The sequence below is a fragment of the Pseudoalteromonas sp. SANK 73390 genome (assembly GCF_054966645.1).
In genome coordinates, this window is the sequence record NZ_ARPN01000013.1 from 57672 (window position 1) to 109082 (window position 51411).

The 51411-nt window shown below is 40.0% G+C and carries 48 protein-coding genes and 1 pseudogene (1 of these 49 cut by a window edge); 23 read left to right on the forward strand and 26 right to left on the reverse strand.

Going from position 1 to position 51411, the window contains the following annotated elements:
- The 3 genes from SANK73390_RS01360 to SANK73390_RS01370 form a co-directional block, all read left to right on the forward strand.
- A protein-coding gene (locus SANK73390_RS01360) for a response regulator (protein ID WP_261595345.1) crosses the window boundary here: on the forward strand, positions 1-578 show its 3' portion. Its footprint begins 112 nt before the window's first position; 578 of the gene's 690 nt are visible here — the last part of the coding sequence; its start codon lies beyond the left edge, outside the window; its stop codon occupies positions 576-578.
- 7 nt (positions 579-585) lie between these two features.
- The gene (locus tag SANK73390_RS01365; RefSeq protein WP_462762585.1) at positions 586-1449 is read left to right on the forward strand and encodes a histidine kinase dimerization/phospho-acceptor domain-containing protein; all 864 of its coding nucleotides are present in this window, start codon (positions 586-588) and stop codon (positions 1447-1449) included.
- Positions 1450-1517: 68 nt separating this feature from the next.
- Positions 1518-1814, forward strand: a complete 297-nt coding sequence (locus tag SANK73390_RS01370; RefSeq protein WP_462762587.1) for an ATP-binding protein — start codon at positions 1518-1520, stop codon at positions 1812-1814.
- Between the two features lie 693 nt (positions 1815-2507).
- Here SANK73390_RS01370 and SANK73390_RS01375 read toward each other — a convergent pair.
- The 4 genes from SANK73390_RS01375 to SANK73390_RS01390 form a co-directional block, all read right to left on the reverse strand.
- The gene (locus SANK73390_RS01375) at positions 2508-2750 is read right to left on the reverse strand and encodes a tyrosine-type recombinase/integrase (RefSeq protein WP_462762590.1); all 243 of its coding nucleotides are present in this window, start codon (positions 2748-2750) and stop codon (positions 2508-2510) included.
- A gap of 456 nt (positions 2751-3206) precedes the next feature.
- Positions 3207-5684 (reverse strand): alkaline phosphatase family protein, encoded by a 2478-nt coding sequence (locus SANK73390_RS01380; protein WP_462762593.1) that lies wholly within the window; start codon positions 5682-5684, stop codon positions 3207-3209.
- Positions 5681-7015 carry a hypothetical protein gene (locus tag SANK73390_RS01385; protein WP_462762596.1) on the reverse strand — a complete coding sequence of 445 codons (1335 nt, stop codon included), beginning with the start codon at positions 7013-7015 and terminating at the stop codon, positions 5681-5683. The genes SANK73390_RS01380 and SANK73390_RS01385 overlap by 4 nt, the downstream gene beginning before the upstream one ends.
- Before the next feature lie 38 nt (positions 7016-7053).
- Positions 7054-7920, reverse strand: a complete 867-nt coding sequence (locus tag SANK73390_RS01390; protein ID WP_462762598.1) for a hypothetical protein — start codon at positions 7918-7920, stop codon at positions 7054-7056.
- 523 nt (positions 7921-8443) lie between these two features.
- Here SANK73390_RS01390 and SANK73390_RS01395 point away from each other — a divergent pair.
- Positions 8444-8632, forward strand: coding sequence for a hypothetical protein (locus SANK73390_RS01395; RefSeq protein ID WP_462762700.1), 189 nt, complete (start codon positions 8444-8446; stop codon positions 8630-8632).
- A gap of 254 nt (positions 8633-8886) precedes the next feature.
- Here SANK73390_RS01395 and SANK73390_RS01400 read toward each other — a convergent pair.
- From SANK73390_RS01400 to SANK73390_RS01420, 5 genes and pseudogenes are all read right to left on the reverse strand, one after another.
- A pseudogene (locus tag SANK73390_RS01400) lies at positions 8887-9220 on the reverse strand (transposase); the annotation flags it as partial.
- Positions 9221-9363: 143 nt separating this feature from the next.
- Positions 9364-9777, reverse strand: a complete 414-nt coding sequence (gene arfB / locus SANK73390_RS01405) for an alternative ribosome rescue aminoacyl-tRNA hydrolase ArfB (RefSeq protein WP_462762601.1) — start codon at positions 9775-9777, stop codon at positions 9364-9366.
- A 66-nt stretch (positions 9778-9843) separates the two neighbouring features.
- Positions 9844-10533, reverse strand: a complete 690-nt coding sequence (locus tag SANK73390_RS01410) for an ABC transporter ATP-binding protein (protein ID WP_462762604.1) — start codon at positions 10531-10533, stop codon at positions 9844-9846.
- 13 nt (positions 10534-10546) lie between these two features.
- Positions 10547-11827, reverse strand: a complete 1281-nt coding sequence (locus SANK73390_RS01415) for an efflux RND transporter periplasmic adaptor subunit (protein ID WP_462762606.1) — start codon at positions 11825-11827, stop codon at positions 10547-10549.
- A gap of 179 nt (positions 11828-12006) precedes the next feature.
- Complete coding sequence (locus SANK73390_RS01420) at positions 12007-12825, reverse strand: chromosome partitioning protein ParA (protein ID WP_462762607.1); 819 nt, start codon at positions 12823-12825, stop codon at positions 12007-12009.
- 102 nt (positions 12826-12927) lie between these two features.
- On the opposite strand from SANK73390_RS01420, the gene SANK73390_RS01425 reads away from it, so the two are divergent.
- Positions 12928-13821 (forward strand): response regulator, encoded by an 894-nt coding sequence (locus SANK73390_RS01425; protein WP_462762610.1) that lies wholly within the window; start codon positions 12928-12930, stop codon positions 13819-13821.
- 4 nt (positions 13822-13825) lie between these two features.
- Here SANK73390_RS01425 and SANK73390_RS01430 read toward each other — a convergent pair whose 3' ends face one another.
- Together SANK73390_RS01430 and SANK73390_RS01435 are read right to left on the reverse strand one after the other, a co-directional pair.
- A complete protein-coding gene (locus SANK73390_RS01430; protein WP_462762613.1) occupies positions 13826-14260 on the reverse strand; it encodes a hypothetical protein in 435 nt (144 codons plus the stop codon).
- Between the two features lie 366 nt (positions 14261-14626).
- The gene (locus SANK73390_RS01435; RefSeq protein ID WP_462762615.1) at positions 14627-14932 is read right to left on the reverse strand and encodes a hypothetical protein; all 306 of its coding nucleotides are present in this window, start codon (positions 14930-14932) and stop codon (positions 14627-14629) included.
- A gap of 124 nt (positions 14933-15056) precedes the next feature.
- Here SANK73390_RS01435 and nhaR point away from each other — a divergent pair, with 124 nt between their 5' ends.
- Positions 15057-15950 carry a transcriptional activator NhaR gene (nhaR, locus tag SANK73390_RS01440; RefSeq protein ID WP_462762618.1) on the forward strand — a complete coding sequence of 298 codons (894 nt, stop codon included), beginning with the start codon at positions 15057-15059 and terminating at the stop codon, positions 15948-15950.
- A gap of 4 nt (positions 15951-15954) precedes the next feature.
- On the opposite strand, the gene SANK73390_RS01445 is transcribed toward nhaR, so the two are convergent.
- The gene (locus SANK73390_RS01445) at positions 15955-17139 is read right to left on the reverse strand and encodes a histidine kinase (protein WP_462762621.1); all 1185 of its coding nucleotides are present in this window, start codon (positions 17137-17139) and stop codon (positions 15955-15957) included.
- Complete coding sequence (locus SANK73390_RS01450; protein WP_462762624.1) at positions 17132-17803, reverse strand: response regulator transcription factor; 672 nt, start codon at positions 17801-17803, stop codon at positions 17132-17134. Before SANK73390_RS01450 ends, SANK73390_RS01445 begins: the two co-directional genes overlap by 8 nt.
- A 71-nt stretch (positions 17804-17874) precedes the next feature.
- Between SANK73390_RS01450 and SANK73390_RS01455 the strand changes: the two genes are divergently transcribed.
- Positions 17875-19593, forward strand: coding sequence for an amidohydrolase (locus SANK73390_RS01455; protein ID WP_462762626.1), 1719 nt, complete (start codon positions 17875-17877; stop codon positions 19591-19593).
- A gap of 37 nt (positions 19594-19630) precedes the next feature.
- Positions 19631-20653, forward strand: coding sequence for a class I SAM-dependent methyltransferase (locus SANK73390_RS01460; RefSeq protein WP_462762629.1), 1023 nt, complete (start codon positions 19631-19633; stop codon positions 20651-20653).
- A 6-nt stretch (positions 20654-20659) separates the two neighbouring features.
- Here SANK73390_RS01460 and SANK73390_RS01465 read toward each other — a convergent pair whose 3' ends face one another.
- Positions 20660-20989 carry a hypothetical protein gene (locus SANK73390_RS01465; protein ID WP_462762631.1) on the reverse strand — a complete coding sequence of 110 codons (330 nt, stop codon included), beginning with the start codon at positions 20987-20989 and terminating at the stop codon, positions 20660-20662.
- Between the two features lie 681 nt (positions 20990-21670).
- On the opposite strand from SANK73390_RS01465, the gene SANK73390_RS01470 reads away from it, so the two are divergent.
- The 5 genes from SANK73390_RS01470 to SANK73390_RS01490 all read left to right on the forward strand — a co-directional run bounded on the left by SANK73390_RS01470 (position 21671) and on the right by SANK73390_RS01490 (position 28040).
- Positions 21671-22510: a pirin family protein gene (locus SANK73390_RS01470; RefSeq protein WP_462762634.1), complete on the forward strand. Its 840-nt coding sequence runs from the start codon at positions 21671-21673 to the stop codon at positions 22508-22510.
- Positions 22511-22523: 13 nt separating this feature from the next.
- On the forward strand, positions 22524-23504 hold the full coding sequence (locus tag SANK73390_RS01475) for a glutathione S-transferase family protein (RefSeq protein ID WP_462762637.1): 981 nt from the start codon (positions 22524-22526) through the stop codon (positions 23502-23504).
- A gap of 197 nt (positions 23505-23701) precedes the next feature.
- A complete protein-coding gene (locus SANK73390_RS01480) occupies positions 23702-24598 on the forward strand; it encodes a GGDEF domain-containing response regulator (RefSeq protein WP_462762640.1) in 897 nt (298 codons plus the stop codon).
- Positions 24599-26884 (forward strand): sensor histidine kinase, encoded by a 2286-nt coding sequence (locus SANK73390_RS01485; RefSeq protein ID WP_462762643.1) that lies wholly within the window; start codon positions 24599-24601, stop codon positions 26882-26884.
- Positions 26856-28040 (forward strand): response regulator, encoded by a 1185-nt coding sequence (locus tag SANK73390_RS01490; RefSeq protein ID WP_462762645.1) that lies wholly within the window; start codon positions 26856-26858, stop codon positions 28038-28040. Before SANK73390_RS01485 ends, SANK73390_RS01490 begins: the two co-directional genes overlap by 29 nt.
- Positions 28041-28100: 60 nt before the next feature.
- Here the strand turns inward: SANK73390_RS01490 and SANK73390_RS01495 are convergent, their stop codons facing one another.
- The gene (locus tag SANK73390_RS01495; RefSeq protein WP_462762648.1) at positions 28101-28667 is read right to left on the reverse strand and encodes a DJ-1/PfpI family protein; all 567 of its coding nucleotides are present in this window, start codon (positions 28665-28667) and stop codon (positions 28101-28103) included.
- 188 nt (positions 28668-28855) lie between these two features.
- Between SANK73390_RS01495 and SANK73390_RS01500 the strand changes: the two genes are divergently transcribed.
- From SANK73390_RS01500 to SANK73390_RS01510, 3 genes are all read left to right on the forward strand, one after another.
- Positions 28856-31009 (forward strand): M3 family metallopeptidase, encoded by a 2154-nt coding sequence (locus tag SANK73390_RS01500; RefSeq protein WP_462762703.1) that lies wholly within the window; start codon positions 28856-28858, stop codon positions 31007-31009.
- Between the two features lie 458 nt (positions 31010-31467).
- Entirely contained in the window at positions 31468-31653 is a 186-nt protein-coding gene (locus SANK73390_RS01505; RefSeq protein WP_462762651.1) for a hypothetical protein, read from the forward strand.
- 304 nt (positions 31654-31957) lie between these two features.
- Complete coding sequence (locus SANK73390_RS01510) at positions 31958-32416, forward strand: GNAT family N-acetyltransferase (RefSeq protein ID WP_462762654.1); 459 nt, start codon at positions 31958-31960, stop codon at positions 32414-32416.
- A 140-nt stretch (positions 32417-32556) separates the two neighbouring features.
- On the opposite strand, the gene SANK73390_RS01515 is transcribed toward SANK73390_RS01510, so the two are convergent.
- The 3 genes from SANK73390_RS01515 to SANK73390_RS01525 form a co-directional block, all read right to left on the reverse strand.
- Complete coding sequence (locus SANK73390_RS01515) at positions 32557-33114, reverse strand: DUF3833 family protein (RefSeq protein ID WP_462762657.1); 558 nt, start codon at positions 33112-33114, stop codon at positions 32557-32559.
- Positions 33115-33123: 9 nt separating this feature from the next.
- The gene (locus SANK73390_RS01520) at positions 33124-33636 is read right to left on the reverse strand and encodes a chalcone isomerase family protein (protein WP_462762660.1); all 513 of its coding nucleotides are present in this window, start codon (positions 33634-33636) and stop codon (positions 33124-33126) included.
- An 87-nt stretch (positions 33637-33723) separates the two neighbouring features.
- Entirely contained in the window at positions 33724-34665 is a 942-nt protein-coding gene (locus SANK73390_RS01525; RefSeq protein WP_462762662.1) for a LysR family transcriptional regulator, read from the reverse strand.
- A 58-nt stretch (positions 34666-34723) separates the two neighbouring features.
- Here SANK73390_RS01525 and SANK73390_RS01530 point away from each other — a divergent pair, with 58 nt between their 5' ends.
- Positions 34724-35209, forward strand: coding sequence for an N-acetyltransferase family protein (locus SANK73390_RS01530; protein ID WP_462762664.1), 486 nt, complete (start codon positions 34724-34726; stop codon positions 35207-35209).
- Positions 35210-35247: 38 nt separating this feature from the next.
- On the opposite strand, the gene SANK73390_RS01535 is transcribed toward SANK73390_RS01530, so the two are convergent.
- The 4 genes from SANK73390_RS01535 to SANK73390_RS01550 form a co-directional block, all read right to left on the reverse strand.
- The gene (locus SANK73390_RS01535) at positions 35248-35823 is read right to left on the reverse strand and encodes a uracil-DNA glycosylase family protein (RefSeq protein ID WP_462762706.1); all 576 of its coding nucleotides are present in this window, start codon (positions 35821-35823) and stop codon (positions 35248-35250) included.
- A 984-nt stretch (positions 35824-36807) separates the two neighbouring features.
- Positions 36808-38451: a hypothetical protein gene (locus tag SANK73390_RS01540; RefSeq protein WP_462762667.1), complete on the reverse strand. Its 1644-nt coding sequence runs from the start codon at positions 38449-38451 to the stop codon at positions 36808-36810.
- A gap of 70 nt (positions 38452-38521) precedes the next feature.
- On the reverse strand, positions 38522-40408 hold the full coding sequence (locus SANK73390_RS01545) for an alkaline phosphatase PhoX (protein ID WP_462762670.1): 1887 nt from the start codon (positions 40406-40408) through the stop codon (positions 38522-38524).
- A gap of 180 nt (positions 40409-40588) precedes the next feature.
- Positions 40589-41116 (reverse strand): lipocalin family protein, encoded by a 528-nt coding sequence (locus tag SANK73390_RS01550; RefSeq protein ID WP_462762673.1) that lies wholly within the window; start codon positions 41114-41116, stop codon positions 40589-40591.
- 100 nt (positions 41117-41216) lie between these two features.
- Here SANK73390_RS01550 and SANK73390_RS01555 point away from each other — a divergent pair, with 100 nt between their 5' ends.
- Genes SANK73390_RS01555 through SANK73390_RS01565 form a run of 3 tightly spaced genes read left to right on the forward strand, consistent with a single transcriptional unit; the run spans position 41217 to position 42622 of the window.
- Positions 41217-41669 carry a YaiI/YqxD family protein gene (locus SANK73390_RS01555; protein WP_261594477.1) on the forward strand — a complete coding sequence of 151 codons (453 nt, stop codon included), beginning with the start codon at positions 41217-41219 and terminating at the stop codon, positions 41667-41669.
- Complete coding sequence (locus SANK73390_RS01560; RefSeq protein ID WP_462762676.1) at positions 41666-42193, forward strand: DUF6942 family protein; 528 nt, start codon at positions 41666-41668, stop codon at positions 42191-42193. Before SANK73390_RS01555 ends, SANK73390_RS01560 begins: the two co-directional genes overlap by 4 nt.
- Positions 42194-42238: 45 nt before the next feature.
- Positions 42239-42622: a response regulator gene (locus SANK73390_RS01565; protein WP_462762678.1), complete on the forward strand. Its 384-nt coding sequence runs from the start codon at positions 42239-42241 to the stop codon at positions 42620-42622.
- On the opposite strand, the gene SANK73390_RS01570 is transcribed toward SANK73390_RS01565, so the two are convergent.
- From SANK73390_RS01570 to SANK73390_RS01585, 4 genes are read right to left on the reverse strand one after another with little or no spacing between them, the layout of a single operon-like run.
- Positions 42594-43259, reverse strand: coding sequence for a class I SAM-dependent methyltransferase (locus tag SANK73390_RS01570; RefSeq protein WP_462762681.1), 666 nt, complete (start codon positions 43257-43259; stop codon positions 42594-42596). The two genes, SANK73390_RS01565 and SANK73390_RS01570, sit on opposite strands and share 29 nt — an antisense overlap.
- The gene (locus SANK73390_RS01575; protein WP_462762683.1) at positions 43259-46921 is read right to left on the reverse strand and encodes an SbcC/MukB-like Walker B domain-containing protein; all 3663 of its coding nucleotides are present in this window, start codon (positions 46919-46921) and stop codon (positions 43259-43261) included. Before SANK73390_RS01575 ends, SANK73390_RS01570 begins: the two co-directional genes overlap by 1 nt.
- Complete coding sequence (locus tag SANK73390_RS01580) at positions 46918-48129, reverse strand: exonuclease SbcCD subunit D C-terminal domain-containing protein (protein ID WP_462762685.1); 1212 nt, start codon at positions 48127-48129, stop codon at positions 46918-46920. The genes SANK73390_RS01575 and SANK73390_RS01580 overlap by 4 nt, the downstream gene beginning before the upstream one ends.
- A gap of 53 nt (positions 48130-48182) precedes the next feature.
- A complete protein-coding gene (locus SANK73390_RS01585) occupies positions 48183-48422 on the reverse strand; it encodes a hypothetical protein (protein ID WP_261594471.1) in 240 nt (79 codons plus the stop codon).
- 464 nt (positions 48423-48886) lie between these two features.
- Here SANK73390_RS01585 and SANK73390_RS01590 point away from each other — a divergent pair, with 464 nt between their 5' ends.
- From SANK73390_RS01590 to SANK73390_RS01600, 3 genes are all read left to right on the forward strand, one after another.
- Positions 48887-49522 carry an HAD family hydrolase gene (locus tag SANK73390_RS01590; RefSeq protein ID WP_462762689.1) on the forward strand — a complete coding sequence of 212 codons (636 nt, stop codon included), beginning with the start codon at positions 48887-48889 and terminating at the stop codon, positions 49520-49522.
- A gap of 89 nt (positions 49523-49611) precedes the next feature.
- Positions 49612-50337, forward strand: coding sequence for a YebC/PmpR family DNA-binding transcriptional regulator (locus SANK73390_RS01595; RefSeq protein ID WP_462762692.1), 726 nt, complete (start codon positions 49612-49614; stop codon positions 50335-50337).
- Between the two features lie 68 nt (positions 50338-50405).
- Positions 50406-50765 (forward strand): cupin domain-containing protein, encoded by a 360-nt coding sequence (locus SANK73390_RS01600; RefSeq protein ID WP_462762694.1) that lies wholly within the window; start codon positions 50406-50408, stop codon positions 50763-50765.
- The last annotated feature ends 646 nt before the right edge of the window (positions 50766-51411 follow it).

A 51411-nucleotide genomic window follows, 5' to 3' on the forward strand; every position in this document is an offset into this window, starting at 1 on the left:
GCAAGCAGATTGTGAATGCTCAGCCTGATGTGGTGATATTGGATATTATGCTTCCTAATCAAGATGGTTTTAGTGTCTGTCGTCATGTGCGGCCTGACTATCAAGGGCCTATTTTATTTTTAACTGCTAAAGATAGCGACTTTGATCAAGTGCGCGGGCTTGAAATTGGCGCTGATGATTATGTGATAAAGCCAGTTGAACCGCATGTTTTACTGGCTCGTTTAAATGCGCTATTGAGACGCAATAGCGCAGTGTCACGTAATAGTGAGCGATTGACTTTAGGTCAATTGAGTATTGATAAAGCAAATCGCAAAGTAATGTTGCAGCAACAAGAAATAGAGTTAACCAGCTATGAGTTTGATTTGCTATGGGCATTGGCTAGCCATGCTGGCGAAACTCAAAGTAGAGAACACATTTACAAACATGTGGTTGGCCGTGAATATGATGGTTTAGACCGTAGCGTAGATGTACGGGTTTCCCGGTTACGTAAAAAACTTAATGATAATTTAGAGCAGCCAGAGCGATTGATCACCGTCTGGGGAAAAGGCTACTTATGTTCAAAGTCAGCTTGGGGATAAGTGCTCAATGATCCGTTTGTTGGTCAGTTTATATTTTGTGGTCTTTGTAAGTATTATTGCTATTAATCAAGGCAGTGAATTCATTTGGCAACACTGGGTTTATCAGGCACCAGATGACCTACGCCATGCCAAGCAGGTTGCCAAGAGTTTGCAAGCCAGTGTGTCTGAACCTGCGCATCTTGCGTCATCGATACAACGTTACAGTATCGATGAAATTGCCTGGTTAGTAGAACAGCGTGAGCAGCTATTACAAGGTGATGTGATCACCACTTATACTGAGCGCAACGATGCGTTACTGTCTTTTTTACTAAAAGATAACGCTACTTTGGTTCAGCTGGGGCCATTTCAGCCCGCTGAACAAGTATTGCTGCCAAAGTACTTGTTGAAGTTATGCTCATTTTTACTTTTGGCTGTATTGCTTATGTTTTGGTTGCGCCCACTTTGGCGAGACTTGATGCAGCTTAAGTATGTGACTGAACAATTATCCAAGGGGCAACTTAATATTTCAGTTGCCCCTTCACGGTTTTCTGCAATTGCCACCTTAACGAGTCAATTTCATACTATGGCGACAAAGGTCGCAAATTTAATGAATAATCAAAAACATTTAGTCAATGCAGTATCTCATGAACTTCGCACGCCCCTAGCCCGCTTAAAATTTGCTTTGGCAATGCTCGAAAAACAAGCGCCTGAGCCGGTGTATCAAATGTCGCAAGATGTACTTGAGATGGAAGTGTTGATTGATGAAATGCTTAGCTATGCGCGCTTAGAAATGGCACAAAGTACGCTACAGTTTGAGCCATTTGATATAGTTGCCTTATTGAATGAGCAAATGAAAAAATTGCAGCGGATCACAAAAAACAAATTGAATTAGACTGCCCCTTTTCACAGCTATCTTTAGTTGCTGAACGTCACTATATTGCAAGAGCCTTACAAAATTTGATGATTAATGCCCATAAATATGGGCAAGAAAACATTTATATAGGTGTAAAAGCAACCCAAAGCCATATTATGCTTTTGGTTGGTGATGACGGCAAAGGTATTGATGAAAAAGAACACGCTAAAGTCTTTGAACCTTTTTCTCGACTTGAAAAAAGTCGTAATAAAAGTTCTGGCGGGTTTGGCTTAGGGTTAGCAATTGTCGCTAAGATTGTTGCTTGGCATGGCGGTCAATGCGAGATTCAAACTTCTCAATGGGGCGGCGCGCTGTTTGTTATTTACTTACCTCGTTCTCATTAGGTTTGATCTACCTTTTAACCGCTCAAGTGCACCTATTAATACAAAATATTGTTGCTCAAAAATTAGTCGAATATAATGTCAAGCCTCGGTGGTATTCATTAGGTTTATCTGTAACCGTTTAAAGTTTTAAATTTGGGTATCTGTCTTTTTAGTTTTTTTCAGAGTTGTTTTAGTTGCCAAGGCCTGTTCACGCTATGGCAAACTCAATCAATTTATTATTACAGGTGAAGAGTACGTTATTTTACGAACGATTGATTTTAGGTCTACCAGATTAAAAATATGCCCTTAAACGTCTTAGGTTTGGTACATAATCACAATTATGGGGTCTTGTGCATAAACGCGATATTTTTCGGTTAACCCTCTGTAGGCCTTTAATTTCAAGCCTTTTAGAAGAGGTGTAATTTCTCTAAGGCCTAAATGCTGACTTTCGGGAACTCCAGATCTCTTCAAAGCGTGATCCTGCTACTCGCGTATAATGAACGGGATATTTTAGAGCTCAATGGTCAAGGTAATCTTGGATAAGCCGAAGGTCATATCCTTGGTTCGCCAGGTAATATCCGCATGAGTGTCTTAATGACATTATCTAAGCCACAGCGCTTTGCCGCTTGCTTGATAATGTAGTTTACAGATTGTCTGGTCGATGGTTGATTTCGTTCACTAATAAACAACCAGGGTAAGTTATCAGTTTGAGAATTAAGGTACTTTTTTTGACCATAACTCATCCCCGGCAATTGGCTGTTCAACTGACAGACCATTTTTCAATCGTTCTATCCAGATCCGGGATTGTGCAAGGTTCAAATCAAATATTCTTAAAGATATTGCTTCACTTACTCTCAGACCATGTCGGTAGATCATTAACAACAGTAAGTGATCTCGAATATTGTGACGGCCTTTTTTGGCAGCATCTAGTAGTTTCGATATTTCTTCATCGTTCAAGAAATCCTTACTACGCTCTTGGCTCTCCGTTACCCCATTTTCATCACTTTTTACATTTCGCCGGTTGGTCAGGATTGTTCCACGGACTTGTAGACCCTATCATCATTGTAGATGATAAGGCCTACTCTTTACAAAAAGAGCCCAATGTAAAAGAATATCTTTTCCAATTACGCTATTTCATCATATTGTTGATTTGAATTAGCTCGTTCTAATTCTTCTTTTGGCGCATCACTAACAGCTTTAAGTAAAACACCAAACTTACGCCCTTGATGTCAATCCAGCGCCATGACAAATTCCTGTAAAGTATCCTCTCTCTTCGTTTTAAATATATATCCAAATATTAAAGTGGTGGTATTTTTTCTATTCTTTCAGTCATATTTACTTCCCCTTTGTGTAATATACGGTCACAGTACAAAAGCTGAAAGAATATATCTATGGCTTTTGTGCAAAACCTCATCAAGCGTCATTTGCCAATTCATATCTGTCCAGCAGTAGGAATTTGACGCCTTGTGCTATGGTTTGCGGCCGGCCTCTCGCGCCAATGGCGGTCCTCATCAGTATACAATCGTTGAGCGGGTTGAGAAGGTTCTGTTTAATAAAATACACATGGCTGTCATCGACAAAAATCTGACTTTCCGCATTGCCCATCGCTGTCGCCGATTCGTTGCCATCAGCAGTGATGCTTTTTCTTTTTACCAGCTCTCCGCCACCGACAAAGTGGGCGAAGCCATTTTTGATGGTGGGCATCGAATGGCACTGTGGGTCCAAAACGGTCAATTCGTTGGCTTGGCTGTCGACATAGAGTTTGACCAAACGGTTTTGTTTATCCTGAAAATAGACATGGTGCTGATATACCCAGGGGGCGCTGGTACAATCGGGACTCAGCAACCGGGATAGACGTTTTTCCGCGGTGTCCAGGCGGCATCGGTATAATCCACGGGACGAGTTCGTGCGACCTTGACCCAAAAAGTAGACATGGTTGCCGGCAACAAATGGTGTGTCCAGGCACTTGATATCCTTATCGACAACGGACAGGAACAATTTGTTGCGGCTAAAAGTCAGTTCACATAATTGGTTAGAACCATTGCGAATGTATACCTTCCAACGATGCACAAACGGATGGCCGTTCATTCTGTAATCGGTCTGTATGGTTACCCATTTTTCGCCGTCGTAATGATCGACATAGGACAGTTTGTTTTGCTTGTTCTTGTAGAACACTTTACCGGCAAAGAAAAATGGCCTGGAATAACAGTTGGCGGTTATCAATTCCTGGTTTTGTGAAACCTCAGGAACGATGAGTTGGCGTATTAGCTGGTTGTCGGCGTCTACGTAATAGATGTAATTGCCTCTGATCTGCCGGACAATAGAATATAGTTTTTGATCCAATGCCGCGATGTCCTGTTGGCTTTTTTCATGATCTATCAAGCTTGATTCCGGCAGCTGCAACGCACAGTTTTCTTGTTTTAACCTTTGTTCGATAGCGTGCAGTTTGCTCGATAGCTGAATGTCGTTGTACCCAATGTTTTCCGGGGTCGCAATTAAACGGGATGGTGGCGAGTTGTACGATGGTTTGCGCTGCGCTTGATTTCGTCCGGTTACGACAAAGTCAAAAGTCGGCGCCGCTGCGGTCCTGTTGCCAAGCTGCCATTTGTCTTTGCTGATGTTGAAGTGTTTCAAAATCGTCGCGATAACCGAAGTGTGATCGAACGGGACGTTCGATGGAGACCTGAACAAGGTGCGTGGTTTTATCATCGGAGAAACCAGGATCAAGGGCACGCGAACACCGTACCGGTTGAATTTGAATTCGTATTCCTTGTTGTCCGGTGACGGTGTGTTGCTACCGCTTCCCCATGGGATGGCTGCACCCCATGGCGGCGGCACGTGATCGTAAGTGCCACCGTGTTCGTCAAAATTGATGATCAACAGGGTTTGGGCAAATGCTTCACTGTTGGATTTCAGAGAGGAATAAACCTGTTGCAGGAATTGCTCACCCGGCGCGAGGTTGGTCGGCGGATGATAGTCACTTCCTTGTATGCCCGGTTGGACGCCCAACGCCCAATGTTCCAGCCCCCACTTGGGCTCAAGGTAACTCAATCTGGGTAAATTGCCCTTGGCCGCCTGCGCCAAAAACGCATCCATGTCGGCAAAGTGCGGTTTGAACTGTTTCCCTTGCAACTGCTCCATCAGACACCTGATGTAGGAATAACCTTCTATACCCAGTTCGTTTTCCGTCCAATTGCCCTTGGAGTAATAACACATCCAATCGTTGGTGGTGTTGAAGCCATTCTCATGCAACACGTTAAACATGCTGCGTTGATTAAACTGCTTGCCTTCGGGTTTACCTCGGGTCCAAAAAGTAGTATCTCTGTTATTGACCCATGCGGTCAACTGTTCGTTGTCGTCCAGGCCCAAAGAGTTGCCGCAGACGGAAAAGGCGCGGTTGCAGTTGGTTTGCGTCGGTACCGAACTGAAATACCTGTCGCATACGGCGTAGTCTTTTGCCAGCCCGTTGATGACAGGCAGATCTTCAGGGGTGTAACACTGCATAATCTGCTGTTCATTGTCGTACCAAGCGCCATAATCCTTGACAAAACCGCCCATGGTGCACCTGGTGTTGTCACTCGGGGTTTTGGTATCGCCGAACAGTTGATTGTTCACATACTGGTATTCTTCGTTGGGGTCGTGTGTCGGTACCTGTAGATCCCCTTGTGATTTGCTTACTGCAATCTTTTTGCCGTTTTTGTCGAAGTTGGCATATTGACCAAATGCCAGACCGTCAAAGTGACTTGGGTTGTTTACGTGAAGTTTCTGGGCGGGTTGCTCCTGGTCGCTGTAGAGCCAACCCAACACATTGTCGAAGGAACGGTTTTCCAACATCAAGTAAACGATATGACGGATGTTGTCGAATGCATTGGTTGAGTATTTATGAGTCATGATCGTCCCTGCATTATTGCTGTTTGTTGATTGAGGTATGTGCTTTGGCCGTTTTGATAAAAATCACCGACTCTGACCGCTTGAAAGCTTGTTGTTGACGAATATGTTGGCGCCTTTACGGGGTTTTCCATCCCTGCCTCGCGTTCCTTCAAGGCCGTCGGCGCCATCTTGAGCTTTCTGAACCGAGTGGAATTTGGCGGACAAAGGTGTGGCTCGCGGCTTATCGGACCATTCGCGTAACCGTCCGTTTCGCCCCGCCGCACCGCCTTTGCCGGTCGGGCCTTGTTGTCCTCCCGTCCTCCCGTCCCGCCGTTACCGCCGTTTCCACCTGCGCCGCCGCTTCCTTCGGAAATTCGAACATTCGTTCGCAACAACTGTTCGTTCGCCTGGATAGTCAAGACCGAATCTGCCTGCAAACCGTCAGCGCCATTGCCACCATTGCCGCCGGGTTGGCCCGGCTTTCCTTTGCGACCAGGTTCACCATGACCTGCCCGGGTGATGATGCGCAAAGGTTGCGATTCAAAGTTCACCAGTTCACCCAGCATGATTTCTGTCGCTCTGACCATTTGCCCATTGCGGCCATGGTTTCCCTTGGCGCCATCAAGGCCCGCAATTCCCGGCTTGCCGTCCATATCGAATGGATTGACGCCGTACTCGACAACCTCGCCTATCGCCGTAGTGGCGAATTGAATGCCTGCGGCATGCTCCCCATCGTTGGATGGAAGTTCGAGCTGAACTGTGGAGGTTTGTGACTTTGACGGATACGACTTGCTGAAAATCCCTATATCAAAAGGATTTGTATCGCATTGCGATTCGGTTGTAACGTCAGGCTCCGCCCTGATCAGTCTGTGACAGCATATCGAACAAACGTCGCCATGCGCGGCTATCCTGGCCCCGGGTGACAAGGTCAAAGATTCGATGTTCACTACCAGATAGTATTGCTTGAGGGACTTGTAGCCGGTGTCATCTACCACCGACAAGTCCCAGACTTCATTTTCTTGCAGAACTTTGTTTTTTACCGACAGGCATTTGATCACCGGCATACCGAACGATGTTCGTAGCCGATCCGACACCTGTTCAGGACAACCGTCGGCAAAAATGTAGGCTTCAAATTTGTCGTGAAAGCCTTGATACAACCTGCTACGGCCAAGTAATCCGGTATAGAAGAGGGGCTTTCTGCCTCGCCTGATTGCGCTGTCGGCGTTGCTAATGAGCCTGTAGTCCTCCAATCGGTTCAACCTCAGCCTCGATTTAATCAAGCCGCTTGCGGCCAAATCGCCCATATCGTGTCCGAGTTCATTAGCCCGCTGTTCAAACGATTTATTAAACATGGCAATTGCCCCTCATTGGTCTGCTTTGATGGTGAGATTTAAAACCTGGGTTGAACCTGAACTTTGGCTCCGTTGACTCGGCTGTTGTCTGTGCCTCTGTTACCGCTATTGCCGTCGTTCCCGTTTCTGCCATCATCGCCGTCACCACCGTCTTCATGGTGACGGGCGGCTTTACCTGCAGCGCCGCCGCTGCCACGACTGCCGCCATTACCGCCATTACCGCCGTTGCCACCGGAGCCTCCCGGGCCACCATCGCCGTTCTTTATGCTGATCCCCAGTGATTTGGCCTTGAGTTCGTTGTGAATGGCAATATATGCAGAGCCGATATTTTCGCCACTTTGTCCTGATGAGCCATCTTTGCCATTGCTGCCGCTGCCTCCGCTATCGCGATGGTTGGCGCCGTTCTTGCCAGATGAGCCATTCTTTCCTTTCAATACTAATATCGGTGTCGTTTTATCGATGATATTCAGGCTGTCTGTGACAAGGGTGAAAGTGGTGGATTCGACTTCAATACTACCACCTGGTTCTATCGTTAAATCGTCAAACAGCAGAATTTTTGGCTCTTTAAATGACAGTTTTTTGTTCAGCACCACTAGTTTTTGTGCGCGGACCTTTACCGGTAGAGGCAAAGCCTTGTGCAACTTCGGAAAGTTGTCGGTGTGGCGGGAAGAAGGGTTAAACACGAATTGCAAAAACTGTGAATGCAACTGGTTCAATACGGTACCATCGGTACTTGGCGGTGTCATGTTAACAGTGACATTGTTGGGGTTAAGCACCTTCCTCAGTTCTTCCAAAGAGCTGAATTCTACGGTCTTTACTATCTCCTGGCCACTGTCGTAAGCGTTCAGATCTATACCCAGGTTCTCAAGCGTTATTCTAGTGTCGCTGCCCAAATCGGCGTTCATATCAAATATCCTTGTTTGTAGTTCACTGTGATTTGACGCACTGTCTGGTGATGACTGGCAACTTCACTCAGATGTTGAATTCTGTCATTATTGTCTTTGCCCTGATACTAGCCATCATTCTCTGATAACAGGGCATTTTTTAAAGTCATCTTTATTATAAAAAATAAAACAGTTGAGAGTCGTTACTCTTAACACAGAGACTTAACTAAATGCGCGTTCTGTAAAAAGTTGCTGGGCAATCAATCAAAAAGGAATGGGGCAACTTTGAATGCCGTTCCTATTTTTAATTTTTGTTGCTCAATGCAACCTCTTGGATACAAATGTAGCAAGGGTGTTATCTTAAAAACATTACACACTATTACACTGGCTTTGAAATTGAGCGGATTACTGATTTGACCACACCATAAAATGTTAATATATTGTTTTGAAAGGTGGGGTTGCAAGCCCGAACTTATCCTTACAAAACAATCTATATGCGAAAGAAAACACTTCAATTAGTGAACTTCATACCGAATACTAAGATCTGTATGCTCATCCAAAGTTTAATGACAACGACCGTGACTACTTTTTTAATCTTAACGATTCAGAGTCATCGGTACTTAAGCAATTCAGAGTAGTACAAAGCAAAGCGTATTTTGTATTGTTACTCGAGTATTTTAAGGCTAAACCGATCACTTTGACCTTTACCAGGGGAATGGTAAAACTGATCTAGAGCATATTTATGCGCTATTTTCCAACTATTGGTTTACCTCGAAAAAATATAGATAAGAAAAATAACCAAGACAGTCACTATTGAATTATGAACATGCAAATCCAATACCTTTGATATTTTCATGCTAAAAGCACTTCTTTACCACTATTTTTAGTTTTATCCTAGGGTTTAAGTGGTAATTGCAAAAAGTTAGGCGCGGCTTTGCCTATTTTATCAGCATGATTGGTGTTAAGTGTTTTGGGTTATAGAGTAATTTAAGCGAATAGCTTTTCACATTGGCTAATGTGTGTAGCAGCCATCAAGCTTATTGGGCCGTCTTACCGCCCCTTTGAACACATTGGTAAATTGTGTGGTGAGTTTTAACCAGTTTTCAGGTGCTATATTTAATCTCTCTAGAATTGGCGGTGTGTATTGTTCAATATGCCTGTGTTTATCTTCTCGTATACAACGGTCTGTTAGCTCAACTAACTCTAAATACGACTTTAACTCAAAGGGTAGCCCTTTGGGCATGTGTTTTCTGGGGCTGCCTGCAAAGCGGGCTAGTTGTTTTGGTTGTTTTGCCTCTTTTGCCGCTTTAATTCGGGATTCGTTTTGAGCATGTTGCTTTATAAGCAGTTGCCACTGCTCAGCGGTTTTATGTTTAGACATTGTATGCTCTAAATTGAGATCAGAGCTTTACTTTATGAGCCTGTAGCCTCAGCGGTTAGGTGTGGTTTAGGCGACGCTTACCTTTAAAACTGTACTTTCCCTCTGAGATTTTTGGTTTGTCCGCGTTTTACTTTACTTTCTACTCGTTTACGTTTTGCGCTTCTCGTTGGTTTGGTTTCACGGCGTGCTTTTTGCATTTTTGTGGCTTCTAAGATGAGGTTTTTGAGCCTTTGTAGTGCCTCTTCTTTATTCATTTCTTGGGTGCGGTGAGACTGCGATTTTATGACTACAACCCCCTCTTTTGTAATACGATTATCGTTGAGTCCTAATAGGCGTTGTTTATAAAACTCAGGCAGTGAAGAGTTTCCGATGTCAAACTTGAGGTGGATGGCACTGGATACTTTATTAACATTTTGACCACCCGCCCCTTGAGCACGAATGGCATTGAGTTCTATTTCCCATGAAGCAATTTCAACATGGTTGGAGATGCGTAACATAATGAGTACTGAGTGGGTTATTTATGCGGTGATCTTATCATATCTAACATAGTGATAAAAATTTGCCTATGCGATAGCTTTTGCATTAGGCTCGCATTCATCAAGGTAACCATCTTTTATTTGTATTATACGATTAGCAAGTGCAGCTTGTTCATTGTCGTGTGTCACCATGATAATACTGGTGCCTTGCGCATTTATATCTTTAAGTAAAGACATAATGCCATCGGCCATTTTTGAATCTAAATTCCCTGTTGGCTCATCAGCTAAAATCATAGAAGGGGAACCTGCAACCGCTCGTGCAATGGCAACACGCTGTTGTTGACCACCTGACAGCTGCGATGGATAGTGATTTTTCCTCCCAGCAAGCCCTACTTGTTGCAAAGCTTGCATTATACGTTGGTCACGCTCACTAGATGTAAATTTTCTATAGCGCAGCGGCATATCGATATTATCGTATAAATTAAGTTCAGGAATAAGGTTAAAGCTTTGAAAAATAAAGCCGATTTTTTCATTACGATAAGACGATTTCTGTTTATCTTTCATGTTAGAAACGTCGTTCCCATCAAGCTCATAAAGGCCAGCACTGTGATCTTCTAGTAAACCTGCAATATTTAAGAAGGTGGTTTTACCTGAGCCTGAGGGCCCTATTACACTGACAAACTCTCCTTGTTCAATGACTAAGTTAAAGGGTTGTAAAGCCTGAGTTTTTACGCTGTCTGTAAAGAATGTTTTGGTAATATTTTGCATCTTCAACATACGTCGGTCCTTGTTATTGTAATATGCGCACACTTTGTGCGTCTTTAAAAATCTCTGTATCAGAAACTATCACGCGATCACCTTGCTTCAGACCTGAAATAATTTCTACTTGTGCCAAACTGCGTGACCCTAATTTGACAGGTGTTTTAATCGCTTCCTCGCCGTTTAATACATAAGCAAATTGACCGTTATGGCTATTAATAAACTGCCCTCTGGGTAAAAAAGCTGTATTGTTTTTTTGCTCAAGTATTATGCGTGTAGTTAGGCGCTGATTTTGTCTAAGGCCGGTTAGCGTGTTATCTTTAAAGCGAACTTTACCCCTAACGGTTCCTTGAGATATTTCAGGAGAAATAGCAACAAGTTCACCGCTATATTGGGATTGATTAAGTGTGATCTGTGTTTCCATACCAAGCGCTAAGTCATCTGCGTAGCTTTCGGGAATTTGTATTTCTAATTCATATTGGGTGAGATCTATGACTCTTAAGAGTGCTTGATTTTTTGCTACGGCATTTTTTTGTTGAACATTTAAATTACCCACTATTCCTGTAACAGGTGACGCAATTTGTAAGCCATCTACTTGTCGTTTTAATTCTGTGACTTTAACTTTTTGTGATTCCAGCTCAAGCTCACGAGTTTGAATTTCAAATTTCTGACTCTCTTTGAGTAGCGCAACCTCTTTAAGTACATGCTGATATTCACGCTTTGCATTTTGTAAATCATCTTTGGCTTTTTGATAATCTATATCACTGATTACATTGTCTTTCATTGCTTCTTCAGAGCGCCGCATTTCTCTTTGTGCGGCATTGAGTGCTACTTCAGCTTTGCCAATGAGGTTATCTTGCTGCAGGTTTGACTTTTTTACTTGAATTTTCTCTCGCTCAAGGTGGGTTTTTAATTTGGTTAAATTTGCAAACTCTTGATTGTAAAGGCTTTTTAACTCATGGCTTTCTATGTTTGCCAAAGCTTGCCCTTTTACTACGCTATCTCCAGCTTCAACAAGATACGTTACGGTACCTTGGGCAGGGCTATAAAGCACTGGACGCCTAGCCGCAATCACTTTTCCTTGTAATGAAAAGTCTTTGATGAATAGGCCTTTTTCTACTTGAGCAATTCTAAGCTTATCGAGTGCAATGGCACTTTTTCCGCTACTCCAATTTGCAAACGCGGGCGCAATAATAAAATAGGAAAATACAAGCAGCGCAATGAGCCCTGAGATGGTAATGAAGAGGGTTACTTTTGAGTGTTGTTTTTGTATTTGTGTATCTTGAGTGCTGGTATCTGATATATACGTCATATGTAATCCTTTTTCCCATTTGACGGTCAAACTATATTGGCTCTTATTTCAATTCATTTTTAAAATTACGACAGAGACATGATAAAGATATGTAACTAAAATACATTGTTTTTTAAAGTATGTCACTAAAGTTAATTTTTTGTATTGATTTTTTCATCATTCATTTATTTTTTGGAATGTTAGTCCTGATCTGATGATTTACCTCCTTTTTTCTTAGTCAATTCTAAATACCTGCTTTCAATGAATTTTTTCTCTTTTGTAAGGTGCTTTAAAGCTTGTTTTGTTTGTTCAAGCTCAGTTTTTATTTCGTTTAAATCTGTGCCTTCATGTGTGTTGTCTGCTTGCAAAGAAAGTTGCTCTAGCGCTTGGTTCTGCTCGGAAATTTGCTGTTTGTAACTGTTTATTATGTCAGTCATGGTTGCTTTCTCACGCTCAAAGTTTGTTGCCATTTTCTGAATACTCTCAGTGGGAGGCTCTGTTTGTGATTGGATTGCTTCATATTTTTCTTGTAATTGTTGATGCTCTTTTTGTAATGTTTCAATTTCATCATGTTGGCTATATAGCTTCTTTTTGGCATGTTTAAGTATGCCTGTGCTTTTATCTAGGTCGCCTTTTAATTTTCTAATTAGTGCATGAGATTGAATCAGTTTCTGGTTCAGAGCTTTGATAGAAGCTTCTTCTTTGGGCGTTATATGATCTTTTGTTGAGTTGCGAATTTCGTTGAGTTGCTGCTCTAAAGTGTTTTGGATAAGTGACAGTTGCGCAATCGTGTCACTATTATCGTTAACGTAATTGAGCGCATTGTCGACCGATTCTCTACAGATATTTAAAATGTCTTGGTTTTGTGTGTTAGGCTGTTGTTGGATCATGCCCGTTGCAAAGTGTCTAAATTCGCGCAGTATAAGTAGCAAGATGTAAAACCATGCTGCTAAAATGAGTAAACCAATGTTGATGGCGATATACTGGTAAACATCAGCGGGTAAATTGAAACTCTGCATTGTATTTTTTACTTACTTCAATTGGAAACTATTGTTCAGTTTAGTGATACATAAAAAATATGCCTATAATAAAAAACAAGTTTTTGTATAAAGTGGTTAAATGTGAAGATATTAATTGTTGATGATAGCCAAGCAACGTTAGAGATTGTGAGGCGAGCGTTAGAAAAGTTTGGTTATCGAAAGCTATTGATCAGAAAAGCCAGTAGCGTAAAAGGCGCTTTAAAAGAAATCGGCAACTGGCAACCTGATATCGTTTTAACTGACTGGTATATGCCTGATTTGTCAGGGCTAGCGCTGCTGCGAGCAATAAAAAAACGACAGTTGAATATGACGGTTGCTATGATCACAACGGTTGATGAGAAGGAGCAAGTAGATGAAGCGCTGCAGGCCGGTGCTCGATTTGTACTCTCAAAACCATTTTCAGATCAAGATTTACACGATCAATTATTGCCGTTGGTTCAAGGTACTGAAGAAAGCCTCATTATGCTTGAGGAAGTCGAAATTAATGGTGAGCTTGCACTACCAAAGCTTAATCAACTAGAGCGCCTAATTCATAAGCATGTTGATAAAGAGCTTGTTATTCAATCAATAAAACCACAATATTTTGATGAAACGAAAGTGCCATGTGTGATGGCCATGTACGAAGACAGAAATACGCAAAAAGTGAGAGCTGTTGGCTTATTAGATGTGTATGCCACTTGTATATTAGCCAGTAGCCATCATGATATTGATAAACAAGAAATTCACCAAGCAATTCATCAAAATATCCTTTCAAATGACATTTTAGAGTCTTGTAAGCACACTCTCAGTGCGACAGCTTATGCGTTTTTAGATAAGCGTACCCGCATGAGCTTACGTATAAAAGCGGTTAAGTTTATTGGTACCCCTTTTAGGAAGTTAGAATCTCTTTATGAAACGCAATTAGATAGCCGAATTGATTTTAGTTGCCAGCGCGATGGTATGGCACTTGGAAAAGTATTGTTAGTAGGCTTTTAGTTATTTAGGTAAGGACATCTACCAATTGACTGGGATCATTTACGCCGGACTTTTTGAGTGCATCTTGCAGAGCCCTTGATACGCTCAGTAGCTGTATTTGCAATTGCGCTAAGTACTCTGTTTGCTGCTTAACTAAATCTTGTTTTATTTGAGCGTCTAAGTCATTTCTAGATTTGAGGTTTTCAAGGATTTTTTGTTGCTCTTCAATTTGTTCTTTTAACTCTTTCTTTTGCTCTATTAGCGCTTCTATGTGTGCCGGTAATTTTGATTTACTTTTCCCCTTTTCTGATTGTTCAGTTTGTTGTGTTGATAATGTATTCGTATCACGTTGAGATAACCGAAATGGCTTTCCAACCTCTTTGGTCAGCAGGCTATTATTTGATGAGGTGTTTGATTTGGCACTAACTGCGGGTTGATGAATTGTTGGCGTTATTTTCATAATAAGGGAGTATTTAGCTACAGTATATGTGCTTATCGGCAGCGAGCGAAAAAACCTGAGTATGGTCTGTTAAATAGAGTGGCATCCATGCCACTGCAAGTGCTTGGGATGAATGGAACTAATGTAACTGTAAAATACCTGCTAACGAGCTTACTTCCGCGCTTTATGGAAAAGCAAAAGTAACAAATTAAACGCGTTAACCTTAGTTCTGGATAAGCTATTTAGTCCTCTATCTGCTTTCATTTGTAATAGCTAGCTATGACTGCATAAAAGCATCTTGATATTGAACGAAAAATCATCATTGGATGATAAGCAATATGACTTATTAAGCAATTACTATTTCAAAATCCTTACTCAAATTTGCGGTTAGTTAGAAATTGAATACTTTTGTGCCAATAAAGTTTGGCTATTTTGTAGCGCACGTTTTATTGCTTGCAGCATATTGTTGCCTTTTGCTTTGAGCCTAATATCTGGCAGCCCTGGAAGCAGCAAGTTGATTCGACATTGCTTCATAATACCATGCTGACGAGACTCAATATCGTCAATATGTAGCTCAACAGTGCGAATATTTAGGGCATATTTATTTAACTGTGTAGCTATCAGTTTTGACAGCCTTACCCTCATTGCTGAGGTCATTATTGTTTTGTCTTTAATTGATAACTTTAGTTTCATAGCTAGGCTCATGTGTTAGTTGATTCAACTTATCGCACTGCAATTGCAGGTACCATGTAAATCTACTAAGGTATATGAAAAGAAAAAAGCTGATTATTTCTTACTTATTGGTAGGTATTAACGAATGATAACCAACATTAATTATAACCATCTCTATTATTTTTGGCAGGTGAGTCGCCATGGCAGTATTGCTGCAGCAAGTAAAATACTACATTTAACCCCACAAACAGTCAGCGCACAGATCACCAGCTTAGAACAACGTCTTGGCAAGTCTTTGTTTTTAAGAGAGGGACGAGGTTTACGTTTAACTGAGTTTGGACAAATAACTCAGCAATATGCAGATGATATGTTTACGATTGCGAATGAGTGGCTAGAAACGACCCAAGGCGACATTGGTTCATTATCTCGCACGCTTAAAGTAGGCATATCTGATGCGCTGCCTAAATCATTGGTATCTAAATGGCTTGCTCCTTTGATTGAAAATGAACGCATTGCTAATTTGCATTGTATTGATGGTCAACAAGCCGAGTTGCTGGCGCAAATGGCTACGCATAAGCTTGATTTGGTGCTAGCTGATAAACCACTAGATAGCAGCCTCCCTTTCAAAGTGTTTTGCCATGAAATAGGTAAAAGTCAGTTAGGTTTTTTTGGCGCAAGAGATTGGCAGCAAAAGCTACAAGCTAATTATCCCGCTACGTTGGCGGATGTGCCAGTTGTATTACCTGCCAAAGCTAGCCCAATGACTAGCTCTATTCATTATTGGTTAGATGAGTTAGGTATTGAAATAAGCATTGCAGGTCATGTCGATGATAGTGCATTAATGGTTGCATTAGGTCAGCAAGGGTTTGGTCTCTTTCCTGCACCTTTATCGGTTAAAGGTGAAATTGAGCGTAACCGTGATGTGTGTTTTATAGGGGCTATTGAAAATGTATATCAGCATTACTATGCCTTTACGCCTGACAGGCTCATTAAAGACTCAATTTATTCTGAGTTTGTGCGCTATGCGCAAAATGCATAATATGTTACATAATTGCCTTGAACCTAATAGTAAGCGTGTACTTACTATTTTTTATTTCATAGCTATGATACCAATTTAATCGCTGGCATATTTGTTTTATTAATAAATTTCCTAGCCCAACGCCAGAAGATGATTTTGTATCTTTTGGCATAGCGTTTTGAAAAATCAACTGTTCAGGCTCTACCATAACAAACAGTGGTGAAGCTCCATGTTGCAGGGCATTTTCAATTGCCTGTGTTATCAGCAATTCAAATAAAGCAAGGTGTATGGGCTTGATCACTTCAAAAGCATTCAGTGTTAGTTTAATTGAATGGCTGGTACTTGAATGGGTATTTACAACACGAGTTACGATGCTTCGCAAATCAAGTTGCTGCTTGGCTACTTCATCTTGTTGCCATAACGCGAGCACGGCATTGCTAGTTGAGGTAAGCCTAAGTTGAGACAGCTCTAGAGTTTGTAACACATCAATTGCTTCAAAGGGCATATTATCTAGTTGTTGCAGGCGTGATATACCATGTTGGATTTGTGCAAGGGGTGTGCGGACTTCATGGCTCAAATATGCCGATACCAATCGCTCTCGCTGCTGTGCAAATTGCTGCGCCTGACGTGCAATATTCAAAGCTTGATAAAATGTATGTAATTCTTCAAATTTACTTACTTGCTCAGTTTGTTTGTTGGTGCTTACAAATGTCTTTAGAGTATTGATTTGCTCTCTTATTTTAAGTGCACTTTTGATCACAATATAAAAAACCGGGATACTTAGCACCGTAATGAGAAGAACAAGCCACGGCATAATGGATAAGGTATCTTCTGAGTTAAAAGAATGTAGGACAAAAATAGGAACCGCGTTCGAGTTCAGTGGTTGCCAAGGCAAAATGTAGGTATCTAATGTTGCTTGATGCAATAAAGTGACTTGGTTTAGTGGTAGCAGCCCCGCACGCCATGCTTGTTGCACCGATAATGGCAAAGAGTCTTGCTGTCGAGTGACTAGCTTAAAGTCGTCACTAAATGGGAGCGTTATTAACTGTTTTTGCGCCAGCTGTGCATCGTAGTATAAGTAATGTTCGGCACTGTCATCAAGCGCAAATTCATAACCGTATTTAGCGATGCCCAACCAGCATACCATCAGTACTAACATCAGCAAGATAATGCGCATACTAAGGTAACGTATTATGGAGGTATTACGCATTAGCCACCCTTAACACAAGCCCTTGCTTTTTTAACGTGTGCAGTAAAGGCACCTCCTCATCACGACTTAAGTTGGTGCGAAGCCGAGTAAGTAGTGATTTATACATATTATTATTCGTATCTTCATCGGGCCAAATATGATTAATAATACAAGACTTGTTAACGGGGTTAGGATAGTGCTCAATGAGAAGAGACAGTAACAGCCATTGCTGTGGGGAAAGTATGATTACTCTTTGTCCTCTAGTAATGATTTTTGCTTGTAAGTCCACGCTTAGTGAGTCGAGTTTAAAGGTGGTACTTTTTTTAACTAAAGTTTTATTTGCCAATAGCTTAATACGAACTGCCAGTTCAGCCAAAGCAAACGGTTTTGTTAAGTAATCTAAGGCACCTAATGAGAAAGCCTTTAATTTATCATCAAGTTTATCCCGCGCACTGAGAAACAAAATTGGCTCATCGCGCGTGCCTTGCCAATGCTTAGCTAAGCTGAGGCCATCTCCATCGGGCAGGTTGATATCTAATACTATGGCATCGTATTGTTGTTGCTCGCTAATAGCCTGAGCCTGCTTCACTGTGCTGGCATAATCTACTTCAATGCCCTCTTGTGCTAAAAAGTTAATACTGTGCGTTGCGAGCACGGTATCGTCTTCGACCAGTAATATAATCATAGTGTGCCTATACTGTTACCTTGCGGTTACCTCTACTTTGATAGTGTATCCCTAACTTAAAGGAGTCAACTATGAGTCATTCAACTATGTCATTTTTTACCTCAGTACTTTTATTAAGCTGTGCCGTGTCTGGGTGTGGGGATAGCTCTAATACACTATCGCAAGCAACCGAAAACACCATCAGTCAGCTTGAGTCCACTAAGGTATTTGTCAATGGCCAAGTATATACCGTCAATACTGAACAGCCTTGGGCGCAAGCGGTTGTCATTCAAGAGAATAAAATTATTTATGTCGGTGATAATGATAAAGCGAAGAATTATGTGAGTGAAAATACTCAGATAATAGATTTAAAAGGTAAGATGCTACTGCCTGGTTTCCATGATGTGCATATTCACCCTTTGGAGTCTGCATCAGAAGTAACGCAAGTAACTTTACCGAGTTATGCCAGTGAGGATGAATACATTGAATTGTTATATGAGGCAAATGTACAAAACCCAGACACCAGTTGGTTAATAGGTTATGGACATGAAATAGCGACGCTATTGGATATGCAAAGCAATCCATTATTTGTGCTTGACGAAGCGGTGTCAGATCGCCCCGTTATCATTATGGAGCAAACCTCTCATTCAATGTGGGTTAATAGTAAAGCACTGGCAATGGCAGGCATAACGCAAGACAGTAGCGACCCTATTGGCGGTGTACTTGGACGAGATGAACAAGGTAATCTTAACGGCATTTTATATGATAATGCAGGTAACCAAGTGATGGAGCTTGCTATGCGCTCTCGTTCAGACGCTGCTGAGCAAGACTATTTGGGGTTGCTTGAATACACTATGCCTGAATTGAACAAAGTGGGTATTACATCAATTAGTGATGCGCGAACATATTGGCAGCGTGGGCACTTACAAACTTGGCAGCGAGTGGCGGATGAGAACAAGTTAACACTGCGAGTTAGCTTAGGGCTTTGGGCTTATCCACAAATGAGTGACGAAAAACAATTAGCCAGTTTAAAGTCACTGTTTAGCCGCCCTGCTGATAGCTTATTGAAAGTGGACCAAGTTAAGTTTTATATGGACGGTATTTTGGTTAACAGTACCGCAGCTATGCATGAATCCTATGAGGTTAATTGGCTTAACCTATATGAAAATAAAGGGCTTAACTACTTTACGCAGTCGCGCTTAGAAAAATATATTAAAGCGCTTGAGCCAGTTGGTTTTGATTTTAATATTCATGGTATTGGTGATAGAGGCATTCATGAGGCACTTAATGCGGTTGAAAACGCATCAAAGGGTACAGCACGTCACCGAGTAACGCATTTAGAAGTTGTTGACCCTGCAGACTTACCTCGTTTTGCTAAGTTAAATGTGATTGCTGATGCGCAAGTTGCAGGGGAGTTTAGCCAACCTGCTCATTGGCCTGAAAATATTTCGCTAATTGGCATTGAGCGCTCGCAAGACTTAGTGCCTATTAAAAGCCTGCAAAATGCCAGCGCAACCCTTACCCTAAGTAGCGATTGGAACGTGAGTACCTTTAATCCTTTTATAGGACTAAGCCATGCTATTTCACGTGCGCCGCAAAATATTACTTTGGCTCAGGCCATTGCGGCCTATACCATTAATGGCGCTTACGCAATGCGCCAAGAACATTTGGTGGGTAGCATTGAAGTTGGTAAGCGGGCTGATTTAATTGTTTTAGACAAAAACTTATTTGAGTTAGATGCAGAGCAAGTAAAGCAAGCGAAAGTGGTTATGACGTTGCTAGAGGGAGAGATTGTGTACCAATCTAAATAACCTTAACTTTAATTTGGGATAAGCAAAAGAGAGCTTGATGTTGGCACCGAGCGTGAGGGTGAAAGTGGTGCCAATCATAAAATATGCGTACAATGGCCCGCCTGTTTACTACTGGTATTATATTATGACGCCAACCGCCCTGCCCTTGCTTGATGAACACCTTCGCCAAATTGATGTATTACCCACCGAAGTACGGCGGTTATTTCATGGCCGAGGGCAATGTTGGCCTGGCCTTGAGCATATTAGTGTGGATTGGTTATCTGGGCAGGTTTTAATTTCGTTGTTCAAAGAGCCTGAAGTTGGTTTTATTGATGCGCTTAATACGCTTGTAATTAGCTGGTTGCAATTACCTACATGGCAAAATGACGTGAAAAGTGTGTTATTACACCATAGAAGTCGTGCTGATTGTGAGCTGCAAGTGTTATGGGGCGAATTGTCTAACGAGCAAGCGGTGGTTGAAAACGAACTGACCTTTTTATTGGATTTAGGTAACAAACAAAACAATGGTTTGTTTTTGGATATGCGCTGTGGTCGCAGTTGGGTAAAATCGCACGCCAGTGGTAAAAGTGTTTTAAACCTATTTGCCTATACTTGTGGCTTTTCAGTGGCTGCGATTGCGGGTGGTGCCAAGCAGGTGGTCAATCTAGATATGGCTAAAGCGGCGTTAAGTAAAGGCCGAGAAAATCATAGGGCCAATAACCATGACTTAACTAAAGTGAAATTTTTAGGTCATGAGTTATTTAAATCATGGGGAAAAGTGCGCAAATTTGGGCCTTATGATTTAGTGATAATTGACCCGCCTTCTTTTCAAAAAGGCAGCTTTGCACTGACTAAAGACTATAAAAAGATTCTTCGTCGCTTACCTGAGCTACTCAGTGAACAAGGGCAAGTGCTTGCGTGTGTTAATGATCCAAGCCTTAACGCCCAGTTTTTAATTGATGAAATGGCCGAGCAAGCACCCAATATGGTCTTTGTTGAGCGTTTAGATAATCCGCCTGAATTTGCAGATATTAACCCTGAAGCGAGTTTAAAAAGTCTGTTATTTACGCAACGCGCTTAACGGTGATTAAGTGCGTTCCTTAATGGCTTTTGCTAAGTTATGCAATGCTTCGTCCATTGATACTTGACCATTTATATAGGGCAACCAGTGTTGCTTTAACTCTTTTAAATAATCCCACCGACCTTTATTCAAATTCGCCTTGTTTGCATAAGGTTGATAATCAGGGTTGGCTTTGGCAATGGCTTGACGTGTTACTTCGCCCACGGTGAAAAATAAAATGGGATGCCAAATACGGCCATGCTGAGTAATTTCATAGCCACTAAATACCTGTTCAAAACTGTTTTTTAATTTGTCATTTTGGCCAAATGGAATATGGCTAAGTTCATGAAAAAACATCTCAAGTGCATATCAATCTCTGTGCAAAGGGAGAAATGAATTTAGGTGCGTAACAAAGTCTCTGCCAGAGGTGAATGCACCATGGTGAATAAAGGGGCGCGGATGAGTATAAACACGATGTGCTGATACAGTCACAAGTTCACCAAAAAATTATTCACTCAACTTTTGATAAATATCATCGTCATAGTGGGCGAGTTTGATTTGCAACTAAGTTTGAGATTGGTTTTTTTGTACACAATGTTCAGGCCAAAAATGTGCTTTGTATAATCCAACTACCGCAAAATAAGAGTGGCTTATAGGCGTAATACTCATCTCAACCAAAGGCTTATTTTTACTCATCCATTCAGTGAGTTGTGCCAATTCATTATTGCTAAAAATTGCGTGAAAACGCTTCTGTCTAGTGAATATTTGATATTGTGAAACAGCATTTCGTAATGTTTGGCATGGTATCACAGGCCAATGTTGCTGTACTCGGTGCACTAAAAATCAGTGTTGCAATTGAAGTGTGTCGTATCATCTATTTGTTCCTTAAATATGCCTGTTTTCATCCTAGCTTGGAAAATAATGGGCACAAGCGGTTTGTCATTCTCATTAAACGAATGATCTCCCCTGTTTTTGCTAATTTTTATTCGTATTAACTTTTGTTAGAGTGTGAATATTGAACAAAGATTGGAATGAAACATGAAAATAATTCGTACCCAAAAAGCTTACCCTACTCGCGATGGCGCAGGGGTTAATATTAGTCGAATAGCGGGGTTTGATGGCAAAAGTCTTGATCCTTATCTGATGATAGATGAACTAAAATCCGATAATGAGAGTGACTATATGGGCGGCTTTCCGCCTCACCCTCATCGAGGAATTGAAACCTTTACTTATATTCGCAAAGGCGGGTTTGAGCATCAAGACCAGATGGGGAACAAAAAAGCTATTCGTGGTGGTGATGTTCAATGGATGAGCACCGGCCGCGGTGTAATACACAGTGAAATGCCGTTACTTGATGAAGACAATGGTATGCACGGTTTTCAAATTTGGCTAAACATGCCGGCAAAAGACAAAATGCGTTCGCCTAAGTACCAAGATTCGCTTGAGTTTGGTATTCCTAAACTTATTAACAGTGAGCTGGCTGAGCTACGTGCTTTAGCTGGTGCCTGGGTGATGGACTCTAACTGCATTGAGGGAGCAATCCAAGGTCTTGCGGGAGATGGCGCGATTGCAGATGTGATATTGCCCCCGTTAAGTGAAACGATTCTTGATGTATCTATGTATGGCAAAGTACTGGTGTATGTCCACACAGGAGGGTTATTAAACACTGAATTTACAGAAGGCTATTTATTGGAAGTGTTACCCACTGAATTGCTGACTTTAAAGGCATCAACAAAAGGGTTAGGAGTATTAGTTTTAGCAGGGCAGCCAATTAACGAAAAAATTGCACATATGGGACCTTTTGTAATGAATACGCAAGCACAACTTCACGACGCTGTGCGTGACTATCAACAAGGTAAGTTTGGCGATATTGTTTGAGTAGGAGGAAATTATGGGTTTACTCGTAGATGGAAAATGGCAAGATAAGTGGTATGACACCAGTAAAAATGAAGGTAAATTTGAACGAGAAGCTGCTAAGTTGAGAAGCTGGGTAACTCCCGATGGTTCAGCGGGTCTGACAGGTGATGCCGGTTTTAAAGCGCAATCTGGTCGCTATCATTTATATGTTTCACTGGCCTGTCCTTGGGCGCATCGAGCACTAATCTTTAGAGCACTGAAAGGGCTTGGGGAGCATATATCAGTGTCTGTCGTTAGTCCTGATATGCTAGAGAATGGTTGGACCTTTGATAGAACAAATGGTAGTTCTGGTGACGATTTATATGATTTTAATTTTATGCATCAGGTATATACGCTTAATGATAGTGATTATTCTGGTCGTGTCACTGTCCCAGTGCTTTGGGATAAGCAGCAAAAGAAAATTGTGAGTAATGAGTCAAGTGAGATCATTCGTATGTTTAATCACGCATTTAATGACATTACGGGTAATCATGATGATTACTACTCTAAAAGTTTGCGTGCAGATATTGATAAAATTAATGAGTTTGTTTATCAAAATATAAATAACGGGGTATATCGTTGTGGTTTTGCGACCACTCAAGACGCATATGAACAAGCCTACGATGCGCTATTTGCATCACTTGATGAAGTAGAAGCGATACTTCAAAAGTCACTTTATCTAGTGGGAGATAATATTAGCGAGGCAGATTGGCGTTTATTTACGACGTTGATACGTTTTGATGCCGTTTATTTTGGTCACTTTAAGTGTAACAAGCGAAGTATTGAAGATTATCCTAATCTAGCCAACTACCTTCGAGCGTTGTATCAATGGCCGAGTGTTGCAAACACGGTTGACTTTTCGCATATCAAAAGGCATTACTACTATAGCCACATGATGATTAATCCAACACAGGTAGTACCTAAAGGTCCGAAGATTGATTACTGGTCTACGCATAACCGTGGGGATGTTCGATAAGTTTAACGTCTTTTAATGGGTAAGTATTGAGCATGCTAAGATGGTTGTTGTGCTCAATATCTTTTAATTCAACTGTTCAGAAAATGTTAGTAGTCAAATCAAAGCGTTCTGTTGTAATGCGCTTTTGCAAATCCCCCGCCGTCAACTAAAGTTAAATCAAACCTTCTCTATGATGATAACTTACGGAATAAGTTGCGATGCACGCTAATATTTTAGTGGTTGAAGATGATGATATAAATTATCTGGTGCTTCAAAAAATTCTCTCCATAGATTATACGGTGCAGCGCTGTGTCAGTGGTTTTGCATGTATTGAGTATTGTGAGTTACATCACCCTGATGTGATTTTGATGGATGTGGAAATGCCAGGTTTAAATGGCTTAGAAACATGCCGAGCGCTAAAGGCGCGATCAGATACTAAAGATATTCCCGTAATTTTTGTTACTTCTTATCATCAAGATCATGAACAAACAAAATGTTGGCAAGCTGGGGCAAGTGATTTTGTTATAAAGCCTGTTAATGCATTAACGCTGCGCCATAGAGTGGCTGCACAGGTTAAACTAAAGAATCAGCATGCACAATTAGAAGCCATGGCATTTGTCGATGGATTAACTCAAGTTTATAACCGCCATTATTTAAATTCTGAATTTGATAAGCGCCTATCGTATGCAAAACGAAATGAGACTGCGTTTGCATTGGTCATAGGTGATATTGATTGTTTTAAAAAATATAACGATTTTTACGGGCACCTCAAAGGAGATAAATGTTTAACGCAAGTTGCACAATTAATTCAAAGCAATCTTTTTAGAGGTGAAGACGCCATAGTGAGATATGGTGGGGATGAATTTGTTTGCATTGTCCCTCAAGTCAGTATTTATGGTTTGGAGACACTCACTAATAAGCTACAGAGCCGTATAAAAGAGGCTTACATTATTCATGAAGGGTCTGAACTTGGCTATATAACGTTGAGTATAGGTGCTGTATATAGTGATGTTGTAATAGAGACAAATGGTCAAAGATGGCTACAAGCAGTCAATGAACTACTCTGCTTATCAAAAAAGAATGGCCGAAACTGCGTGACGATAAAGGAGCTATAAATGGTGGGATCAAAAAAACCTACTTATCGATGGATTAAGCGTGTACCTCTTTCTAGTTGTTTGATTATATTGATTATTATAATGGTTTCTGTCGTGTGGGTATATGATCGTAATATTAAAAAGCAGGCGCAGAACACCGTAGCAAAACAACTTGCAGAACTGTTGGTTGAGCAACAAGAGGTATTTGAAAATGAAGTAAAGATATATAGAAATTACATTAACTTTTTAGTTGATACTCCGCCAATACAAGGGATCTCGCGAGCACAGCGCAACCAAGGAATTGACCCTAAAGATGGCACGAAGACTGAGTTGTGGAAAAACCGTTTAGCGATGATTTTTAGCTCGATGATGTATACCTATGGTGAAATTAACCAATTACGCTTACTCGATGGTAAGTCAGGCGATGAGTTGGTGAGAACAGACCGCTATGGTGGTTTAGTTGCTGTGCAACCACACACTAAATTACAAAATAAGTTCCACAGAGATTACTTTACACAAGCTCTTAAGTTAACAGAGCGTCGAATTTATGCCTCTCAGATAGATTTAAATAAAGAGCATGGAAAAATTGTCTATCCGTTAGAGCCTACTTTGCGAATCGCAATGCCAGCTTATAATGAGCATAATGAACTGTTTGCTGTTTTAGTGGCGAATATTAACGCACATGTGTTACTTGATAAGCTTAAACATGTATTACCAATAGGTATGCAAGTGAATTTATTAACACCTGATGGGCACTTTATTTACCATCCTAATGAAGCTCTGCGTTTTAGCAAAGATCTTAACCCACAGGAAAATTGGCAATCGTACTACAGAGAGCAACCTTGGTTAGTTAAGAATGTTTCTATTGTAAGCTCTGAAAATATGGACTATTTGACACAGCGAGCAGAGTTATTTGCGTCATCTAATTCAGACACAGGTAGGGTAATAGGGGTTAGTTTAATACCGTATGCACAATACGAAGAAGCACTACAGTACAAGCGCTTAAGTGCTTATTCTCTAATTTTTATAATCGCGATTATCTTTACGTTAGGTTTGCTGGCTTTTTGGGCTTACTTCAGAAATAACCAGCAATTGCTAGAAGCCCGCTCTCAACTAGCGGATATTATTAATGGTGCATCAGACGGTATTATTGGCTTTAATAATGAACTAAAAATAACCAGTCATAACCATGCTGCGGAACAATTTTTTACCGAGCTAAAAGACATAACAAATGCTTCATATAAACGACTGAACCGTTATATCCCTGAAAACTATCTGCATGCCACCTTATACAATGTATCAAATAGGTTACCGTTAGAGGATTTAGAAATTAAAGTAGCGTTGGAAAATAAGGATTTAGATTTACACTTAACCGCATCACCTATTCATTCAGTGGATGGTCAATTACTTGGCTTTGCAATGTTTGTCACCGATATTACAGAGCAAAATAAAGTCCGTACTGAAATTGTTAAAATAAATGCGTCTTTAGAGGCGAAAGTTGAGCAAAGAACCTTAGAACTGGCGCTGGCTAAGGGTCGTGCTGAAGAGTCATCAAAGGTTAAAAGTGCTTTTATATCGAGTATTAGTCATGAGATGAGAACGCCTTTAAATGGTATTTTGGGCACCTTAGATCTTGTGCGGCGTGAAGCGCTCAGCCAACAACAATCTAATTATTTAGATATGATGAGCACCAGTGCAAAGACGTTATTGAGTTTAATAAATGATGTTTTAGATTTATCGAAAATAGAGGCAGGAAAACTGGAAATGGATCGCCAGCCTTTTAATCCAATTCAAATGTTAGAGCATGTTGCCAGCTCAGTAGGAATAAAAGCACAGCAAAAGCATCTTGAATACCTATTAGATGTTACTGACGTAAGATACCTCACTCTTGAAGGCGATGCAGGGCGTTTAAAGCAAGTACTTTATAATTTGATTAGTAATGCAATTAAGTTCACTTCATGCGGCGGTGTTTTTATTTATGCTAAAACAAAAGAAGATGATAAGCAGGTATGGTTGGAAGTATCAGTTAAAGACACCGGAGTGGGGATTGCAAAAAATAATTTTAATCGCCTATTTGAAGCCTTCAGTCAAGAAACACAAAGCGTGTCAAATGAGTATGGCGGAACGGGGCTGGGTTTATCTATATGTAAACAGCTATGCGAATTAATGGGTGGCAATATCCAATTTCAATCAGAAAAAGATAAAGGCAGTACGTTTTCATTCAATATTCCCTATGCTCGTCATAATTCAAAAAAATTGAATTTGATTCCTATTTTAGATGGTAAAAAAGATTTTTTTAGCGGCTAAAACTAAACCTGAAGAAACATACTGGAAAAAAATTATAGAGTTATTTGGTGCCAGTATTTGTGATTTGGATCATGCTGATTTTTGGTTGATTGATTTTGGTAGTGAACTTGGACAAAACCTCTCTACTGGACCAAGTATAGGAAAAAAAGCATGCTTTATTTATGACCCAATCACAGATCCGACTCCTCCCAAATGTGCTTTAGCTACTATTAGCAAACCTGTGCGTTATATTGATGTACTTGCGGCCTTTAATAAAGCTGATACTCTGACGCTTTTTGGCCTTGCTAATACCCATGGTGAAAGTAAAAACTTTGCTAGTCGGTTTTCTTTACTCAAAGGGCATACGGTTATCATCGTAGATGATAACCAAATTAACTTAGAAGTCGCAAAAGGAGTATTAAGCGCTCATCATATTACATCAATATTGGTGCATTCAGGTCATGAGCTCCTTGAGAAGCTAAAAGGATATGCACTAGAGCAACTAGAAGTGCTTGCCATTTTGATGGATTGTAATATGCCAGTTATGACAGGGTATGAGGCAACGGCAGCTGTTCGCTCAGGCGAAGGGGGAGAGTTTTATAAATCAGTGCCTATTATTGCACTTACGGCAAGTGCTATGCACGGAGAAGCTGAGCGTTGTAAATCGGTTGGTATGAATGACTATGTTACTAAACCGATAGATGCTGAAAGATTATTTAGTACGTTAAGTAACTATGTTGACAAGGCAGCAAGTGTGAAAGCTTCACAGAGTATACAGCTTAGCAATTCCCCTGATAGGGATAATAAATATCAGGCCCCTGTTGATATTCCATCATTAGATAGTACAGCAGCGCTAGCACGTTTAATGCATGATAAAGATTTATACACAAAGATTTGTCAATTGTTCAAAGAAAGCGCGAATGCTCGCTTAACTGAATTGACAGATGCAATTGAGCAAGTTGACGAACAGGGAGTAAAGCAGGCAGCTCATGCACTGAAAGGTCAAGCGGGCGATGTTGGTGCTAAGCGATTGCATCATCTAACAAATCAACTTGAAATATCAGCACAAGATAAAGAGCAAAGCGAAACACATCGAGCACTGTACGTTGATATAAAAATTGAGTTAGAGCAAGTTTGCGCACAAATTGATCTTGAGGTTATTAATACTGCAAGATAATAAAAAATATTGCGCTAGATGAGCATTGGTTGCAAAGTTGATTATGATACTTGGTGTGGTTCACCCCAAGTATTCCATTTGTTGAGCCGTTTGCTTGGCGATTCTTTCACCAAATCTTTTTTCCAATAGGGCTAAGCTCATGTCTATACCCGCAGATACTCCTGCTGAGCTAGTAAAATTTTGATCCATAATATAGCGAACGTTGCCAATAACATGAAGTTGTGGATATTGATGCTTAAGTTCATCTATATCTTGCTGGTGAGTCGTCACTTTTTTTTCATCAATAAGCCCAGCAGCTGCATATAAAAACACACCAGTACAAACAGAAGCACAAGAACGCGTATGTTGAGCTGTTTCTGCTAGCCACTGCAAAATAGTTGGGTTTTTAACTATGCCATGATGTTTTCCACCTGCAACAATGAGTAAATCAAAATGTGGGCTTGCATAGATACTGTAATGGGGGTTTACACTCATACCACCTCGTGTTCTTACTGGTGACTGTGAGGGGGCGATTAAACTGATATTTATATGTTCGTCAACAAAACGGTTTGCCGTTGAGAACACTTCATATGGTCCTGTAAAATCAAGTACTTCAACACCATCATAAATGAATATGCCAATGTTCATAATGCCTCCGCTAGTTGCATTAGAGTTTTAACTAAAATTTTAGTTATAGTGAGCATAAAATAATAACTCAATTTTACTTTCACCGCAGTATATGTATTTTTACCGCTTTAATGTTGCAGTTTTTTGTTCCCGATTTAGACTGAGGAGGTTTAACTGACGATTATAAAATAAAAATCTGAGAGCATATGATGATAAAACCAACAATTACAGCTTTGAGCGCGGCAATCGTATTTGCCCTATCGGGCTGCACTGCAATGTCAAATAACGAGCAAATAATGACTGAACAAGTCGTACAAAGTAATCCGCTATTACAAAAGTTTAAAGGTCCATATCAAGGTGTTCCCCAGTTTGACAAAATGGACTTAGCAGATTTAAAGCCCGCTTTAGAGGCAGGTATGGCAGAGCAGCTTGTTGAAATTGAGGCTATTGCAAACAACTCCGATGCACCCACATTTCAAAATACTATTGTTGCTTTAGAAAGAGCAGGTCAAACACTTGACCGTGTTTATACCTACTATGGCATTTGGAGTGCAAATAAATCTAGTCCTGAGCTAAGAGAAATCCGTAGTGAGATGGCGCCAAAACTATCTTCTTTTAACTCCAAGATAACACAAAACAGCAAACTTTTTGAGCGTGTAAAAAGTGTGTACGAAAGTGAAGAATTGAAAAACTTAACGCCAGAAGAACAGCGTATAACTTGGATGACATATAATAGCTTTGCTCGCAACGGCGCTACGCTAACTGGTGAAGCAAAAGCACGCTACACAGAAATAAACCAAGAGCTTGCATCTTTGTATACTCAGTTTTCTGCAAATGTGTTAGCCGATGAAGAAAGTTATGTGGTGTATCTCAAAGAAGAGCAATTATCAGGCTTGCCATCGTCATTTATAGACGCAGCAGCAGAAGCCGCAAAAGAACGTGGTAAAGCGGGGATGTATGCAATTACAAATTCACGCTCTTCTATGGATCCATTTTTAACGTACTCTACAGAGCGAGCTTTAAGAGAACAAGTTTGGAAAAACTATTACAACCGTGGTGGAAATGGTGATGAATATGATAATAATGCAATTATTAAAAATATTCTGACTTTACGTCATGAGCGTGTAAATTTGCTTGGCTATGAAAATTACGCGCAATGGCAGCTTGAATCACGCATGGCAAAAACACCTGCTAATGCGATGGAGTTGATGAATAAAGTATGGCCTGCTGCAACCGCAAGAGTAAAAGAAGAAGTTGGCGATATGCAATCTATTGCAAATAGAGAAGGAGCTGACATAACGATTGAGCCTTGGGATTATCGCTTTTATGCTGAGAAAGTTCGTAAAGACAAATATGACTTAGATTCAAATGAAGTGAAGCAGTATTTGCAATTAGATAAACTCAGAGATGCCATGTTTTATGTTGCTGGCAGGTTATTTAACTTCGAGTTCATAGAAATCCCCACAGGTAAAGTACCTGTTTTTCACCCTGATGTGAGTGTTTGGGAGGTAAAAGATAAGGTGACTGGTAAGCACATAGGTCTTTGGTATCTTGATCCATTTGCTCGAAAAGGTAAGCGTTCAGGTGCTTGGGCAACCACTTATCGAAGCTATACAACCTTTGATGGTGAAAAAAATGTACTTAGCTCAAATAATTCTAATTTTGTAAAAGGTGCTCAAGGCAAACCAACTCTAATTTCTTGGTCAGATGCTGAAACATACTTTCATGAATTTGGTCATGCTTTGCATTTCTTAGCTGCAGATGTGGTATATCCAAGCTCACATAATGGTGTTAGAGATTATACCGAGTTTCAATCACAGCTTCTTGAGCGCTGGTTAACAACCGATGAGGTAATCAACAAATTTTTGGTACATCAAGAGACCGGTGAACCTATGCCTAAAGAGTTAATCGCAAAGATCAAAAAATCATCGACTTTTAACCAAGGCTTTGCTACCACAGAATATATGGCGTCGGCAATAATGGATTTACTATATCACAGTACCGATCCCGCACTTATTGACCCTGCTAAGTTTGAAAAAGAACAGTTAGAAAAGTTGGGTATGCCAAAAGAGCTGGTAATGCGTCATCGCAGTACACATTTTGGTCATGTATTCTCTGGCGAAGGTTATGCTGCTAGTTACTATGGATATCTTTGGGCTGAGGTATTAACTTCTGATGCAGCTGAAGCGTTTGCAAGTGCGCCAGGTGGTTTTTATGACTCAGAAGTTGCTGCGCGCTTAGTCGAGCACCTTTTCTCAGTAAGAAATGCAATTGACCCAGCTGAGGCATACCGCTTGTTTAGAGGTAGAGATGCCGATGTAAGTGCGCTAATGCGTGATAGGGGTTTCCCAGTCAAAAATTAATAGCTAAAAACAGAGAGGGCATTGCCCTCTCATACTGTAAAAAGGTTATAAAGCGTTTTACTTTGATGTATTATGAAGACATGAATTTAGCTTTTGCAAAAGAAGTCAGTTAAGTTTGTAAAGGGGGTTTACGAAAAGAGTATTAATCATATAGTTAGTTTTCTTTGAGAGTACTAAAATAGTGGTATGCAGTAATTATTTATACTTTATTGTGTTATTTTTAAACTGGTAAGATGAGTTTGTTATCTGCTTAATATTTAAAGATAATTTACTATTTTTTAGTTTTTTTGTATGGTTATTTTCTTTTATTCTAGTTACTTTGTTTGAGTTTTTTCAATCTGTTTGTTATAAATACTAATACTTTATTAAGACAAAGTTCATTTAGTCGCTACTACTGATAGAGTTTCATGCAAGGATGTTGTGCTTTTTGTTAGCTAGTTTTTATTGAGGAGCGCATCATGGCATTATTTCGTACTTATAGTTTGGATTCAGAGCAACAGCTAACATTGCCTATTACTATTGGTATTACATTATTATTGTTAGCACTGACATTGTTTACCTTTCCAAGCCAAGCGGATGGCGTAAAACACTCGACAGTTAAGCAAACACAATGTATAGAGAGTGATTGTGAACAAGCGCATTAGGCATTTTTTTATTGTAGTATATCCATTATGGGCGCAGTCAAAGTGTTAAGTAACTTAAAACGTTTTTAACTTGTTATTTATAATGAGTTATGTATCGTTATTGATGCACAATGACTGTTTTATAGGCACATCTCTACTTCCTTTTTGACAACTTATGACACAAAGTATTTAACTTAATTACTTCTTTCAAAAATGAATTAGTCAAATCTTATCGATAATGGGATAAATAGACTTGTTCATTTATTTCAACTCGGTATAGTTTATTATTCGCCAAAATAAGTATGCACATTACTGAGAATTATCTATGCAATTAGTCGATTTAAACCCTGAAGACCCAAGTGTTATTGAAGTATTTTCTGAAATCGACCGACTTATGAACACCTTATATCCAATCGCCAGTGATCAGTCCTTGAGTCTTGAAGAGCTTCGTAAGCCAAACGTATATGCAGTAGGATTGAAAAATGAGGATGGGATCGTTGCATGCGGGGCAATTGTAAAACAATTTAATAATACTCTGTATGGTGAAATTAAACGACTGTATGTGTGCCCAAGTTACCGAGGTAAAGGTTTATCAAGGCGTATTATGCAAATACTGCTGTATTATGCTGGTGAAGCGCAAATCCCAGTGATCCGTTTAGAAACTGGCAGCCAGCAAACAGAAGCAATTAATTTATATGAGAACTTAGGGTTTAAACGCAGAGCATGTTTTGGTTTTTATCGAGATAACCCATTAAGTGTATTTATGGAACTATCACTTAATTAGGTGGGAAGTTGATAGACGTAACATGTTCATTGCGTCTATCAAATGAGCTGTATATTTAATTACAGCTTTTTACGTCTATATTGCTGTGTATTAAGTTGTTGAAAGTAAGGTTTATTTTAAGGGTGAAAGGTTCGGTTAATTTATTTAACAGTGACCGATTCTAGCTGTACTCGCTGCATAAAAATCGTAACTTCGGCCATGGTAAGACCGAATTTTTTAATGTAAGAGCGGTTTACAATCGTGCTGTCATTAAATGACCAGATCCAATCATCAAACTCAACTTTATAGCTGGTGTCGTCAACGGGTAAGTCCATCATATACTGCCAACGCATTGCGTTACCATATAAGTTGCCCTCAGCAAGTCCTAAGATATCACCGGCACTGCCTTGTAGCTTATTATTACCTTTTGATGATATTTTCCATACTCGATGAGCCACCCCCTCCCCTACTTCATAATGAAATGTTTCGTCCAATGTTAGTACATTGCTACTATCAATTGAGCCGTCAATATCAACAGTAAAGCGTTGTACAAGATCCCCTGAGCGATTTTGTACAATACCCCACGCCTTAACTTTGCCATTGAAAAATATATAAGGATCAAAAGCTGGATTGATAGTTTGATACTTATCTGCATTAATACTGGTGCCACATCCACTGATAAGTGTAAGAACGGTTATGAAAGTTATGACTTTGAACATGGTAGTCCTCTATTTTAAGTTGAGTAGCGCTTTGCGCATATTGGGTTCTGATGTACTCTCGGCAAGCCAAATAGCAAAAAATTTTTCTGTAAATAGAGTATCGTCAACTTCACCAATGAAAGAATCTCTTAAGTAAAATCGGCTTGTGCCTTGCTGTGTTCGTTCACCGTACAACTCTGTTCCATCAGTAACATCAGGAAAGATAGCCTGCATTTTATCAAGCCACATGGAAAGTCGTTGTTTGTCTGTAAACCCTTGCTTTTTTATTTCTTCAATCGATCGAACCGCGATGTCTTCACCTTTCAAATCACGCAAATAATGCAGTTTAAGCACAAACGGCTCTGAGATATCAAATTCTCCGTTTGGCGCATACAAAGTGGCTTTGTACACATCCCAAAACAAATAACTTAGTGTAGGAGAGCCGCCTACAGGTTCGGATGACAAAAGCAGTTTTTGAGATATAGAGGCTTTAGTAAAAGGCGCTAAAAGCAAAAACCCTATTAGTAGTAGCTTGATGTTCATACTTTATCCATAAGTCGTTACGCATTTGAGTTATACGGCTAAAGTGACATTTTGGATCGAAAATCTAGCTGCTTCTGTAAAGGGGTGTTACAGCTTAATAAATTTATTGAACTGTTCAATAAACCACTTTAATTTTGGATCGTTCTGTCTGGTTTTATGAAAATACAACTTGATTTGATAGTCTGGGATAGCTAGTGGTGGGACACGTAATACAAGGTTGAGTTGTTGTGCAATTTGTTCTGCATATGCGTTTGGCAAGGTAAGCAAGTGATGGGAGTTTTGTAAGTAATATGGGGCAGTTAATACATGTGGTAATGTTATTGCCACTTTTCTGGCTTTTTTCATTTTTGCTAGCATAGTATCTACAATCCCTGTTGTTTCGTTCCACGGTGCGATAAGAATATGTGAGTATGCTAAAAAGTCAGTAATGTTGAGGGTTTGCAGACTGGCTAATGGGTGTTGTTTAGATAGCGCTGTAACGTATTTATCTTTAAACCATAATAGGTCGACGATACTTTCACTTTTCTCTTGCTGATGAGCAAAACCACAAGCGAAATCAAGAGTATTATCTTGCAAAGCTTCTTGAGGAATCCGTTGTTCCAATGATACAAACCTCAGGTTTACATTAGAAAATGAGGTATTAAAGTTGTGTATTAACGGTTTTAGACACCAAGCAGTGTAGTCGGTTGTCGCTATAGTAAAGGTAGTGTCGTTATTTATATCAAAAGGCTCAAATGGTTTTAGCCCGTCAGTAAGCTGTTGTATAGCAGGTAATACATTGTGTGCGATTTGCTGAGCGAAAATAGTTGGCTCCATTTTATTTTCAATACGGATAAATAATTCATCACCTAACCTTTGCCTTAGACGTGTAAGAGCGTGACTACAGGCTGATTGACTGAGGTTTAAATCTTGTGCTGTTTTACTGACTGAAGCTGTTTGATATAAAGATGCAAATAGTTTTAGTAGGTTTAAATCTATGTTGGGTAGCATGTATGTATCTCCTGCATCTAGCTGCTGCATAATATGCATTTAATTCATGTTGTATTTTATCATACACTAATGCTTTAAAAGTAAAATGGAAGTAACCATGAGTATTCAAATACGTTCAGCAGAAAAACAAGATGCAGCAACAATACTAAATTTTATTAATGAGTTAGCTATTTATGAAAAAGAACCCGATGCTGTATTGAATACAGTATCAGAGATTGAAGCGAAATTGTTTTGTGAGCACGCTCGAGCACATGCATTGATATGTGAACAAGATGGAGAAGCAATTGGTTTTGCTGTGTATTTCTACAATTATTCTACTTGGTTAGGAAAGCATGGCTTGTACCTCGAAGATTTGTATGTTTCACAAGACAACCGAGGTAATGGTGCTGGTAAAGCAATCATGCAATATTTGGCACGGCAGGCATTAGCTAATGATTGCGGTCGTTTTGAGTGGGTTGTTTTAGATTGGAATAAGCCTGCAATTGAATTTTACGATAGTATTGGTGCTAAAGCGCAAGGTGAATGGATAATTTACCGTTTGGCTGGTGATGAGTTAAAATCTTTTGCAGAGCAAGGAAAGTAAGGTTATGAGGTCATATACCTAAAAATGCAGCGATAATTTTATGAGGATATAAGCGCATAGACACGCTTTTGAAGCTTTGGTATTACGTCTGTTTGAAACCATGGGTGGTGTTTGAGCCAAGCTTGGTTTCTGGGACTTGGGTGAGGTAATACTATGCGTTCAGGCAAAAGTGTTTGCCACTCTTTAACTTGCTCTGTAAGCGACTTATTTGGCTCCAAATGATAGCGCTGTGCATGTTGGCCAATGATAATTGTTAGTTCAATATTGTATAGCTGCGCTAGCAACTTTTGGTGCCATGTTTTTGCGCACTCAGGCGGTGGCGGTAAGTCACCGGTTTTCCCTTTACCTGGATAACAAAACCCCATAGGCACAATAGCAAAATAATCTGGATTGTAAAATTGTGCTTCGTTTATATTGAGCCAGCTTCTTAAACGCTTGCCACTGGCATCATTGAATGGCAGTCCTGTGTTGTGAACACTTAGACTCGGCGCTTGACCGGCAATCAGTATTTTTGATTGTTTACTTGCTTGCACTACAGGCCTTGGACCCAAGGGCAGTGAGTGCTCACATATTGTGCACATCCTTATTTGATCAAGTATTTTCATTTGGTTTATCTAAAGCGCTAAAAAACCAAGACTAACACAGCTTTACATCTTGATTCATCATAGCGTGAATAAATCAAAAAATTACTAACTGGATAACTCAAATAGCATTTGCAGTTATATGAGATCAGTATTTTACTGACTAAGTGTTTTTTTGGCTGGTATTTTAGCCAAACAAATACTTTGATGATGTAATTTCGAGTGTTTATCGAACTCAGATCATATTTTTACCAACTACACTTAGTAAAAATTTGATCTAATAGTGCTTAATTCTAAAAATCGTTAGTAAAAATCTGATCCCAATGACTTATAGTTAGTAAAAATCTGATCTCTATGACTTATGGTTAGTAAAAATCTGATCTGAGTACATTATAAGTTAGTAAAAATTTGATCTCTTTAAAAAACAAAAGTTTGTGTTAGTAAAAATCTGATCTCATCAAGCAAAAATAAATAAAATTTGACTCGTTTATATCAATTCAGTTAGTAAAAATTTGATCTCAATAATAACAATACACTCAAGATTGCTTGTCTGAGTCAAAGCAAGTTAGTAAAAATTTGATCTTGTGGATAGGATTGAAGCATTGATAATTCAATTACTATAGTAAGTGTTTGTTTTTATTATATTATGGTTATTTTAAATTCAAAGTGTGAAGAAGAGTAAGTGAGTCGTGAATAATACGAATATTACAATCAAGCTTGGTTAAATCCTGATCTTTATCAACTACTATACTGCAAAGCGTGTTGAAGGCGCTGTTGCATTCGATATTGCTAAGTAGATTTTCAGGTGATAGACCTACCTTTAAATGCTAATAATCTTTGGTTTACTTATCATAATTCGTTTTAGGCCCCTTCATCACAGTAACACGCCGATTTAAACACAATATAAATGTTAACATTGCTTAATAACTGCGCTGGTGTTGCTTAATAAAAGCCCAATCCTGTTAGGCTCTAAGTTAGTAAAAAGCTGATCCCATAATAGATCAGCTTTTTATCAAGTTAAAGATTTGACCAATCTAGTTGCATATCCCATACATAGCGGTGTTCTGGTTTTAGTGGTTGTTGCGATTCGTCAACTTGCTGTAGCACGTTCTGAGCTTCAACAAGCGTTGCGTCTCGACCAAATAAGTAGCTCTGCTCTTTTACTATAGTCAAATATGCTTTGTTCAATGCAAGAGCGCGCTCAGCTGAAGGAGTAATTAACTCGTATAGGTCTTTGGCATTGGCTACTTTTTGTTTATCAACATGGCCTTCGTCGTTAAACCAGCGCATCAGCATTTCTTTGTTTTGACGGAACTCATCGCCACCGCCAACACGCTCCATATATGTTAAAAACTCTCCTTGTTGTTCGCCTTTGTTTGGCACATCTTGCATTCCTTTTAAATTTATATAACCCCACCCCTTCTCTCCTGTGACTTTTCGGGCAAATGAAAAAGTCTGATCATAGGTTGAACCAATGGTTTTATGGCAGCCATTACAAAAAGCTAATTCTTGTTTATGCTGTGGCCTCAGTTTGCCTTGCTTATCTTCTATATAGCCATTAATTATCCAGCCAAAGGTATTGTTCACTCCCTGATCGCCTAAATAAAGCGTTTGTGGTAGGTTTTCAAATGACTTCTCTTTCGCCTCACGATAATAAGATGATGCTAAAGCCGCTTTAGATTTAAATTTGTGCTTTTTCATATAGCGAACTTCTTTCATTCGCGGTGCATTGTAAATCTCACCATTGTCATCAACTCCGATATACCTAACTGTATGTAAAAATTCAGTACCTTCAGGATAGAGCTGATAGGCTAATGTATCTTTGGCATCGCCAACATAATGACTTTGCTTTTTTAGGTGCGAAATTTTACTAAGTTGGCCATCATTGTTCAGATCGACCCCAATACGCTGTTCATCTATGGTGGGAGTAGATACGCTTTCAAGTCCTTTTAAAGCGGTTTCAACTAAGCTTAGGTTTGCCAGATATACATCTTGATTGTATACACCTTGGTGTGTTCTAAATGCCTCTGGTAGTCTGATCATTACATCACCCGTCGAGCCATTTGTAGGCCAAAAGGTGCTCGGAAAAGGTTTATAGTTAAATGCCACCCAGCCGCTACCATCTTTGGCAAAACCAAGTTGATCAAAGGCTTTTTCTGGATAAGCTAAGTTCTCTATAGGCGTGATTTCTCCTTGCCAATCATCTTTAACTTTTTGCTGCGCAATAAATTCGCTGTAATTGTCTTGATTAACCCATTCTAAAATTTGTTCATTTGAAATGTTTTTAACTAGTTCAGTTCGGTCTATAAATAGGTTTTTCCAGTGGTTTTTTGTGCCTAAATCTGAAAACTCATAGTTACCCTGTAGATTGCCATCAAACATTTGATTTGGTCTGTTGTTATCACTTTTGTCGGTTTGGTGACAGGCATAACAAGGGTTATTAACGCCGTCTGTTTTTGTATAGCATTGCGGCGGAATGACTGATTCAGCATTATAAACTTCATCATGCTCCATATAGGCTGTAGCGGGAATATCTTCATCAACACTATAAGGTGCATTGTTTGACAAGGCACTTTGTTGTAAGAGCTGAAATTGTGGTTTCTCATTGCATCCGACGAGCAAACCAAACGCTATTAAAGCGACAAAAGTAGGGTATTTCATTTTTATGACTTCCATATTTTAGGCAAAAAAAACGGCGGCTCGCATTGAGCGCCGTTTTATTTCAGTGGTGTTATTTAGACTTAGGGTCGTATAACCACAATGTATTATTTTCTTGGAAACCGTCTTCGCCAATAATGATACGGCCATCATTCATAACAATCACGTTGTCAGGTTGAGAAAGCTGATTAACGTCGCAGCGCTCTGCACCGGTTAAGCTAGAGCGATAAGTGGCCCCCATTACAACGGGTTCAATACGTGTTAAGTTGTAGCTGTTATCGATAGATGCGCGGTATACACCACCACAATCTTTCACGCGATTAGAAAGTTGAATATCACCTTCGCCATCAATCATGGTGTTATCAAGATCAGCAATACCAATGTACATATAAGCTTTATCAACGATTTCACCCGCAATAAGGTCTTGACCTGTTACAGCTTCAAGAACACGGTCATGATTGATACTAATGCCTTCGAGCTTACGCCACTCAGCTGTGGCACCTTTCAAACGTGCTGCTTGACGCGACTCTAGGAATACCACACGGTCATCCATAGGCTTTCCTGCTGTTACTGGGCTTCCGCCTTCGGCTTCAGTTGGGTAAGTTGCTTTACCGTCTGCCCAAGCCTGAACATCAGCCATAGAAATGTAGCTGGTTTTTCCATCAACAAAATCTGCAGTCGTGATGTTATCGTATTGAGCAACCCAAGTTTCGATGTTGGCATTGCTGCCCGTTGCAAGTTCTACCCATTCAATATCAAAACCAGTAACTGCAGGGTCATTAAGGCCTTCATCTTGTTTTAATTTAGCACCATAAAGTGTTCCTGAACTCAAATCTTCTGGTTGGTCTGCAATAAACTTAAATAGTACACCACCGGTGTCATCTTGAGATGAGTAAACAGTACGACGGTCAGGCATAACGACTGAGTTTTCATGCTCATAACGTCCAATGGTGAAGTGTTTCACCACATCAGGTGATTCAGTTGTTGGATTTTTTATTTCAGCAATATAACCGTAGCGATACGGGTTAGGGAAATCTGGAGCTACTAATGCTTCAATACCGTCTGTGCGGGTATTTGCAGGGTCGTTCCAACTCGCGTCAGTGGTTGTATCAACCCTTGAGTTAACAATCCACTCTTCAGATGTAAGAGGTGTTCCCCAAGGAGATACTGAACCAAAGCAGTTAGCCGCTGTGCCTTGAACTGAATCAAAGTCGACCATCATAGCTTCTGTAACAGACCATGTGCCCTTGGTATCTTTGCTCATTTTCAAGCGACTCATACCACCTGGGTATGATTCCCAGTTAGTGAATAAGAATCCTTCATTGTCAGAAGTTGCAATAAAACCGTTAAAGTCAGGGTTATCGTTTTTAATTATTTCTTGCTTTGAATTGATACCGTAATGAACGCCAAGTCCACCTGCAAGACCGTTTTCTCCAAGGTCAGAAAATACATCGCCTGTTTGGCCTAGTACTTGGTATTGTCCAATTGCAGACATCACAATTTGTGTTTCTTCTGTAGATTTAGGTACTGGTGAGTTCACAATATTGCTAGGTAGGTTGTTAAAATCAACACCTGTTAATACGCCCACAGTCCCTTTATTAAACATTTTGCCATTTATTTCAACTGAATTGCTATCGGCTGGATGTTGAACGTTAAAGAAGAGATCGCCTTTTTGAGTTAGAAATAGACCCGTAACTTCCGCACCATTTGGAACAGTTGCAATACGCACCAGACCAGCGCCAGCGCTCTTTCCGTCTTGACCGTCTGCGCCATCGTTGCCATTATTACCGTCTTGACCATCTACGCCGTTATTACCATTTTGACCGTCGCTCCCAGATAAACCCTGCTCACCTTGGGCGCCCTGCTCGCCTTTAATACCCTGCGCTCCATCATCACCATCACATGCTGTGAGCGCAAGTGTGACGGCACATGCGATCAAAGAATAGGCTAAACGTTTCATATTGTTACTCCAGTTTACAATTTCTAATTGTTGTTAAGGAGGCAATAGCTTGGTTTGTAGGTGTTACAGGCACCTGACAGTAATGTTATAATTTTTATACAGTTATAAGACGTATTGTATTTTTAAAAAACAAACAAGTCATAAAATTGTAAAGGGGGTTTACAAGTTGAATTGATTATCTTATTGAATATCATTATGTTGAACATAGATTAGTTGCTCTACTGCATAATCATATTGTTGCACAGTTTGAATAAAGTCATCAATGATTGACTGTTCAACAGTTGGTGTGCGTGCCAGTAGCCACAAATATTCTTTATTGTAACTAGTAACATAAGCATATTGATAATCTTCTTTGTCTAGCTTAAAAACCACGTAGGACCCATAAAAAGGACCGAAAAACGATACTTTTAAGTGACCTTCGTTAGGACTGCTTACAAATTTTGCGGTCCCGTTAGCTTGTTGCCATTGGTTATCTTGTGTGTTGTAACCTCTATTGATTACTTTGATTGAACCGTCTGAATTGAGTGAATAAGTAGCTGTTACGTTAGTCAGGTCTTTTTCAAAGCTATGGTTAAGCCGAGCGATTTCATACCACTTTCCTTTATATTGGTCTAATTCAAAATTAGAGACTGGTTTAATGTTAGTTGGTAAACCTGTGCATGCTGTTAGCAAAGTGATGAATGAGAACAGCAGAGTAAGATGCTTCATGTTAGCCTTATGATTATTTTATCTAAATAATAGTAGGTTACGAGAGTAAGAACCGTTAAGATCAACTTTATACTAAGTTATGAAGAGGTGAATTAAGAGTATGAAAATTTGGGTCGATGCGGATGCTTGTCCAGCCGTTATTAAAGAGATTATATTTCGTGCTGCTGAGCGCACGCAAACAACTACGACATTAGTTGCTAATCACGCTATGCGAGTGCCTGCCACCAAATATGTAAGCCTTTTACAAGTAAATAAAGGGTTTGATATTGCAGATAATGAGATTGTAAAGCGTGTTGAAGCAGGTGATGTGGTGATAACGGCTGATATTCCTTTAGCTGCTGAAGTGGTTGATTTAGGTGTGTTAGCTATTAACCCTAGAGGTGAGGAATATACTAAGCATAATATAAAGTCTATTTTAAATATGCGTGATTTTATGGATACCATGCGCAGCAGTGGCGTCGAAATGAGTGGTGGGCCTGCTAAGCTTTCAAGTGCCGATAAGCAAGCATTTGGAAATGCGCTTGACCGTGTACTTAGACAAGCCAAGTCATGAAAATACTAACTAATGGGTTAGGTCAAACTCAAGGGTTGGTAGCTATTTATATTGAACACTGCCCTCCTATGCAAGAGTACAAAAAACTAAAATCAATTCATAGCCTTAGCATTGGTGAAGTGAATATGATAAACCAAGCATCAGGGAATGGTTGGCGAAAAATTTTTAATGTTTACGCTAAAATATTAGGGCAACTACGCCATTCAGATCATAATTTTACTAGCTATGATAGCTGGCAAGATTATCGTGATAAGTGCTTGTTACAGAGTCATAGTCAAGAGGCATTGTTATTTAGCCCGCCACAGTTAGGCGATGACAATTATCGTTACCATGTTATTGCTGGCCGTACTTATGCTAAACAGTTACTTAGAGATCATATTTTTACTAACTCACTAGTATGGTTAGATGAGGAGTTTGCAGTTGATAAAAGGCATAATTTAGTTGTATGTCCATTTTTAGATTATCGGCAGTTAAGTAACATAAAAATCAGTAAATTATGTGACATATTAAGCGCTCTACACTAACCTAAATAGTACTCATAAGAGTCGTTGCTAGGGATGCAATAAGGAATGAAAATACTCGTGGTTGATGATATGCCACTGATGCGCCATGTTATGTTAAACATGCTACGCCGTTTGGAATATACAGATGTTAGTGAAGCAACTGATGGTGAACAGGCTATTGAGTTACTGCAAGCTAAAAAGTTTGATTTATTAATTACAGACTTAAATATGCCAAAAATGAATGGGCAGGAGCTAATTGATAAAATAAGAGTTGAGTTAAAGCAGGCTAACTTAGCGGTTTTAGTCGTGACATGCGATGATAATAAACAAACTGTACTTAACTTAATTTCGGCAAAAATTGATGGCATGATGGTTAAGCCTTTTACTCTAAACACCTTAAAAAGGCAGTTACAACTTGTTTTTAGTCGGCGCGACAAACCACCCCAGTAAACCCTAATGCTTTGAAGTAGTAATGAGGTGTAGCAAAGCCAGTTTGTTCAAGCAATTCAGCTAAACGCATCCGATCTAGCGGATAAAACTCGTTATGTAAATTGTAACGCATACGCTGCTCCCCTACTTCGGTTAAACCTAGTTGTCGACATGCTAATAGCTGAGATTCACGTTCAAACTCTGTTTCTGGTGCCATGAGGTCGGCTAAAAATAAAGGGGCTCTGTTAGGTAGTTGCGCTCTAATAGTGCTGAGCAAACCTTGCTTCTCCTCGTTATCTGGCAAAAAGTGTAATACCAGTAAGCAAAGTGCGGCATCAATATGCTCATTACATGATGTGAGAGAACCCTGCATTATGGTTACTCTTGCGCTTAAACCTAAGTTAGTAAAATTTTGCTCTGCAATAGCAAGCATATCTTCAGAAATATCTTGCGCAATAAAGTGCCAGTGAGGGTTTAGTTGCGCAAGAGTTATAATATCTTTACCCGTCCCAGCTCCTACAACTAAAATTTTTGCTTCATCGGGTAGTAGCGTTTTTAATTGTGCCGCAGTTAAGTCGTGCAGCAGATCATACCCAGGAATGAGTCGAGTAATTCGTTGTTCGTAATTTTGCGCTTCATCTGCTTTAAAAGTTGGCATTAAGTTTGCCCTTTAATTTGAATATTTGAGTAGCCACCGGGCTGCTTTTTAACGTGTATTTGTGTTGCTACACGCTCAGTCATTTCGCTGACGTGTGAGATCACACCGACTTTGCGACCTTGTGCTTGCAATGAGTCTAGTGCATCTAGCGCTACACTCAAGGTTTCTGGGTCTAAGGTGCCAAAACCTTCATCAATAAACAATGAGTTGATTTGTACTTTATTTGCTGACAAAGAGGCTAAACCAAGTGCCAAAGCCAATGAAACAAGAAAAGATTCGCCACCGGATAGGGTATTAACTGAACGTTGTTCGTCGGCCATATCCCGGTCAATAATTGCGATATTAAGCGAATGACCAATTATTGCTAGTTGATAGCGTTTAGAGAGACTTGCTAAGTGTTGATTGGCATATTGTAGGAGAATTCTTAATGTTTGTGTTTGCGCTATGTTACGTAGCTTTTTGCCCGTGGCATCTCCTAATAGCTTATCGAGTAAATACCAATGCTCATATTCGCTCTGGACTTGCGTTAGTTTTGATTGTTGCTCAGTGCGCTTTGCCAAATTCTGTTTATGTTGTTGTAACGCAGTACTACATTCTAGCCAGCGTGATTGCGTTAGCTCAATTTGCTCTACTACTTGTTTTAAAGTGGCTTCTACTTCGGCTTGAGAGCTTTTTGTTCTGGCCTGTGAAGTATGTTGGTCCATTTCCTCTTGCAAGTGATTGAATCGCGCCAGTGCTTGAGCATACTGATGCTGTTGCTGTTGGTTATCAGCTAGAATTTGCTCGTATTCTGAAAACGGCTTAGATAGTAATTGTTTGACTAAATGTATATCCAGCTCTGGGTAATGTTGTTGTTGCGATTGTAGCCATTTATTAAAGCGCTGTGTCACCATAGCCTGCTGCTCTTCATTGTCACTTATTTGTACTTGTAAATGATTGAGCTTGATTGCTTGCTGGTGCTTTTCGTGCTCTATGTGTGTGAGTTGCGCCTTGGCATCATTTAATTGTTGGGTTGTCTGTTCACATTGGCTTTGTAGTGACTCGAACCAATCGTCAACACTGTGCTCAAGCGCTAAAAGGGCGGCACGTTGCTCATCAAGCGTCACGAGTGTGTTTTGATGTTGTTCGAGTTGAATTTGCAACATGTCGAGCTGATTTTTATGCTGATTATGATTTTGCTCACTATGTCTAAATTGTGATTGCAGCTGTTGTTGAGTATGTTGTAGTTCGATTAATTTTTTTTGCCCGTTATCGTATTGTTTCACCTGCTCAGAAAGTGACTCAATGGCTACCTGTGCGTTTTGTGTGAAACTTTGCCACCACGGCTCATCTGGAAAAAACTGCTGTGCTTTTTGTTGCTGTTGCAACATCACTTGTTGGGTTGCTTGTTGCTGCTGTTCAGTGGCGGTAATAAGGCTGTTTAAATGTGCTATTTGTTGCTGTATTTGCGCATGTTGTTGGTGTGAATTGTTGAGTGTTTGTTGCATCTCTTTTAAGGCTTGCCACACTCGTTGCTGTTGCTTATTCAGCTCGCTGTATTGAGTTAAATCTTGTTCAATCTTGCTTAATTGTTGCAGTGCACTGTCAGCATCAATATTTTGCTCATAACCGAGTGATTGCAACTCTATATTGAGTTTAAGTTGCTGCTCTTTGAGTTGGGCTTGGCGTTGTAAAGATACTTGTAATTGCGCATTGGTTTGCTCCTGAGCCACCACTTGTTCATTGTAACGTTGTTGTGATTGCTGTTGAGCTAATGCTGCTTTTTGTTGCTGCTCTGAGAAGTCGGTTATTAACGTTTGCCAGTGATTATCGATATGTTCAACACCATATGGGTGTTCTGTGGCACCACACACCACACATTCTTCACCTGCATTGAGCTGTGCGCGCAGTGCACTAATGCTATCACTGGCTCGCAGCTGTACTTGTGTTAGGTTGTCTTGAGTGAGTTGTGCACGCTGCTTGTGCAATTCAACCTGCTGTTGAGTATCTTGTAATTGCAACTTGAGTGTTTGCTGCTGATGACGATATTTGTCAAGGCTGGTGGTTAATTGCAATAATTCGTGCTCGCATTTTTGGTTTTCTTGCGAGACGTTAAGTGCCGATTTCAAGTTGTAGTGCTGCTTTTGCAATGTTTCATAATCTAGCACTTCAAGTTGCTGCTGCAGTGTTTGTTGCTGTTGCTCTAGCTCTGATAACTGATGTGTTTGATGTTTAATTTGAGTCTCTAAAGGTGCCACTTTTTGTGTTAGTTCGTGATGTGTTACAGATTGCTCTTGACGTTGTTTTTGATCATGGTTAATGCGCAAAGTACAGTCATTAATATCTTCAAATAGACGTGCTAACTGTGACCAATTTTCATAGGCTGAAGCAAATCTTGCTTGTTGTTCAAGTTGAGACTCAAGTGCAGCTTGGGCTACTTTATTTTCAGTCAGCTGGGTATCTTGGTTTTGCAGCTCAACATGGCTTTTTTCATATTGAGCTTGGGCGATATTTCGTTGTTTTGTATTATCTGATAGTTGCTGCTGTGCAACTAAACGCTGGTTATCTAGTTTGCGTACTTGCTTTATTTTAGGTTCATGTTCTAGCAGTTGCTCGGTTGCTTGTTGCTGAGCTATTTGAACCGTTGATAAGTGTGCTTGTAGGGTAATTAATTGTTGTTCATAATCTTGTTTAGCCAATTGTGCATGCTGTTGCTTGTATTGACCATGCTGGTAATTTAGAGAATCGGCTTGCTGGCGATTATCAGCTATTTGTTGAACTTGCTGTGCTAATTGAGCTTGCTTAACAGCTGAAGCTTGCGTTTGCAATTGTGCTTCAATCTGTTGGAGTTGTTGCTGATAGTGTTGGCACTTTTGCTGTTGTTGTTGTGCAATATCAAGCCATTGAATATCGAGTTGGTAGGCGTTACTTTGTGTTTTTAATTGGCTCAGTTGATTTTCATTATCGGCTAATTTGGTGTTTAATATATTTAAGTCGTCATCGGATAATAGCTGATAACTAGCCAGAGTTTGTTGTAATTGTTCAAGTGCCGCTTTCTTTTCTTTGTGGCGCTCAAAAATTGTTTGTCCTAAGCGGCTAAATTTATCTGTACCAGTTAGGCATTCAAGCAGCTGGGCTCTCTCATCGGCACTGGCTTTTAAAAATGCTGCAAATTCGTGTTGAGCAAGCAATGCCGCGCGAGTGAACTGCTCGAAACTTAGGCCAATTAATTGCTCGACTTTATTGATAGTTGCATTGCTAGATTGGGTGATGAGTGATTCATCGCTAACGCGAATAAGCTGGTGCTCAGGCCTTTTTAATTTTCCATCGATCTTTTTTCTAGCGCGCTCAACTTTCCAGCGAGCGATATAACGTTCACCATCTTGACCGATAAATTGCACTTCAGCGTGACCTTGTGCACACCCTCTGCGCAATAAATTTCGAGGATCATTAAGTTTTATCTCATCCCCATTAAATGCAACGGTATTTTTTAAGTCATTTTTTAGGCGCGCTGTTTTTGCGTATAGCGCTAAACATATGCCATCTAGCAAGGTGCTTTTGCCAGCTCCCGTATCTCCTGTGATAGCAAAAAGTCCGCTATGACTCAATGGTGCTTGCTCAAAATCCACTTCGGCTGTGGTTAAAGAGGCAAGATTTTTTATGCCTAGACTAAGTAACTTCATATGTTTGCTTCTTCATCCATTGAATTAATCACAAGTGCTAAACAGTCTTTTACTTCATCAGGTACTGCTTCATCAGTATTTACCTGTTGAGAAAAAGCCAATGAAAGTAACGTCATAGGGTCTAGTTGTTCAATGTTACCCAAATCACTAAAGTGTGGTTCATCGTCTGTTTGCTGTTGGTTTACTCTTTCAATACCACAAAATAATACCGGTTTATCAGCGAGGGCTTCATCAATGGCGGTACGAAATTGACTACTTGTTTCACTGGCATTTAAGCGCAGGCGAATATAACTGGGTGCTTCTTCAGGGTTGAATGTGAGTGCATTTATAAGCTCACACAAATGATTAAGAGTTGTCCCGCCTTTTTCTGGAAGCAGTATCAGTTGTTGGTGACGGGGCACGTAAAGGGGCTTTACAGCTGTTAGTTTTTTACCTTCAAACTCTGCGATTAATACTTGGTGTTGGTAATTTTTCTCTGAAAAAGACATCGGCAATGGTGTGCCGCTATAGCGAATGTGTTCGCTTTTTGCAACGCATTGTGCTTTGTGCAAATGCCCCAATGCTACATAATCAGCACTTTGGCTAAAGATATTTGCGTTAATGGCTTCAAAGCCACCAATGGAAATATTTCTTTCTGAGTCGCTAGAAATATCTCCCCCTTTAGCGTGTAAATGTCCCATCAAGATAAGAGGCGCTTGTGTTGCTAAAGGCTTTGCATGATCTAGTGCTTGTTGATAAGCCTGCGCAACGGCTTGTTGATAGCTTGTATCAGCCGTCATCGTTATATCTGCGGCTCTTAAAAATGGCATTGCAACGACATGCGCTGTGCCATTTTTAGTTGTTATAGATTTAACGACTTGCTCTGGGGCGTGTTTATTGAAGCGACCAACAACATGTGTATCAAACAACTGCAAAAGCGGCTTTGCTGTTTCAATACGATTAGCTGAATCGTGGTTACCTGCAATGATCATAATGTGTAAGTTGGGGCAAAACTGTTTAGCTTGTTTGATAAAATTATAAAGCTGTTGCTCTGCGCTGGCTGGGGGCGTAGCTGTATGATAGATATCACCTGCAATGAGCAATAAGTCAATACTTTGCGTTTGCAATATATTGATAAGCCAATCTAAAAATACTTGTTGCTCTTGCGCGCGGCTGTGTTCATAAAACTGTTGGCCCAGATGCCAATCAGATGTATGCAATACTTTCATTCAGCGTTTCCTTGATGGTAGAAACGCTAATATATCATTGTCGGTGTGCTTGGTTAACGGCTTATTTGCATCCAAGCAAAAAGAATTATAGGTAAAACAAGTAATAACAATAAAGCAGGCGCTTTAAAAGCTTTTACTTGCTTGGTTTGCAAACGTTTTAAAGCCGACTTTTCATTACATGCTGCCACTTTATCAACATAAAAATAGCCATCATCTAAGTATTCTTTGCAATTTTGCTCATCCGCTGGAATGGCAACAAGTTTCTCTTGTTTTTTTAGGATGTAAAAATCCATACTGCTCACCACATTTCTTTTTGCTAAACGGGTTTATTTATACGAGCAAAAGTGAGGCCAACTTTTTATGGCATTTTTGCACGAAATAAAAAAGTGCGCGATTTTAAAGACAAATCCACTCAAATATCAACAAAAAAAAGCGTTTTTTTTATTTATTTACAAAATAGAGACAATAATTGAGAAAAATATCAGGTTGGCACGCCAATTTATAGGCGTTTTGAAGTTAATGAGCATTTATTTTCATATATTTTATTGTATTTAGATATAAGAAGGGGAGTGAGTTTTTTTTGCAATTACGTGATAATGCAGCGCTTATAGCGGTTGCAAATAGGCTTTAATTATTGTTTTAAGAGTAATAATTGGGGTTGAATGAGCTTGCAAATTTCATATCCATACACAGTTGCAAGATGATTGACTGTGACCTATGGTTTAATAACATTCGCCACTGATTGGCAGGGATAATAATGTTACAACTCAATGCACAAGTGTGCTCATATAGTAGTACTATGATCCAGCAAAAAATAAAAGGTATTATATTTGATTTAGATGGCACCTTGGTGAGTTCTGAACTGGATTTTCAGTTGATCAGAGCTCAAGTCGGTTGTCCTCGAGAGCAAGACTTGCTCGAATTTATTGCACAACTTCCATCGCCCTATATGCGCCAAGAAGCGATGAACATTGTTCATCAGCATGAAATGTTAGATGCACAAAACGCGCAACTTTTACCTGGTGTGTCGCACTGTCTTAAACGTTTAAGCGATATGCAGATACCGATGGCAATTGTGACACGGAACTTTGGCCGTGCTGCAAAGCTTAAAATTGAACAGTGCAATGTACCGATTTCATTGGTTTTAACACGTGACGATGCGCCTGCTAAACCAAATCCTAGTGGCTTACTTGATATCGCCAAACAGTGGCAGTTGTTGCCTCCTCATTGTATGTATGTTGGTGATTATTTGTATGATATTCAGGCGGCTCACAATGCTAAAATGCGCTCGTGCTTGTATGTGCCTGAAGACATGCCACACTTCGCAAGTGAGTCACATCATATAATACGTAGTTTTGATGAGCTTCCTGATCTTGTACAGGCTTTTGCCTAAGTGACTATCGCAATACCCATCAAACGCTAGCCCAATTGCTCGAGTCTTGTTAAAATCTCGTCAATTTAATTTATAAAACGAGAATTAAGATGGGCAGAGCATTTGAAGTCCGCAAAAACGCCATGGCAAAAACGGCGGCGGCAAAAACCAAAGTAAACTCAAAATATGGTAAAGAAATTTACGTAGTCGCAAAAAACGGTGGTGCTGACCCAGAAACAAATTTGTCTTTACGTCGTTTGATGGATAAAGCCAAGAAAGATCAAGTTCCAGCACACGTTATTGATAAAGCAATTGAAAAAGCAGCAGGTGGTGCGGGCGAAGATTATTCTACAGCGCGTTACGAGGGCTATGGTCCGGGTAACTGCATGGTAATTGTAGATTGCTTAACGGATAACCCTAATCGTACTATTAAAGATGTGCGCTTACCATTTACTAAAACAGATTCAAAAATTGGCAACCCGGGTTGTGTGGCACATATGTTTGATCACTTCGCTATTTTAGGGTTTGATGGCGATGATGATGAAGCGGTATTAGAAGCGCTGATGATGGCTGACGTTGACGTTACCGATGTAGAACTTGAAGAAGGCAAAGTATCGGTATTTGCGCCTCACACAGAGTATTATAAAGCTAAAACAGCACTGACAGATGCATTTGGCGATATTAACTTTGAGATAGACGAAATTACATTCGTACCGCAAACACACATTGATATTACAGACCCTGATGATATTGCTAACTTTGAAAAATTCATTGGCATGTTAGAAGATTGTGATGATGTACAAAATGTTTATCATAATGCGATTGTGAAAAATTAATTGCACCATTAATAGTTTGAGCCGAGCAAGTTGCTCGGCTTTTTATTATGCTTTTGGAGTATAAGGATATGAGTAAAGTAGTAAGCACGGATAACTCAGAGCACTATAAGTGGGGTGATGTGTGCGATGGCTGGCATTTAGCCACGACTAAAGGGCTAAGCATTATTCAAGAGCGAGTGCCACCAAACGCGCAGGAAGTGAGGCACTTTCATCATTTTGCAGAGCAGTTTTTTTATATTCTAGATGGCAAAGCTTGGCTAGAAGTCAATGGTGAGCAATTTATATTACTCAGTGGACAAGGCCTACATGTGAGTGCTAACACCCCGCACCAATTAAAGAACACCAGCCTTGAAACCTTAAATATGCTGGTGATCTCTACACCACCCAGTCATGGTGATCGCACCATAATTGAAGAAAAAGACGTGTGATCTATGCATACTAAGTTAGTAAAATAGTGATCGCTATAATTTATGGCAATGCCTGCCCTATTGTAGCAACTTACACTAAGAGTTTTTTGCGCTAGCTACTTGTGATTGATGCTCAAATAGCAAACAAAATTCATCGACATATACAAAAATTGCATCTAAGTTATTGATACTTTTGTTGCTAGAACAATGCGAGGAATGATCTTATTTCAAAAATAACAGGTTATGTAGCGATAACTTGGTCACCAATACTCAGTCATACCAATTGCATTAAATAAGTGACCAAATATTGCGACAGATAAATAGCTTAGTAACTATTCTACATGAGTCATTTTTAACGCAGTTAATGGGTTATGTAGCTCGTTAGAATGATCAATGTTTTAATAAAAATAGGTATAAAACATCGGCAACTGAATCGTATATTTGCTCATTAAAAACTTGGTACTTTTTATATGTCACTTTTTATTTAGTAAAAACAAGCATATAATTTTAGAGTGTTCCCCGTACACACGGGGCTAAACCGTAAAGGTGTGTCAAACGTCACGCTATCTGGCAGTGTTCCCCGTACTACACGGGGCTAAACCGCCAATTAATTAACGCAAAAGCGATTAAAAGCGCGTGTTCCCCGTACACACGGGGCTAAACCGTG

Excerpts from the sequence above, each read along its gene's own strand:
- SANK73390_RS01465 (WP_462762631.1), bottom strand. The coding sequence starts at position 20,989 with ATGTTTTTTCATGAACTTAGCCATATTCCATTTGGCCAAAATGACAAA.
- SANK73390_RS01435 (WP_462762615.1), bottom strand. The coding sequence starts at position 14,932 with ATGAAACTAAAGTTATCAATTAAAGACAAAACAATAATGACCTCAGCA.
- SANK73390_RS01600 (WP_462762694.1), top strand. The coding sequence starts at position 50,406 with ATGAGTAAAGTAGTAAGCACGGATAACTCAGAGCACTATAAGTGGGGT.
- nhaR (WP_462762618.1), top strand. The coding sequence starts at position 15,057 with ATGATAACCAACATTAATTATAACCATCTCTATTATTTTTGGCAGGTG.
- SANK73390_RS01545 (WP_462762670.1), bottom strand. The coding sequence starts at position 40,408 with ATGAAACGTTTAGCCTATTCTTTGATCGCATGTGCCGTCACACTTGCG.
- SANK73390_RS01420 (WP_462762607.1), bottom strand. The coding sequence starts at position 12,825 with ATGCAGAGTTTCAATTTACCCGCTGATGTTTACCAGTATATCGCCATC.
- SANK73390_RS01505 (WP_462762651.1), top strand. The coding sequence starts at position 31,468 with ATGGCATTATTTCGTACTTATAGTTTGGATTCAGAGCAACAGCTAACA.
- SANK73390_RS01525 (WP_462762662.1), bottom strand. The coding sequence starts at position 34,665 with ATGCATATTATGCAGCAGCTAGATGCAGGAGATACATACATGCTACCC.
- SANK73390_RS01430 (WP_462762613.1), bottom strand. The coding sequence starts at position 14,260 with ATGAAAATAACGCCAACAATTCATCAACCCGCAGTTAGTGCCAAATCA.
- SANK73390_RS01490 (WP_462762645.1), top strand. The coding sequence starts at position 26,856 with ATGGTAAAAAAGATTTTTTTAGCGGCTAAAACTAAACCTGAAGAAACA.
- SANK73390_RS01450 (WP_462762624.1), bottom strand. The coding sequence starts at position 17,803 with ATGATTATATTACTGGTCGAAGACGATACCGTGCTCGCAACGCACAGT.
- SANK73390_RS01565 (WP_462762678.1), top strand. The coding sequence starts at position 42,239 with ATGAAAATACTCGTGGTTGATGATATGCCACTGATGCGCCATGTTATG.
- SANK73390_RS01515 (WP_462762657.1), bottom strand. The coding sequence starts at position 33,114 with ATGTTCAAAGTCATAACTTTCATAACCGTTCTTACACTTATCAGTGGA.
- SANK73390_RS01575 (WP_462762683.1), bottom strand. The coding sequence starts at position 46,921 with ATGAAGTTACTTAGTCTAGGCATAAAAAATCTTGCCTCTTTAACCACA.
- SANK73390_RS01385 (WP_462762596.1), bottom strand. The coding sequence starts at position 7,015 with ATGTTTAATAAATCGTTTGAACAGCGGGCTAATGAACTCGGACACGAT.
- SANK73390_RS01495 (WP_462762648.1), bottom strand. The coding sequence starts at position 28,667 with ATGAACATTGGCATATTCATTTATGATGGTGTTGAAGTACTTGATTTT.
- SANK73390_RS01510 (WP_462762654.1), top strand. The coding sequence starts at position 31,958 with ATGCAATTAGTCGATTTAAACCCTGAAGACCCAAGTGTTATTGAAGTA.
- SANK73390_RS01580 (WP_462762685.1), bottom strand. The coding sequence starts at position 48,129 with ATGAAAGTATTGCATACATCTGATTGGCATCTGGGCCAACAGTTTTAT.
- SANK73390_RS01470 (WP_462762634.1), top strand. The coding sequence starts at position 21,671 with ATGAAAATAATTCGTACCCAAAAAGCTTACCCTACTCGCGATGGCGCA.
- SANK73390_RS01365 (WP_462762585.1), top strand. The coding sequence starts at position 586 with ATGATCCGTTTGTTGGTCAGTTTATATTTTGTGGTCTTTGTAAGTATT.
- SANK73390_RS01500 (WP_462762703.1), top strand. The coding sequence starts at position 28,856 with ATGATAAAACCAACAATTACAGCTTTGAGCGCGGCAATCGTATTTGCC.
- SANK73390_RS01585 (WP_261594471.1), bottom strand. The coding sequence starts at position 48,422 with ATGGATTTTTACATCCTAAAAAAACAAGAGAAACTTGTTGCCATTCCA.
- SANK73390_RS01445 (WP_462762621.1), bottom strand. The coding sequence starts at position 17,139 with ATGCGTAATACCTCCATAATACGTTACCTTAGTATGCGCATTATCTTG.
- SANK73390_RS01555 (WP_261594477.1), top strand. The coding sequence starts at position 41,217 with ATGAAAATTTGGGTCGATGCGGATGCTTGTCCAGCCGTTATTAAAGAG.
- SANK73390_RS01560 (WP_462762676.1), top strand. The coding sequence starts at position 41,666 with ATGAAAATACTAACTAATGGGTTAGGTCAAACTCAAGGGTTGGTAGCT.
- SANK73390_RS01380 (WP_462762593.1), bottom strand. The coding sequence starts at position 5,684 with ATGACTCATAAATACTCAACCAATGCATTCGACAACATCCGTCATATC.
- SANK73390_RS01460 (WP_462762629.1), top strand. The coding sequence starts at position 19,631 with ATGTTGGCACCGAGCGTGAGGGTGAAAGTGGTGCCAATCATAAAATAT.
- SANK73390_RS01480 (WP_462762640.1), top strand. The coding sequence starts at position 23,702 with ATGCACGCTAATATTTTAGTGGTTGAAGATGATGATATAAATTATCTG.
- SANK73390_RS01485 (WP_462762643.1), top strand. The coding sequence starts at position 24,599 with ATGGTGGGATCAAAAAAACCTACTTATCGATGGATTAAGCGTGTACCT.
- SANK73390_RS01410 (WP_462762604.1), bottom strand. The coding sequence starts at position 10,533 with ATGTTGAAGATGCAAAATATTACCAAAACATTCTTTACAGACAGCGTA.
- SANK73390_RS01520 (WP_462762660.1), bottom strand. The coding sequence starts at position 33,636 with ATGAACATCAAGCTACTACTAATAGGGTTTTTGCTTTTAGCGCCTTTT.
- SANK73390_RS01455 (WP_462762626.1), top strand. The coding sequence starts at position 17,875 with ATGAGTCATTCAACTATGTCATTTTTTACCTCAGTACTTTTATTAAGC.
- SANK73390_RS01370 (WP_462762587.1), top strand. The coding sequence starts at position 1,518 with ATGATTAATGCCCATAAATATGGGCAAGAAAACATTTATATAGGTGTA.
- SANK73390_RS01540 (WP_462762667.1), bottom strand. The coding sequence starts at position 38,451 with ATGAAATACCCTACTTTTGTCGCTTTAATAGCGTTTGGTTTGCTCGTC.
- SANK73390_RS01390 (WP_462762598.1), bottom strand. The coding sequence starts at position 7,920 with ATGAACGCCGATTTGGGCAGCGACACTAGAATAACGCTTGAGAACCTG.
- SANK73390_RS01530 (WP_462762664.1), top strand. The coding sequence starts at position 34,724 with ATGAGTATTCAAATACGTTCAGCAGAAAAACAAGATGCAGCAACAATA.
- SANK73390_RS01550 (WP_462762673.1), bottom strand. The coding sequence starts at position 41,116 with ATGAAGCATCTTACTCTGCTGTTCTCATTCATCACTTTGCTAACAGCA.
- SANK73390_RS01475 (WP_462762637.1), top strand. The coding sequence starts at position 22,524 with ATGGGTTTACTCGTAGATGGAAAATGGCAAGATAAGTGGTATGACACC.
- SANK73390_RS01590 (WP_462762689.1), top strand. The coding sequence starts at position 48,887 with ATGTTACAACTCAATGCACAAGTGTGCTCATATAGTAGTACTATGATC.
- SANK73390_RS01415 (WP_462762606.1), bottom strand. The coding sequence starts at position 11,827 with ATGACGTATATATCAGATACCAGCACTCAAGATACACAAATACAAAAA.
- SANK73390_RS01595 (WP_462762692.1), top strand. The coding sequence starts at position 49,612 with ATGGGCAGAGCATTTGAAGTCCGCAAAAACGCCATGGCAAAAACGGCG.
- arfB (WP_462762601.1), bottom strand. The coding sequence starts at position 9,777 with ATGTTACGCATCTCCAACCATGTTGAAATTGCTTCATGGGAAATAGAA.
- SANK73390_RS01570 (WP_462762681.1), bottom strand. The coding sequence starts at position 43,259 with ATGCCAACTTTTAAAGCAGATGAAGCGCAAAATTACGAACAACGAATT.